Raw genomic sequence first — 56273 nt, forward strand, 5'->3', positions numbered from 1 at the left:
GGCGATCGGGGCTGTGCACAAACTCCCAACAGGAAATACCCTTTGGACAGAGTTTGCCTTCGTTGACGGGTGTTCGCTTATAAGGCTCAACACCGACAACCTTTCCGTTATTCACAACGAGGTTCAACCCGCAACCAACACCGCAATACGGGCAGGTGGTCGGGACATACCTCATCATTTCTCTAGTTTCATTCATTTCGATACTCCATTTCAAATAATCTCAGCGAGTCACAAACACCAGCTTGAGATCACGTGTACTCAGAGTAACCACATATAAAAGAATACCATAATTTCTATATAGAAGGTAAAATTAACCCAGTAAACAAATATCAAAGTATCGAATAATAACCCCAAACAGAGCCAAAAGCCCGTGCGCGTTTTGAAAGAATTGCAATATAAAGCAATTACACAAACTTATTATATAAGTTGTAAAAACACTTATTTTCATATATCAATATCGATCATACCACGATCTCTTATATGAACCTAAAGAGACGATACGGGTATATTTATACTAATCACCAGAATACCCGGTTACTCAGAGCCATTTCGAAATGGAGATATGTAATTTATCAAGCAGACGTCCTGAATTAAACAAATAGAGACAAGATAACTCAAAAGTTGAATGGTTAATAACCAACAATTACCTTGATAGAAAAGATATTATGATGTATTTACCAAATAGTTGAGCTATGTTGACACTCGACATACTTCCGGAAATAGAGGCATTGATGGATAAACAAGGTGTAAACCCACAAACAAAGGAACATTTATTAAAATGCAGTCGTTTCCACACCTTTTCAGCACCGGGACTTCTCATCGGAGTATATATGACAGAATATGCTCTCGAACTGCTCAAGGCACAACCAGATGAGATTCTCTATGCAGTCAGTGAAACACACAAATGTGCACCGGATGCATTACAGATTATCGCCGGTTGCACCGTAGGGAACAACCGGCTGAGAGTCATTCCCATAGGCAGATTTGCAATTACTATCAACCGCAAATCATGGGATCCGGAAGTGGAAGGAGTGCGGGTGTTTGTCGATCTCAATAAGCTCAAACAGTATCCGATTATCAATGCATGGTTTACCAATGATCCCTCATTTGATCATCATGGTAATGTAATGCCGCTCCTCGATGAGATCTTTATTGCAGGGAGGAAGATACTCAGTTATGAGAAAGTGATGGTTCAAACCGAAATCAAAAAGAAATGGAAATCCGTTACCTGCACTATGTGTGGGGAAACAGTGCCGGACTATCTTGCGCAGGGCGATCTTTGTATCAGCTGTGCAGGTACGAACTATTTCCGGAAGATTTCAATATAAATACTTTTTTAGATGGGCTGGATAATGCAAGGCAGAGGATTGAAGGGCACTCCACCCTTAAGATAATACAGTAAGCAAAAAGCCCACTCCCAGCCAGATCTTTTCAGAGACAGGAATCTGAACCCCGAATTCGGTTCATGCCTGAATATATAACCGCCCGTGGCCTCCGCACAAACCCGGCAACGGTGATATTCAGTTTGTTTGCCATATCAATGCCCGAACTAAACGGTGCATTATTTGATATGATAAGAGGGATACCAACGCGATATGCTTTCCGGATCATGCCAGCAGGAAGCCTGCCGCTGCATGTCAGGGAACAGGTGGAGAGTGAAGTGCCCTTTATCAGTGCCTTGCCGATTGCTTTGTCGATTGCAGTATGCCTCCCCATATCCTCGGCATATGCAACCAGATCTCCATTCATTGTAAGAATCAGTGCCGAGTGGGTGCCCCCGGTTTTTTTCCAGGTGTTTGAAAGATCATGCAGCCTGTCAACTGCTGAGAAGACCGCGTCAACAGGGAAGACGCACCCGTCCGGAAGAGCGGGAGCCTCTTCATCGGATCGGCCGGCATTCTCAGCCCCTCCTGAACTCCCAACTTCCAGATCATGACTATTAATACAAGCCGCATCGGATCTTGTCCGTATATCTATTGAAAGATCATCGATTCTGATCGAGTCAATCTCATGTATGCCCTGTAAAAACCCCTCATCAATGATAAAGCCAACTGCAAATTCCACAAGTTCATCCGGCGTTGCCACCATTGTCGTGCAATGCTCTCCATTCAGGAACAAACGCACCTGTTCCTCAATACAGATCGAAACGGCATCTGAAACAAACCGGGATCCATCAAATACAAGAACAGGATAATCCCGCGTCAGATCGCATTCTTTCCCCCGTGATGAGGATATTTTCAATTCAAATGCATCATTCATCAGGTATAGTATGGAGAGAGAACATCATGAGCATTTCTTTTTATATTGAGTTAATTATGTCAATTAAATGTACTCCATATTTACAATAATAGTGACCAGGAGGATCTGAGAAACAGATAAAAATAGACAAACAGAGAACAATTTTTTAAAAAAATCATATGGGAGTATTCCCACAATGTTTTCAATTCTTTATTCTTTGAAGACGTTGTCAAAGATCTGGTCTGAGCCTGTGTCATCAAGACGCTTCCGCTCAACCCTCTCCTCGGCATAGGCAAGGACTGGTGGATCCATGTTGATACCGGGTGTGAAGCCAAACATCTTCTGAAGCTCAACCTGCTGGGCGTGCATGAAGAGTGCATTTGGAATATCCATCGCACAGAGTTCCTCGCACTGGCCACAGTTGATACAGGAGTCCGAGATGTGGGCAAACCGGATCATGTGGAACATGAAGCTTGGGGGCACCTGTCCGGGCTTTACAAGGTGAGGCTTCTTGGTGCTGCACTCGACGCAGTAGCAGATCGGGCAGTTCTCAATGCATGCGTAGCATTTGATACACTTTGAAGTCTCTTTCATGATCTTCTCAAGACGCTCACGGCCTTCGCCGAGCGCTTCGAAGTCATGCTGCCGCCACTTGTCACCAAGTTTCAGCATTGCATTCTCGACTTTGCTGCGGATTGCGATACCCTTTTCGTCTGCTGCTCCGGTCTCAAGAGTTCCTGCCTTTACAGCACCATTTACAAGGTTTGCTCCCTTCTCGGAACAGACCTCAACAAAGGTTGCCTTTCCGGCTTTGTCACCGATGACACCCCAGTTACCACAGGCAAGGTCTGCCTGGCGGGGGATCTTCATCTTGCACCGGCGGCAGTTGCTCCTCCGGCCGTAGCCTTCTTCCTCAAGCTCATCGATGGAGATTCCCTTGTGCTGTCCATCCTTTGTGACAATGATGAACTGGCCCTTGTCGATCTCCTCTTTCACAACGTCAGCTGGATCAACTTCGAACTTCTCCTTGATCATCTTCCGGGCAACAACCGGGGAGACTGTCCCACCACAGTTGACACCGATCATGATGACGTTGTCGAGGTTGATCTGGTTCCTCTTGGCAAGCTCATAGAATGCCATTGCATCGCATCCCTTTACGGGGACGGCGATCTTCATGGTGCCTGCACCGCCGAGGTACTTCTTGATCATCTTCGGGATGAGCAATGTACCGCAGTGGAGGGATCCGGCAGATCCTACGATCTCAGCCGGATCGGTGATGAGTTCGAGTGTTGCATCATAGATGTCTGCTCCCTTCTTGACAGCAAGGACACCATCAACCATCTTGCTCTCAAGCGCGTACTTCAGGAGCGTGGATACTGCTCCTCCGCACTCACCTTTCTCAGCAAGTTCTGATTCCTTTGCCCATGCATAGAGCATATCGCCTTTTGCTACCATCTTCAGGCCTCCTGTATCTTCTCAATCTTTATAGCACAGGCCTTGAACTCCGGAATCTTTGCGATCGGGTCAAGTGCGTTGTTGGTCAGGACGTTTGCCGCACATTCTGCAAAGTGGAACGGCATGAACATCACACCCTTCATGATCTCCTCTGTCACGCGGGCAGGCACCTTGATCTCGCCACGGCGGGTCTTTGCGACCACCATCTCGCCATCAGCAACACCGAGATCGTGTGCATCTTCAGTATTGATCTCGATCCAGCCGGTCGGAACCTCGCTCTCAAGCGATGCGGAACGACGGGTCATTGAACCGGTATGCCAGTGGAACAGGGTTCTGCCGGTTGTGAAGATATATGGGTATTCTGCATCCGGAACTTCGGCCGGGTACTTGAACTCGATCGGGAAGAAGACTCCAAGGCCATCAGGGTGCGAGAACTTGCCGATATGCAGGATTGGTGTACCTGCATGCTCAGTTGTCGGGCAGGGCCAGTGCAGCGCTTCGGGCTTGCGGAGACGCTCGTAGTTCATACCGCCATAGGATGGCGTGACTTTAGCGATCTCATTGAAGACGTCTTCAGCACTCTGCCATGGGAACTGGCCTGCATACCCCATCTTTGCCGAGAGTTCGGCGAGGATCTGCCAGTCGAGTTTGGCCTGGCCGGGCGGATCCTGGGCTTTCCGCCACATCTGGACACGCCGCTCGGTCGAGGTCTGGGTGCCGTCCTTCTCGGCATAGCAGGTTGCGGGAAGCACGACATCCGCAAGCTGGGCGGTCTCGGTCAGGAAGATATCCTGCACAACGAGGAACTCAAGGCTTTTTATTGCGTGTTCGACATGTGTCAGGTCAGGGTCGGAGAGCATCGGGTTCTCGCCCATGATGTACATTGCTTTCAGCTCACCGGGTTTCTCGGTTAAGACATCCATCATGGTGGTGACTTCATACCCGTTCTTTGGTTCGCAGATACCGTCGGGGAAGCCCCAGGCATCCGAGAACTTCTTGTGGGCGGCTTCATCGATCACCTTCTGGTATCCGGTGAAGACGACAGGGAGTGCTCCCATGTCACAGGCGCCCTGCACGTTGTTCTGGCCACGGAGCGCGTTCACGCCGGCACCGGGTTTGCCGAGGTTGCCACAGAGCATCTGGATGTTGGCAACCGATTTGACGTTGTCGACACCAACGGTGTGCTGCGTGATACCCATCGAGTACAGGATCGCGGTTGCACCGGATTTCGCAATCCACTCAGCGGCGGTCTTCAGCTGGTCAACGGGGATGCCTGAGATCTTTGAGACGTTCTCGAGGCTGTAGTCGGGCTTCATAACGACTGCTTTCAGCGCTTCAAAGTCTTTTGTCCGGTTGGCGATGAACTCCTTGTCTTCCCAGCCGTTTCTGATGATCTCCTGCATCAGGCCGTTGAGAATAGCAACATCACTGCCGGATCTAAACTGCATGTACAGGTCAGCCTGTTTGCCGGTCGGGGTGAGACGGGGGTCGGCGTAGATGATCTTCGCACCGTTCTTCTTTGCCTGCATGACTCGGCGCCCAATAAGCGGGTGCTGTTCGAAGGTGTTGCTCCCGATGATGAAGACGCATTTCGACTGGGCGATGTCGCCGATCGAGTTGGTCATTGCACCGGACCCGAATGTCGCAGCAAGGCCGGCAACGGTCGAGGCGTGGCAGAGACGGGCACAGTGGTCGATGTGGCGGGTCTTTAAGACACCGCGGGCGAACTTCATGATCGCGTAGTTGTCCTCGTTCGAGGTTCTTGCAGAGGCAAGCACCGCCATCTCATCTGCCTTGTACGACTTCAGTTTCTGGGCGATCAGGTCATATGCCTCGTCCCAGCTGGCTTCGACGAACTTTCCATCTTTCTTGATGAGAGGAGTGGTCAGCCGGTCTTCGCGGTTCACGAACTCGTGGGCATACACGCCCTTTGGACAGAGTTTTCCCTCATTGACAGGGGAACGCTGGTAGGGGGCGACGCCCGTGACCTTGCCGTCAACGACGACGAGGTTGAATGTGCATCCTGTCCCGCAGTACGGGCAGGTCGTTGGTACATATTTCATTTCCATGGTTAACTTACCTCGGATAACTCTACATTATTAATCGAGAGTATTTATAGGTAGCCATTTTTCTCTAAAATATGATGAATATCGGTGGAAGATGCAGAGAAAAACCGAAAAGAGAGAATACTAATTGTTGAAACGCACCATCTACAATTCAGATGATTGTCATCCACATCTTCGGAAGATCAAATACCGGGAAAACCACCCTTGTAGAGTGTTTATGCAGGCAGCTTGCCGCAAAGGGCCGTGTCGAGACGATCAAACACAGCGGACACCACCCACTTGCTCTTGAGGAGGGGAAAGATACCACCCTGCATTTCCGGGCAGGGGCATCAGGGACCTGTGCCATTGATGAAGAGAAGAGCATTCTGATCCTTGCAGATCAACGCCTGACCAACGCTCTTGATGCCGCATCTGACAGGGGAGCAGAGTACTGTATTGTGGAGGGTTTTAAGAACATACCCCTTCCGGGCATTGCCCTTGGAGACCTCGAAGGCAACTACATTCTGATGAGGAATCCAACGCCTGAGGAGGTCCTCCTCAACCTCAGCCTTTTTCCGACATGGTACACCCCAAAGGCTGTTCTGGACAGGCTGCTGCATGACACCGGACCAGGAACATATGGCAGTCTGCTGATCCTGCATGGAGTTACCAATAAAGCACTTCAGGACGTTGCAGAGGTAGCTGGCAGAGCTCCCGGCATAACGGGATCTGATGGGAGATTATTGAACATTGGCTTCAAAGAAGCCTTTGGAGAGGAGATTGGATGCCTTGCATTAGTGGGAAAATCCATGAGAGCCGTTACAACAACGCTCAATCAATGTGTAGAACTTCTCAGCGATGCAGAAGATGATAGGAGTTATTAGTATAGAAACGAAGGAGGTACCATATGGAGATCGAGCGAGACACCGGAATGCACACCCGCGGAGGTGTGATCACCGAGAGGAACAGCGATTTCTGCTGTGTCAGGATCAGGCTTCCGGCAGGCATCATCACGCCAACACAACTGTCAGGGATTGCACGGATCACTGAGGAATATGGAGCAGGCACCGCCCACCTCACCACCCGGCAGACAATGGAGATCCCGCATGTCAAAATCGAAGATCTCGAGGCACTTGGAAGAGCGCTTGAAGAGAACGGCACACCAGTAGGATCCGAGAGAGAAGAGATCGTCAATATCACCGCATGCCCCGGAATCGACCGGTGCAGGCTCGCAAATATCGACTCGATCGGTATCGCCCTTGAGATAGACAGGAAATATTTTGCTAAAAATATGCCGGTCAGGGTTAGAGTAGCCGTTTCTGCCTGCCCAAACAGCTGTGTATCAGAGCGGCTCTGCGAGATTGGCATCACCGGAGTCCGGCAGCCAATCAGAAACCCCGGACTCTGCACAGGCTGCGGCACCTGCGTCAATTTCTGTAAAGAAGGAGCTCTTTTCGTGAAGAGAGGAGAGATTGTACTGGATCGCCAGAAGTGCATCGACTGTGGAAACTGCATTCATATCTGCCCGTTCCATATTATAAAAGGCGATCCGCCTGCGTACCTGATCTCCGTCGGAGGCAGGCGTGGGAGGCACCCGATGCCCAGCCGCCCCCTGGTTACGGTAAGGACGATCGATGATACACAGGCGGTCATAGATATGATCGTCACCTGGATCTATCGGAAGGCATGGGATGGGCGCCTCCTTGGAGATCAGCTCGATGAAATAGGGTTCGATTCGCTTAAAAAAAGTGTTCTGGAGAAGATTTTACCGGAGAACATCGTATCCGGCCCGGAGATATCCTGATCCTCGGGAGCGCAGAGATATGTAGGATGAGGTGTTGGTATTACAACATACATAGTTGTACAAATGTCTCAATATAATCTTACTATCGTTCAGTGAAAAACTGAACATCGTTCCTATATTTGAATATTACCCCTTTTTTTATTTTTATTTTACATCTAGAGATAATATATTCCCCGAAGATGAAAAGACAACACTTATATTCTGAGATACGGTATTATTCAATGTCCCAGAGGGGACGTGCCAATCATCATCAGTACCCAATTCAGTGACATCTTTTAGCATTCAGCATTCAATGACCGGAATGTATCAAATCAAACGGTATTTGGAGGAAAATTTATGGCAAAATATTCAGACAAAATCGACCTCTATGACGACAACGGCAAGCTCCTGAAGAGCAACGTCGCACTCGACAAGGTCAGCCCGCTGACAAACCCAGCGATCCTGAAGCTCGTTAACCTCACCAAGAGGACTGTCGCAGTGAACCTCGGTGGAATCGAAGCAGCACTCAAGACCGGTAAGATCGGCAAACACCAGCAGATCCTTGGCCGTGAGCTTGACCTTGACATCGTCAAGAACGCTGACGCAGTCACCGCAAAGATCAAGGAGATGGTACAGGTAGCAGATGGGGATGACACAGTCATCAACACCTACGGCGGAGGGAAGCTCCTTCTCGTTCAGGCGCCAACTGCCCGGCTGACCGCAGCATCCACCTACGATGCATCAATCACCGCAGTTGCATCCGCAACCACCTATGCCATCATGGAACAGTTCAATGTCGGCATGTTTGACGCAAACACCGTCAAGGCAGCCGTCTGGGGTACCTACCCACAGACAATGGACATGGCAGGAGCGGGCGTCCAGTCTATCCTTTCCATCCCACAGAACAACGAAGGTCTCGGCTACGCGCTTCGGAACATCCCGGCAAACCACGCCGTCATGATGACCCACAAGAACGCAATGCAGGGTGCAGCACTCTCAGCAACCTTTGAGCAGGCAGGAGAGTTCGAGATGGGAGCCGCAATCGGCCCGTTCGAGCGTGCACAGATGCTCCTCTACGCCTACCAGGGACTGAATGCAAACAACCTTGTCTACGATCTCGTCAAGAAGAACGGCCAGACCGGAACTGTTGGTACCGTCGTCCAGTCGCTTGTTGAGCGTGCAATCGAGGACAAGGTCATCGTACCCGGAAAGAAGGGCGGCTACTTCCAGTTCTATGACACGAAGGACCCGATGCTCTGGAATGCATATGCAGCAGCAGGCACACTCGCCGCAACCATGGTCAACTGTGGTGCCGGCCGTTTCGCACAGGCAGTATCTTCAACACTCCTGTACTTCAATGACCTGCTTGAGCACGAGACCGGTCTCCCAGGCTGTGACTACGGCCGTGTCATGGGTGTAGCAGTCGGTTTCTCCTTCTTCAGCCACTCGATCTACGGTGGTGGAGGCCCCGGTATCTTCAACGGCAACCACGTCGTCACCAGGCACGCAGCCGGTGTCGGTATCCCATGTATCGTTGCCGCATGTGCACTTGATGCAGGAACCCAGATGTTCTCGCCAGAGTCAACCTCGAAGATCTATCAGGACACCTTCGGCCAGATCGATGAGTTTGCAAAGCCGATCCAGGCAATTGCAAAGGCTGTATAATCAGTCTCCAATCAAGGATTCAAATGGCAGAAACCAGTTATCCCCAGATACGAATCGTCCCCGCACGTTTCCTCACCCCCGATACCGCAGAGGTTCTCTTAAATGAGATCCTCTCAAAAACCGGTATCCGACGGATCGTCATTAATGGTCCAAGGGTACCGGAGACCGTTCCATACGGCCCTGCCCGTGGCACACCAAATGTGATTGCCCAGCGCAGAGAAATTGAGGTCCAGGGTGAGACGATCAAACTCCAGGTACAGGTAGGAACGATCCTCATGGAACTTGAGGATGAAACACCAATACCGGAGATCAGAAAAGCATGCGAGGCGGTTCTTACGAACTTCCCATTCACTCTTCAGGAGGGCAGATTCATGCGCTCCAGTATGACCATGACCGATTATGCAAAGTACGGAATCGTCGAAGACGAACGTATCCTCGGCATGGTTGACCCAAAGAGCAAAACCCGACCGATCATCCTGCAGGGGAATAGATAACATGCCAATAGGACGTGTGACACAGGTCGTCGACTGCCGCCAGTCCATGGGGATGGGCAAAGGTGGATCGCTCGCACAGCGCGGGACGATCTCCGAATGCCGGTACCCGGACGTCATCGTGGTGGCAATGTCTCCCGGACGGAGGCATGTGACAAAGCCGATCTGCGATATCACGTCAGCACTCAGGCAGCAGGGGGTCGAATACAGCGTAAGTACCCTGGTGTTGAACGCGGGCAGCGGCATCCCCGCTGATGCAGGAAACGCAGGCGGAGCGGCCATAGGTGCAAATTTCGGCTTGAATTACCGTGAGATCGAACAGATCGAACGGCATAAAGTCGCTGTTCTTCACCATGGCAATGTTCGATCGCATGTTGTTCATAAAGTCAGAAGCATACTTGAATCGTGCGATATCAGAGCGGTCGTCGTCTCCCAGGCGCCGATCGATTACGAGGATCTCGCACGGGAAGGAGTAAAGACCGCCTATGTGATGCCCTCCGCAGATGCAATACGGACGAAAGGAACTGTAGTTGCTATCGTGAGCGGCGTAACACGCGGGCAGACGCCTACGCGGGAGAAACTGGCAGATGTTATCCGCGAAGTACTACGAACAATGAAGGAAAAAACCTTCACTGAGGTGAATTAGTTTATGGCATACAAACCACAGTATGGCCCGGGAACCTCCAAGGTCGCCGAAAACAGGCGAAAGCAGATGAACCGGGATATAAAACTCGAAAAGATTCGTGATGTAACCGATGAGGACGTCGTTCTTATCCTCGGACACCGCGCACCAGGACAGGCATACCCAACCGCACACCCGCCACTCGCAGAGCAGGGTGAGCCGGACTGCCCGATCAGAAAGATCGTCGCCCCAACCGAGGGAGCAAAGGCAGGAGACCGCGTCCGGTATATCCAGTTCGCAGACTCAATGCTGAACGCACCATCACAGCCATACCAGAGAACCTATACCGAGATGTACCGGTACCGTGGTATTGACCCAGGTACGCTCTCAGGTCGTCAGATCGTCGAGTGCCGTGAGCGTGACCTTGAGCAGATCTCAAAGGACTTAATCAACACCAACCTCTTCGACCCGGCACGTGTCGGTATCCGTGGCGCAACTGTGCACGGACACTCACTCCGTCTCGCAGAGGACGGCATGATGTTTGACATGCTCCAGAGGTGTATCCTCGACAAAGACGGCATCGTCAAGTACGTCAAAGACCAGATCGGAACCCCGATCGACAAGAAGGTTGCAGTCGGCAAGCCCATGGACGAGAAATGGCTCGGCGAGAATACGACCATCTTCCACGTCCTCGGTGGGAACCCATACCGGAATGACGCAGAGTACATCGAGTACATCCAGCGTATCCACAGCCTGAGAACAAAATACGGATACATGCCCAAGGAGTGATAAAAGATGGCAAAAATTGAGAGAGCACAGAAACTCTTCCTGAAGGCACTGAAGGAGAAGTTCCCGGGACAGGATGTAGAATCCCAGAAAGCCAAGTTCTATGCATTTGACGGTCTGAACCAGTCTCCCCGTAAGAAGGAGTTCATGGCAGCAAACGAGAAGATCGTCAAAGAGCGTGGCATTGACATGTACGACCCGGCACGCTGCCACCTTGGCGGTATCCCGATGGGCCAGCGCCAGCTGATGACCTACGAAGTCTCAGGCACCGGCACCTTCGTCGAGGGTGACGACCTCCACTTCGTCAACAACTCTGCCATGCAGCAGTTCTGGGACGACATCAGGAGAACCGTTATCGTCAACATGGACCTTACCCACCAGACCCTCCAGAAGCGTCTCGGCAAGGAAGTTACCCCTGAGACGATCAACGAATACCTCCACGTCGTCAACCACGCAATGCCCGGAGCAGCCGTTGTTCAGGAGCACATGGTCGAGACCCACCCTGCGCTCACCGACGACTGTTACGTCAAGGTCTTCACCGGAGACTCCGAGCTTGCAGACGATATCGAGCCGCAGTTCTTAATCAACGTCGAGAAGCTCTTCCCGAAGAAGCAGGCAGAGGCCCTGATGGGCGCAGTCGGCAAGTCCATGTGGCAGTGTGTCCACATCCCGACAACCGTCTCCCGCACCTGCGACGGTGGAACAACCTCCCGGTGGTCTGCCATGCAGATCGGTATGTCCTTCATCGGTGCATACCGCATGTGCGCAGGCGAAGCAGCAGTCGCTGACCTCTCCTACGCAGCAAAGCACGCCGGTGTCATCCAGATGTCCTCACACCTGCCAGCCCGCCGTGCCCGTGGTCCAAACGAGCCAGGTGGTATCCTGTTTGGCAACTTCGCCGACATGATCCAGGCAGACCGGAAGTATCCAAATGACCCAGCAAAGGCATCCCTTGAGGTTGTCGGTGCAGGAACGATGCTCTTCGACCAGATCTGGCTCGGCTCCTACATGTCCGGCGGTGTCGGATTCACCCAGTATGCAACTGCAGCATACACCGACAACATCCTCGATGAGTTCACCTACTATGGTATGGACTACATCAAAGACAAGTACAAGGTCGACTGGCAGAACCCCAATCCAAACGACAAGGTCAAGCCAACCCAGGAAGTTGTCAACGACATTGCAACCGAGGTCAACCTCAATGCAATGGAGCAGTACGAACAGTACCCGACCATGATGGAAGACCACTTCGGCGGTTCCCAGCGTGCGGGTGTCATGGCAGCAGCCTGTGGTCTATCGACCTCAATTGCAACCGGTTACTCAAACGCCGGTCTGAACGGCTGGTACCTCTCGATGCTTATGCACAAAGAGGGATGGTCACGTCTTGGATTCTTCGGCTACGACCTGCAGGATCAGTGTGGTTCAGCAAACACCATGTCTGTCCGTCCTGACGAAGGCTGTATCGGCGAGTTCCGTGGACCAAACTACCCCAACTACGCAATGAATGTCGGCCACCAGGGAGAATATGCAGCTATCGTCGGTGGTGCACACTACGGACGTGGCGACGCATGGTCACTCTCCCCGCTCATCAAGATCTGCTTCGCAGACCCCGCCCTGAAGTTCGACTTCGCCGAACCAAGGAAGGAGTTTGCACGCGGTGCGATCCGCGAGTTCATGCCAGCAGGCGAGCGCTCGCTCATCATCCCCGCAAAGTAAATCTTTCAAACCAAACTTTTTTTCTCTAATGAAAGATGTTCTGAAATACAGGCCCGAAATTCATAGTCTTTCTCTCAAAAAGAGAGTGACAATGCCCCAATTCAGCAGTATTTCGAAACCTTTAACTCAATCACTATCAAGTCTTCTATATCTACACGTAGTACTCCGACTCTGGAGAAGCAGCGCTGATCGAACACTCTCATACTCTTATAGATCAAGGGAGAATCTCACATGGAGAACATCGTATTAAGTATTGGAGTAGCAGCATTTGCGGGAGCGCTTGCCGCTGTGGCAGGGGCAGCCGAGGATACCGAATCCAATATCGGATCCCAGGGTGACCCGAACTCACAGGTTCAGCTCGCACCGCAGATGGGATACATGCACCGTATCTTCAATAAGGCTGTGGCAGGTGAGCCACCATCCTGGGCTCTCTGGATCGCTCTTGGTGCGGGTGTTGCATGGGCATTTATGGCAATGAACGTCAATCCGGTTCTTGCTATCATCCTTGGAAGCGTACTGGCATCTTTTGTTCAGGGCGTATATGCAACCACCGCGTATCTTGGCAGGACTGCAAGTCTCGCCAAGTTCGGGCAGCCGGTCTATGTTGATATCCTGAAATCGGTTACACCGGTCACAACAGCTCATGCATTTGTTGCGATATTTGCAACGGTAACAATCTGTTACCTGATGAACGCAGTACTCGGCCATCCGTTCCCGCTTCCGATCCTCGGTATTATCTGGGGTATCGCACTTGGAGCCGCCGGATCAGCCGTTGGAAATCCGTATTACGGGAAAGAGCGCCAGTACCAGAACCAGAAGTTCGGAGCAGGTGTCCCTATTTCAGCATCCGGAAACATCGTCCGCTATGCTGAGGCAGGCGAAAGAAGCTCACTGGACAATGGCTGGTTCACCGCAAAGTACGCAGGACCCGCATCTGGTATCTGCTTTGGCCTGATCGTCTTCTTCGAACTCTGGAGGCACCTCATCTTCGAACATTATTTCGGAGGATGGGGCTCAGTCATCGTCGGAGGAATTATTGTTCTTCTCATTACGATCATGGCACGGTTCATTGAGGTCTGGGCACGCAAGACCTACGGCCCATATACGGCGCCAGAGAAAAAACCTGATGAGGAGGCAGCATAATGTCAGCAATCGCAGCTAAACCCGCCGGCGGCGCAGAAATGCCCAAGGGTCCGGCAGCAATCGCAATTGTATTACTGCTCGTTGTCGTCGGTATCGGGTACTATATGACCATGGCAGGCTTCTTCACGATGGCCATTTTCTATTCATTAATCGGCATCATCGTCGGAGGAATGCTTGTTACATTCAGTGTCCACCTTGTTCCGGTCGGTGGAGCACCTGCCGCAATGGGCCAGGCACCAGGTATTGCTACCGGTGTTACGATGCTCGCAGCTGGTGCAGGCCTTGCCGGTCTCTTTAAGGGAGCATGGGCAGCCCAGTTTGGCTACCTTCCGGCACTTGGAACAGGAGCTATCGGAGGCGCACTGTTGATGGCACTGACCTGTATGTTCGTCAATGTCACGTACGTCTATGGTATGGGCATTCCGTCAGCATCCGGAAAGGTCAGAAATGATCCCATAACCGGCGACTCACAGGACGAGTACAAGAGCCAGGGTACCGAAGGCCACGGCCTGCCGTTCATCTCCTATGTAGGCGGTGTCCTTGGCGGCCTTATCGGAGGTTTTGGCGGAACACTGATCTACATCTCGCTCTATGATGCATATGTAAACGGGCTTCCCACACTGATGGGTGGAACGACAGAGAGCATCATGCCGATTGCAGTCAGTGTTGCAGGTATCTTTGCTATCGGCATGTTCCTTGTCAACGCTGTCCTTACCGCGTACAACATCACCGGTACAATCGAGGGTCCGCATGACCCCAAGTTCAAGCGGTTCCCACGGGCTATCGTTGCCAGTGCCGTTGCATCAGCATTAACCGGACTGCTCGCACTGATGATCATCGTGCCGATGCCATTCTGAGGTGAAGAAGATGACAGTAAAAGTTGAAGCATCCGCAGACGCAATCCCCCACAACACCCTGTTGATTGTCGGATTAATCGGATCTATCGTCTGTATCTACCTGACATACCTCAATACCATCACCGGACTTGATGTATTCTCGTTCTTCGGCGGTATTGGTGCAATCATCGCCCTTATCTGGGGTACAAGCACCATCAAGAGGCTCTGCAGCTACGGTATCGGAACAGGCGTTCCATCCGCAGGCATGGTCGCATTTGGCGCAGGTATCATTGCAATGCTCGTTGGAACAAAGTTCGGCATCATGTCACCAGTCGCCGCTCTCATCATTGCAGCAGTCTCAGGTGCCATCTTTGGTTACCTCGCAGACAGTGTGCTGAATATGAAGATCCCGGTGCTGGTTCAGTCCTTAGCTGAACTCTCGATCATCGGAGCACTCACCATCATGGGATTCACCGCAATGGCAACCGGAGACTTTACCTTCGGCGTCCTGACAGCAGGAACAATCAGCATCTTTGGATTCGCAGTTCCCGCAGCACAGGCATCGTTTGTCGGCGGCGGCATTACCGCAGTTGCATTCATGCTCGGAGGCATTGCCATTCAGCACCCGTTCAATGCAGCACTTGGCCCATCCAACACACAGGACCGGACACTGATGCTCGCAGCAGAGTGCGGCTTCCTCTCCATGATCATGATGGCAATCATCTCGTTTGCTTTCATATCAATGGGATCAGCACTCCTTGGGCTTCTGATTGCAATCATTGGATGGGGCTACACCTACGCACAATTCATTGACCTCTCGAAGCGCGATGCAGCCGATTGGCTTGATGCCAAGATGATCGTGGAGACCGAGGACTAAACTGGAGGTGAAAGACATGGGATATGTTCTTGTATTACCTGAGTTCGGCCTTGTTGCCGATCCAGTTCTCGGATTCGTGACGACAGCCGGAGAGTCCTACCAGCCGATCATTGATCGGGTTGCTGAACTCGACAAGGTTGCAGATGACCTGGTCAATATGCTCTCTGGTGAAGGAAATCTTCTGAACAGCTACCCCGGCCGTGAAAAATCACTTCTTTATGCCGGTGGAGTTACCGCATTCTGGTATGGCCTTGCGGTTGGTCTGCTGATTGCAGCCGTCGTTGCATTACAGTACCTGGGGTGAAGAAAGATGGCAGAAAAGAAATCACCGGCAAGCGGATGGCCAACCGTCAAGGGAGACTTCCATTCTGGCGACGCAAACAGCTGTGTAGCTGTTGTCACCATGGGATCCCACCTTGATGAAGCGGGCATCTGTGCAAGCGGAGCTGCATTATGCGGATCATGCAAGACCGAGAACCTCGGGCTTGAGAAGATCATCGCAAACATCATTGCAAACCCAAACATCAGGTTCGTCCTCGCGTGTGGAACGGAAGTGAAAGGCCACTTAAGCGGTCAGTCACTTGAAGCACTCCACAAGGGAGGCGTCTCAGGCGGTAAAATCGTCGGAGCCGAAGGGGCAATTCCCTTCATCGAGAATCTCGACGATGCGGCTATCAAGCGTTTCCAGGAACAGGTTGAATACGTCAACATCATGGAGACTGAGGACGTCGGCAAGATCAACGCCAAGATCGCAGAACTCACGGGACGTGACCCGGGAGCATTTGCCGGAGACCCGATGATTGTCGAGGTCAAAGAGGCAGGCGGAGCAGGTGGCGAAGAATCAACCGGCGAAGTCAAACCACTCTCAGGAGAACTTGCCCTCATCCATGCCCGGATGAAGATAATCCAGGGAATGGTCACCGATATCGGGTACCGTGACAGGTTCGCAGCTGGCGTATACTCAGGAAAAATCGAAGGGCTGATGATTGGTCTTGTGGTAATATTTACCATTATTGGATTCCTTCTGATGGGGTGAGTAAAATGGCAGGTTCTAGCATCAGAATGACATCAATTGATAACATGGTTGAGAACATCCGATACAAGGCGCAGATCATCGCCAGAACCAATAAGCTTGATTCTGGCATAATGGCTGCAGGAATCCCCGGATTCGTTGCCGGGCTTCTCCTTGCCTTGATCTTCGTGATGGTGCCGATCCTGGTTCTGGGGTGAAGAAAGATGGCAGAGAAGAAATCACCGGCAAGCGGATGGCCAACCGTCAAGGGAGACTTCCATTCTGGCGACGCAAACAGCTGTGTAGCTGTTGTCACCATGGGATCCCACCTTGATGAAGCGGGCATCTGTGCAAGCGGAGCTGCATTATGCGGATCATGCAAGACCGAGAACCTCGGGCTTGAGAAGATCATCGCAAACATCATTGCAAACCCAAACATCAGGTTCGTCCTCGCGTGTGGAACGGAAGTGAAAGGCCACTTAAGCGGTCAGTCACTTGAAGCACTCCACAAGGGAGGCGTCTCAGGCGGTAAAATCGTCGGAGCCGAAGGGGCAATTCCCTTCATCGAGAATCTCGACGATGCGGCTATCAAGCGTTTCCAGGAACAGGTTGAATACGTCAACATCATGGAGACTGAGGACGTCGGCAAGATCAACGCCAAGATCGCAGAACTCACGGGACGTGACCCGGGAGCATTTGCTGCAGACCCGATGATTGTCGAGGTCAAAGAGGCAGGCGGAGGCGGTCTTGAAACATCAGTTGCCGGAGCGAACCCCCAGTTCCTTGAGATTGAGAAACGGCTTGACGCAATTGAGAAGAAGATCGAATTTGCAGACGCAGAGATTGCCCAGAGGGTGGGCAGGAAGATCGGACGTGACATCGGCATCCTCTATGGCCTTGTAGCAGGGCTCATCGTCTTCATCATGCTGCTTATGCTCCTTCCGAAAATTAGTATGCTCTAAGTGAGGTGTTCCAACTATGTTCAGGTTTGAGAAAGAACAGACCGTTCTCGACTTTAATGGAATCAAGATCGGTGGACAGCCAGGCGAATACCCAAGGGTACTCGGCGCATCCATCTTTTATAACAAGCACGAGACCGTGCTTGACGATCACACAGGAAAGATTGACAAAGCAAAGGCAGAAGCGCTCTGGAACCGCTGTATGGAGTTGTACGATATCACCGGCAACCCATACTTCATCCAGATCATCGCCGAATATGGCGAGGCATTCGAGAGCTACTTCAGCTGGTTTGACAGTATCGACAACAAGACCCCCTTCCTGATGGACTCATCAGCACCGGCAGCACTTGCCCATGCATGCGAGTATGTCACGGAAGTAGGCCTTGCAGACCGTGCAATCTACAACTCAATCAACGGTTCGATCCCGCAGGAGAACATTGATGCACTCGCTGCTTCAGATGTTAACTCCGCAATCGTCCTCGCCTTCAATCCCGGTGACCCTTCAGTTCCCGGACGTGAGAAGGTGCTCGTTGAGGGTGGCGTTGCAGGTCAGGCAAAGGGTATGCTCCAGATCGCAGAAGAGGCAGGTATCACCCGCCCGATCCTCGACACAGCAGCAACCCCACTCGGCCTTGGATCAGGCGGCTCCTTCCGTGAGATCCTTGCATGCAAGGCGATCCATGGTCTTCCGACCGGTGGTGCTTACCACAACATGACTGTGTCATGGACCTGGCTGAAACGCTGGAGAAAGAGCGTCCTTGAAGAGCAGTACAAAGGAAAAGATGTACTCCTCGAACAGATGGGACACCACCACTTCGGCGGATTCCAGGGAATCAAGCAGGCCGCATGGTCAAGCCCCGATATCGGGTGCAATATCATGGCAATGACTCTTGGTGCCGACTTAATTATGTTCGGTCCAATCGAGAACTGCGAGGGTGCAGCAACTGCAACCGCATTCACCGACATCGTGCTTGCTGAAGCATGCCGCGAACTCGGTGGAGACGTGCAGGAACCAAACCACCCCCTGAATAAACTCGTATAAATCGAGGATCAGTGGTGGTGGGAAAAACCACCTTTTTTTATTTCCCGTACCGAAGAAGGCATTCGGTTGCTCTTCTGATATCAGATCCCTGTTTCCGTACTTCCGCAAGATAGAGATCAAATGTCCGATCATCGGCCATTGAAAGTACCGGCTTGTTGAGATCGGCATGGAGCATCAGATCAAAGGCACGCGCTTCTGCAACAGACAGTCCAAGAGCCTTATATTCTCCCGTATGAGGCATATAGACAGGGTTTTCATGTTGGGGTGTGGAGAGGACAAGATCTGCAAGCGGCGTTTTAGGAATCGGCTCTGCCGCACTTACAAAAACATCGTCAAGTGAGAGCTCTTCGATCAGATCTTTGGTCTTCTGATAGTCATCTTGGGATTCGCCGGGATATCCCACAATAAAACTCCCCGCAACCTTCAGCCCATGGTCACGGCAGCGGCGCACGGCATCCCTCACCTGATCAACATCTGCCCCTTTCCGCATCTTTCTGAGAATGGCTTCACTGCCTGACTCAATCCCAAAAAAGACCCAGCCGATGGTATAGTCACGGATTGCATCAAGCACCTCGTCAGTGATGCAATCCACCCGGATATCCGGGGAGGAGAGATTCTTCCTTCCCATAATCCCGGCAATCCCACTGAGCAGATCAACAAAAGCAGGGACATTCATCTTCCCCTGCTCAGAGGCATAGAGCGATCCGGTTCCCCCGGAGATGGAGACACGATTCGCCCCGGCATCCCTGAATGCCTGCACTTCAATGAGAATAGCCTCAATACTCCGGCTTCTGATCTCCTGCCCGAAGTACCGGGGCACCTGGCAGAAGCCGCATCCGCCGATACAGCCACGGTGCGTTTCAATATATACATTCGCACCCCTGATATTCTGTTTCCCGATATCAGAAGGTATCAGGGGAAGAGGACGCTCCATTGGCGCTGGAGAAGATGGACCGGTAGTGACCATCCTCCCTTCTTCCATATAGGCAATCCCCTGCATTTCGGGTGAGGGGCCATCACGAACCAGCCGTGGCGTGGTCACTTCACCCTCTCCAATAACAACTGCATCCGGGGATAATTCACCAAGTACCATAGCCGGATGCGAAGATACCGGACCACCGACATAACACCTGCCGCCCCGCTTCTTATGTGACTCAATTACTTTTTTTATACGATCATCAAAGAGATGCTGGGTGGAATAGAGCGATAGAAGCAGGATTTCAGCAGTTGTATTTTCAATGAAATGCGATATGGAAACATCATGTCCCTGCTCCCTGAGCACTCCGCCGATCACCATTGCGCCATAAGTGACGATATCCGGAGAGATGACCTTGATCCTCATGATATGGGATTATTTGAAAGGACACAAACATAAACAAACCGGGTTGTTAGTACAATCAATACCTTTTTGGCATTATGCGCATATGAGTACTTATTACCAAAAACAGGTGATACACAATGCCAGGATTTGATAGAACAGGACCCCGCGGTATGGGACCACTAACTGGACGGCGTTTGGGGCGCTGCGTTGCCATGGAACCTGACGTACAGGATGCAGTACAGACTGAAAGACAAATGCTAATCGGACGTGGAAGAGGCGGAGTCGCACGCGGAGGCGTTAGGGGATTTGGCAGGAGATGGACACAGAGACGGTTTTAATATACCTCCAATTTTTCAGGGCAACCAAGAGGAACACAAGAGAACCATTCTGAGGAATCACTATTGATTGCCCTTTCACTCCCCTCTTCATAAACATAGAATGAAACCCAAAAGCTATGAGGTTTCATGAGTAAGACCACAATATTTAAGTATTTTTGCGCATATGAGTACATATACCAAAACAGGTGATACATAATGCCAGGATTAGATGGAACAGGACCCCAGGGTATGGGGCCAATGACCGGAAGGCGCATGGGGCGCTGTGTTGCCCCGGCACCTGACGCACAGAGTGCAGTACAGACTGAAAGACCAATTTACGGACTCGGAAGAGGCGGTCTGCCACGTGGATGCGGCAGAGGCTTTGGCGGAGGACGTATGCGTGGAGGGAGATTCTTCCAGCCCGCAAACCAGACGGAGGTGCAAGAGTGAAGATCGCAATCGCAATGGATGGAACAGAAGTATCGGCTCATTTTGGACATTGTCAGAAATATGCCATATTTTCTGTTGAGAACGACAAGGCTGTCAGGGGAGCAGATCTTAACAGCCCCGGACATGAACCCGGAAAACTTCCCCGCTTCCTTGCAGAACATGGTGCAAACCTTGTGATTGCAGGAGGCATGGGTCCACGGGCAATCGATCTCTTCCACCAGAATGGCATTGATGTCATCCTGGGGGTTTCCGGAGATGTCGATTCCGTAGCGGAGGCATATGTACGCGGAGATCTTACAGCCGGGGAGAGCACATGTCATCACGGACCTGAAGACGAATGCGGCCATGACGACAGAGAAGGAGCAATAATCTGCATTACAGCACAGGCTGCAGGCGTGGATGCACCCTTTGAAGAGCGGTTTGGACGTGCGCCTTACTTCATCATTCTTAACCTGAAGACAGGAACAATTGAATCGGTTCAGAATGCGTTTGCCCAGGCATCAGGGGGCGTTGGTCCACGATCGGTTTCAACCGTTGTCGACCATGGGGCACAGTATCTCATCACCGGACAGATGGGGGGCAATGCCGCAGAGGCGCTTGCTACAAGCGGGATTAAAGCCTACTCCTATCGCGGCGGCGGCACGGTTGCTGATGCAGTGAAGGCATTTCTTGCCGGAAATCTCCCCTCAATCTCCTGATCCTTTGCTTATGAAGATTGCAATCGCAAGCGGAAAAGGAGGAACCGGCAAGAGCACAGTGGCAGCCAATCTTGCCTTTTCACTTGCACAGAGGCAGCCGGTTACCGTTGTCGACTGTGATGTTGAGGAGCCAAACATCCACCTTTTCTTTCCCGCACAATCAGAGGATCTCCCGGTAATGGTACAGATCCCTGAGATTGATTCTACACGGTGTACATACTGTGGAGCATGCGGGGAGTTCTGCCGGTTTGGGGCACTGACCATCTTTAAGGATCGCCACCTCTTTCTTCCAGAACTCTGCCACTCATGTGGAGGGTGTCTTCGGGTCTGCCCGATTGGAGCTATCAATGAAATTGAGAGGCAGATTGGAGTGGTTCAGATCCGAAAACCCATTCCGGGACTCACCCTTATTACAGGCTTGTTACAGGAAGGGGAGGTTCAGGCGCCGCCTGTTATCAGGATGGCAAAGGATCAGGCAGAAGGGCATCCCCTCATCCTCTACGATGCTTCACCGGGAATTGCATGCCCCGTCATCGAGACACTTGATGGCGTGGATTATTGCATATTTGTGACCGAATCAACCCCATTCGGCATCCATGATCTCAGGCTCGCATACGGTGTTGCTGAGGAGCTTGGGATTCCTTCCGGTGTTGTGATAAACCGCAGTGATGGAGATGATGAAATAATCAGGGATTTCTGCACAGCACATTCACTACCAGTCCTTATGACTATTCCATTTGATAGGGAAATAGCTGCTATCCAGAACAAAGGAAACCTTATCGCGTGCGAACTTTCGGGATGGAAAGAGCAGTTCATTGAACTTTTTGATTCGGTGATCAAAACGATGGAGGGAGTACAATGATCAGGATTGCAGTGATCAGTGGGAAAGGGGGAACTGGGAAGACGATGGTGACCTGTGCACTCGCGGATACCAATACCAGGAAACAGGTGCTGGCAGACTGCGATGTTGATGCAGCCAACCTCGAGCTCCTCCTCTCACCCACACATCTCACCACTGAGCCGTTTTCCGGTCTTGATGTCGCACGAATCGATCCGGATCTCTGTATTGGGTGTGGAATCTGTGTCAACACCTGTGCATTCGGCGCTATAACGATGCACGATGAACGGGCGGAAGTACATCCTCTCCATTGTGAAGGATGCGGACTCTGCTGCTATATCTGTCCGGAAGGTGCAGCAATGATGGAAAAGAGGGTCTGCGGCGAGATCTATACCTCTTCAACAGAATTTGGCCCGCTCGTTCATGCCCGTCTCTTCCCCGGCTCTGGCACATCCGGACTCCTCGTCCATGAAGTGAAGAAACGGGCACTCACTATCGATCCATCCGCAGAGGTGCTCCTCGTCGATGGACCCCCCGGGATCGGCTGTCCCCTTATCTCAACGATCAGCGGGATGAACGCAGTACTGATCGTCACCGAGCCCAGCGTTTCAGCCCTCCATGACTGCAAACGTCTTGTGACTGTCTGCCGGAGGTTTGACCTCTCTATTCTCCTGTTGATAAACCGGTTTGATCTCCTTGAAGAGATTACCAGCGAAATCGAGGCATATGCAGAAGAAGAAGGAATCGCAACTGTTGGTAAGATCCCATTTGACAGTGCTGTTGTAACCGCAGTCAGGCAGGGCACCCCGATCACACGAACCGATAGTCCGGCTTCAAAAGTCATCTCGACAGTCTGGGACCAGATTAGATTCAAACTTGATATGCCATGACACCACAACAGGACGGTAGAGGATGCTGCGGAAAGCGGCGTGGACGGCCACGAGTTGCCCGTATGATCGATGACGAGGGGCAATTCAGGTGTTTTGCACCGCTATGCGGAAACAGGACGGTTCATGAGGAGCAGATTCTCCTTCTTCCCGAAGAGCTGGAGGTGCTGAGGCTTGTCGATCTCCTTGGCTTTGACCAGGAAGCGGCAGCCGCCACCATCGGCATCTCCCGAAAAACCCTCTGGCGTGACCTCCATGAGGCACGGAGAAAAATTGCCGATGCACTGGTCTATGGCAAGACCATCCGGGTGCTTGGGTGTCTGCGCCGGGATGCAGAAGACTGTCCATCCGATATCCAAACAGAATAGATATGACACAGTATCTTCAGAACAACCTTTTATATGAAAATGCATGGAAACACCCATCATTTTCATCTTGTATTCCTGTTGCCCTTATGGACATCAGGGGTGTTTTTCCTCTCCTATTCCATACGATCATTCCGTCGAGAGAGTGATATAGCTGTATAACCAACTCTGATGCATGCATCAGTACGGAGGCATATCAGAGGTATTCCCGGATTATTCAGTGATACGAGAGGAGATCAGATCAAAAAAACACGTTGACGTAGAAACGCTTTTTGGGGAGATGATTCTCCAGATCATCTTCCTCCGGAGAGTTGAGACTGATCCTGCGTTCCGATGGAATGTCTGCATCAAGATCTCTTCAGATGAAAAATCATCTGATGCACTGCGCAAAACATTCACCAATGCCGCTTCCGTATCATCGGACTTTGTTGAAGAAGGTCTTCTCCGTCTCCGCATGATGGAAAAGAACCCCGATGCCATCTGCTGCCTCTTTGCAGAAGAAAGCGATCTGCCAGTTCATTACTGGCAGACAAAAAGGGCAGGTTTTCTATACCAGACTATTGCATACCAGACTGCACTCCAGACCCAAACACCCGAAAAGCCAGGACTCCTGCACCCGATGGACAGGGTAATCATCAGCTCCTTCATGGAGGAGACAGAAGGGTATATGATTACAGCAGACATCAAAGAAAGCTCGGGTATAAAAAAATACACAGATATCATTACCGCTGTTGCATGCCGCTCTTTTCTGGCTTTATCATATGATGAGAGGGTCTCCATCCTGAACAGACGATATCCTGAGGATGGATGGGAGACGCTCATTCGGGGATTTATGATCTTTGAGCCGTCACAGCATATGGTACTGGACGGAGCACGCTATTGTGCTGCAACACACCAGATTATTGCCGCACGAAGCCTGTACTCCCAGGCATGCTGCCATACTGATGACCCACATATCAAACATCTCTCGTACAGGGAGATGGGGCTTATATCCCGGAATATCGGGGAGTATGAACGTGCATTTTCTGAGTTCCAGTCTGCTCTTGAAGCTGCCCGTGAGAGCCCGGAGGATGATTCCACAGTATTTCATGATGAGCTGATTTACCTCTGTGAAACCGCCGAGAAGCTTGGTTTATCAGAAGAGGGCAATACCATCTTCGATAGGCTGATTTCAATTGCCCGAAACCTGAAAGGAGAAGAACGATCACGTCTCCTCATACAGATCGCATCATCATGCAGACGATCCGGGTGGTTTGATCGGGAATATGCATTAATCGAGGATCTGATCGGGGAGGATGAATGCAGCGACCATATCTTATCCCGTCTGGATACACTGAACCGGGCGATGAGAAGAGACGGCAGCTTCGATACGGCCCTGCTTCTTGATCTGGAGGCAGGAGCTGGAGCAGAATACACCGCCCTCCGGGGTATCCTCGCATTTGGCGCATTCCAGTTCGATGATGCATGTATATGGTTTAATACGTCAGTTACCATTAAGAACACTCCTGAAGTACGCCTCTGGAGAGCAAGGGCGGCATGGTATGCCAATAAACCTTCTGTAGATTTATATTCCGCAAAAGACGATCTTCTTGAAACCCGTATCATATCCGCATTACTCAGGAAACAAACGATCCGGGAGGCAGCGAAATTGATATACGAACGTGATGATGAGGAGAGCTATGATGCGATTCTTGTCATTTTAGAAGCGATGCAGGGGAAAAACACACCTTCAACCATCTCTTCTCTTGCCGAATCAATCCAGAAAGAATCTCTGCCACAGGAAAACAAGAGGCGGATACTGAGAACAATTGGAAAAGTACTCTCCGAATGCGGTATCCCCGATGCAATCCCAATCCTGAGGAAAGCCCTTAAGATGACGACAGTGAAAGAATCACGTGCCGAGGTCCTCTCTGAGATCGGATACTGGCACGAGACACAGGGGCAGGCAGCAAAGGCAGTAGAGGCATATATGCGGGCGATTATAATACACCAGCAATTCCCTGGTGGCTGGTTCGGGCTTGCCAGAGCATATGCACAGAATGGGGAGTACGATGCCGCAGAAGAGGCGATTAACTCTGCAATCAGGTATATGCCAGGAAAAGAAGAGTACCTGTCGTTTAGAGAATTGCTTCTGAATATGAACAGCACACACGGGCTTGACCCTGCAATGCAGCAACGGATTGATGAAGTTGACCACTGCTTCTTTACATGGGGAGGCGAAGTACCTTCATCATATGCGAATAGATACCAGGCATTGATGAATTCAGATGGTACTGGAACTGTGCAGGAAAGCAGTGAACATGGGCTACCTCTGATGATGGCATCAGAAGAGGTGCTCAGGATACGAAACAGTGTAATCCAAGCACTTCAGCCATGAGATGAAAACTCGCTATTGCGAGGATCTGTATTGAAACTAAGGGCAATGATGCAACCCACCAGGGGATGTGAGGAGGAATGAAAAGGCTCATTTTAATAATCGTCATAGCTCTTGCCCTGTACATGCTGGTTATGTTTGGAGGGATTCCTTCAGGAGAAGATGATCCAGGAGAGGCTTTTTTGTCTGCACCAAAATCGCTGAACATTCTGGCAATACTGCCACTAAGCGGGGACAATATAGATCTTGGATTAGCACAGCAGTATGGGATCAGGCGGGGAACAATCCAGCCACGTGACCATCCGGTGAATCTGTATATTGAGGATTCACAGGGAGACCCCGAACATGCAGTGGCAATCCTCAGAGAACGCAGTAAAACACACACACTTCATGCAATAATCATATCAGGCAGTGATTGTGCTGAGTCCATCGCCCCTTATGCTGAGGAATTGGGTATCCCAATGGCAACCATCGCAGCTCCCCTGCAACCCGGAATTGAAGTGAGCAGAAACAGGATCAGTTTTACACCGCCAATTGGAGCTGAAATTGATGCAATCGCCCCATTCCTCTCTGAATATTCGGATGTTGCCTTTATCTACCCGGATTGCGCAGAGGGAAGAGAGATGGCTGCTCAGATCCAGACGATCCTCTCCGGGAAGAGCATCAGACTGATCGAATATACACAGGAGAGCGAGGATTATACTGAACTCATGCACCCACTCCGGATCACACCGCCAGAGATCTTCATCATCCATGGCGATACCCAGGTGCCGGCGATCGTCTCTGCAATCCGAAGCAGAGGGGCAAACCCGGTCATTCTTATATGGGAGCGCGGCAGCATGCATCTTCTGGAAGAAAAACCGGATTTATCAGAAGGGGTATTTGTCCTTGCACCCGGAATAAATCCGGATCACCCTGTTTTTTCAGGAATAAGCAATCAGACGTCCCTCTTCGCACCAGGTATCGTTGCCGAGTCATTTGATTCAGCACATAGCCTTTCATCATCCATTACAACATGCGAAGGCGATATGGAGTGTCTTGCGGGGTGGTTCTGGAATCGGAAATACACCGGCGCACTCGGCACTATCCAGTTCAATGAGAAGAGAGAGGCATCCTATCATTTTGAGATCCGCCAGATTCGAAGAGGCGAAGCGGAAACTGTCGGGATAATCACTGCACCCAGGACAATTGTCTATATTCATGTGATAACCGGTTCAACTGATGACTGGTTTGTTGATGAAGTGAAGAAGGGTATAGAGGCCGCGTTCACAGTGATCAATGAACAGACAGGCATTGAAATTCCTCTGGCAATAGATAACGGCATTCCTTCTCTCTTTGACGCGCGACTTGGAGCAATCTATGATTTGGGAGATGTACCGGAAGGGACTCAGATCATCGGGACACTTACCATTACTCCGGATGGAAAGACGAGCATATCAGGGGGAGACACAGATCGTGAGAGATCAATCGGAGTTGACAATGAGGCATATATCCGGTACTGCTTCGATTATATCGATGAACAACTGAATGGAGTGGAGAACAAAACTCCTGTTTCCCTTCTTTCAGGGGTTCCAGACGATCCCCTGATCGGAATGGTGCGTACCACCGCAGAAAGCCATGGGTACCAGGTTGAAACTGATATCACCTATGAAGATATTAAAGAGATTGGGTCTGCAATCGATGTAATCATGACAGGCAGCCCTGATACCCCCCTTTTTGTCTCTGTAAGATCACCCGGGGAGGCAGGTGCGATTTTGCTCTCTGCACGGGAAGCCGGGTACTCCCCGGCGATAATCTTTACCCTTGGAGATGCCTGGAAAACTGAATCATTCATCAGAAGAGCGGGCGTCTTTTCAGATGGGATCATTGCCGCCTCGATGTACCAGAGAGAGAGCACAACAGAATCCCTGGCAATACGTAATGTAAATTCACTCATGGTTCGACAGAGTGGACAGGAGATAAACGACATCAGTGCCCGCGCTTTCACCGGAGTCATTATGATAGCCGACGGAACAAACCGTGCAGACAGTATCGATCGCGTTTCCATCGATACTGCAATCCAGATGGCTTTGATGACACCCGAATATGGGGCTCTCTATGATGGAACCACCCATATGGTGCAGATGATAAATGGAGTATACCGGACGATTCTATGACAGTATTATGGAATAACAATACAATATAAGCAACGAGCACATTGACGGAGGAAGAGTATCCATGCCTCGTGAACTAACAGAATATGATATCAGGATCCTGAGAAAACTTGCACCCGAATGTGAGGATCTGATCTGTAATGGCACCAGAACCGAGTTTCGATCCATCCTTCCACCTGTTGCGAACCATTACTCAACAGATGAACATGATTTTAAAAGCCGGCTCGAACGGCTCACCAATGAAGAACTCGAATACCTGATCGAACAGATGCGAAGCGGCAGTGAGAGCGTTGGCTGCATTTCACCTTTCTTCTTTTCAGGACTCCTTGATCTCGTCACACGGCGTCTCTCGAAGAGAGCGGCACAGGAGCTCTTCTCTATCTATGAAAACGATGAGGGATGCGGATAAAGGTTTAAAGGACTCTCTACCTCATCTCAAGAACCGAGAGGACCCGCTGCTGCTGCTCAGTTCCGCGCGTGCAAAAGAACTCCTTCTGAAACCCGACATCCTGATAGACTACGCATTGGTGGCATTTGCATCCGGGTGATTCATCACTGATACATCCCTCCCTGCTCTTTCCAATCGTACAGAAGCAACGATCATCTGCCTTTTCAGCACATTCACGATAGGTCGGACAGGTTGGGCAGATACAGTAATCTTTCCTGGCCATAATGATCCCGGCACGCTCAGAAGGGCTCAAAACTAGCGGATGGTCTGTGATAAGGGCCATATACTTTTCAAATTTTGTAATATCCATAGCACTATTCCTCAGTGATATGAGAGATACAACTGTATAAAAAAGGTACTGAAGGGTGGATTATTCGTAACAATCAACGGTTGATAAGCTCATTAATCGCAGTTATAACGATGAATACAAGAGATGCACGTCCAAATCGCTCTGAGCTGAGTACCATATCATAACAGGAAAGATCCCCGATCTCGATCCCATAGTAGGACCGGTACCGCTGTGCTTCAGAACGCTCTCTCTCTATTGTGACCGCCGTTGCAGTATCGCCGTCCTGAATGTCACGATCGGCAATCCTCTTTGACCGGCATTCTGGGCTGGCTGTCAGCCAGATCCTGAGATCGGCATTCTCCACCATTCTTCCTGCAAGCCGCCCTTCTATTATGATGTTGTCTGAACTCATGCCGATCTCTTTCTGCCGCTCATCAATGAGACGATCAATAGAAGGATCACTCTCGGCAAGCCGCCCGAATGCACCAAGATCCATATTCCGTTCCTTTGCACAGGCACGGAATACTTCACCTGCCGAAATGAAGGTGAATCCAAGTTCGGCGCTGAGTGCCTTTCCAAGAGAGGTTGTTCCACTACCGGGAAGGCCGCTGATGGTGATTCGCATCAGATGCCCCCGATATTAAGGGCCTTCCTGATCACCTGGCTGACGGTGAGCGAACAGATCATATACCAGAGAATCCACGCAGGAAGAATCCAGATTGCCATATCATTCAAACTGATAATTCCCAAAAACGGGAAGACGATGGCGGTATCCATTGTAAGAGCTGCACCAAGATCCATCCCGTGAAGCCGGTAGAGGAGCCAGAAAAAGATAGGAACGGTGATGAGGATGATGTATGCCATCGGCTTGAACTGCTGTTGAGACATCTCAAGCTGATCCTTCATCATGGCATCACGTTTTGCCTCAAGCTTCTTGATGGCTTTTTCATCACCTGCAAGCTGTGCCTCACGGAACTTCATCTGGAACTCTTTCATCTTTGCCTGAACTTCCTGCATCTTCTCATAGTCGATTGTGTACTTCTGAATCAGTGAAGAGTACAGACCGGTTGCCGAGGAGAGGAAGAGGAGAACCGCAAAGAACGGTAGGCCAAAGGTATCTGTCAGAGGTCCAAGTGCAATATCAATAACCCCGGCAATACCATCCCGAACCCACTCTACTCCATATGCAAGCATCAGCCCAAAAGCCAGGATGAATGCGATATATGTCCCGTACTTCTTCATCAGGTTCAGCATCATGCACTTCCACTATTTCAGCACTGCAACAAGGGATTTGACACTCTGTTCAAGGAGATGATCTGCATTTGTGACAATAGCTACGGTGCATCCGGTGAGCATCGCATATGCAGCAGCAAATGAACGGTTCATCTGCTGGTGCTCGCGGATAGAACCGGCACCTTCCATATCCCTGACACGGGATGCATCAGAGAGCCTGCGAATGAGGATCTGATCGTCATCGGTTTCAACGAGGACAATTGTATCGGGCATAAGGGCGGTAAGCACCCACTCAGGAAGACCGGCCAGATATCCGGCCGGGGTCTTCACAGATGCATGCGTATCAATGATCACATTACCATCAATTGCTGCCATCTTCTCAGCAGCAAGCTTTTGAAGGCGTTTCTGGACAGTTCGATCAAGTTTTCGCATCTGGTCGCGATCCTCGGCAAGCCCCTCGGACAGCGCAACCTCAAACATGAATGATCCAAAATTGATGTTCTGGTAGGGGATCCCTTCTGCGAGAAGGGTCTCCATTGCCTGGTTAATGACTGTTGTCTTCCCGACACCGGGAACACCTGTGATGATTATCTTCTTTCCTGCCATGAATCATTTCACTCCTTTCCAAAGAACGGCCGCATGAACGGATACATCTCCATGATCTGCTCGCTTGCGATCTGCTCATACATACGGTAGACGATACTTACCGCAAGTAAGAGACCCGTTCCTCCAACGGCACCAACGACACCGAAGAGGTTTGCGGCGACTGAGAGAATACCCACAAATACACCGCCAATGACGGTGACACGAGGGATATACCGGTCAAGGTATCGCTCAAGCACCTGCGGGTTGCGGCGATACCCGGGGATATGCATGCCGCTGTTCTGAATCTGGCGTGCGACATGTTTTGAGTCAAGCCCTGCTGTCTTCACCCAGAAGAGGGCGAAGATTGCACCACCGACAACCATGATAGTCACATCGATCCCAAGACGCAATAGAACTTCCCATGGCGCATGGCCGACATCAGCCATCCACCACATCCAGTCCTGAGGACTATTGATCGGGGCAAGGAAATACATGATGCCATCAATCGGCTGTGTCCCGTCGAAACGGCCGAATACCGTAATCCCCATGCTTGAGAGGAACATCCCAAACATCTGGACATTTGCCTGCAGGACACGGACAAGGATCATCGGAAGCACACTTGCATAGATGAGCTTCACCGGAAACTTTGCTCGTGATCCCCTGACATTTGCATGCGCAAGAGGGATCTCAATCCGTGTCGACTCGACATATACAATTACCAGGAAGATGATCACGGTTGTAAGAAGCGCAATCACATCCGTTGTGAAGTACTGCAGGAAATTCCCGCCATCGAATACGATAGCAAAGAGGCGCGGGAAGAAACCAACAGGGTACTGATCGGTCACCGGCGTCCAGTTAAAGAATCCATTAATCAGACCCTGTGAAACGCTTGCCACGATGAAAAGCCCGACTCCGGATCCGATGCCCCACTTCGTCACCACCTCATCCATAAAGAAGATAAGAACGCCGCCAAGGCAGATTTGCAGGAATATCAGGAAGGAAACCATAGACAGGCTTCCCCCGAAGAAGGCTGCTGCAACTGCCGGATCGGGCTGGAGGAAACCACCCACAAGGTTTGGCGCTGCCTGAAGGACGATCATCACAAGGATAAGCATCTTCTGCAGACCCATGTACATCACCTGTCCACGGGCATCAGATGTATCAAGGGGGATAAGATCTGCACCTTTTAAGAGCTGAAGGACAATAGACGCCGTCACAATTGGACCGATACCGACATGGAGGATAGATCCGCTCTCACCTGCAAGAAGTGCACGATAGAACTGAAAAATATCCACTGAGTCGGGTGCCAGTCCAAAGACGGGAATGTTCGTCAGAACAAAATACAGAAGCAGAATAGCAAGGGTCCAGATTAACTTGTTCTTAAAATGGACATGCCCTTCAGGTGCCTTCACCGCAGGCATTCTTGCCAGCAGAGGCTCCATTCGATCCAGCAGTTCTCCCATAGGTCACCAAAAAAAAATTTACTGGGCCAATGCCTGGCCACCGAGCTCTTCGATCTTTGCTTTTGCACGTTCGGAGAAGTATTCTGCAGTAATGTTCATCTTATGATGAACACGGCCCCCTCCGAGTACCTTCTCGATACCGAGATTTGCTGCATCGAGGGTGATGCAACCATCTTCCTCACGTGCGATCCCCTGCACAACGAGCAGAGGGAGCATCTGATCGATCTCACCAATGTCAAGGACAGTCACCTCGACTGAGGTCGGGGAGACAAAGCCATGTTTTCCTTCACGTTTGCCAAGAAGATGGAACCTGGTAAAGTTATGGTCACGCCATCCGGCAGCGCCACGCCCACCCCTGTTTCCAGCCCCGCGGCGGTTCTTATGTGTTCCACCGCCACAGGTTCTTGATCCACGATATTTTGATCGCTTATTGACTGGCATCGCGAATTCACCTCATCTTATACAGGAGAGCGTTAATCTCCCTGCCATAATATCCAAGCGCTCCACCCTGGTTAAAGGTCCGCTTGATTGTCTTGTATCCTTTTCTTGGAGGATGCATTCTGAGCACCGGTTTGAGTTCGGGGATATCCTTCAGCTTCACCCTGCCTTCTGCGAGAGCCTCAGCAAGTTCGCTGACGCTTCCATACTCAGATGCGCTCTTCAGGTATTCGTCGGTGAGAGGTTTGTTACCAAGAAGGCGGCCGCGGGTCCTGAGAATTGTCTCAAGCGTATCAGCATCAACCTCGCCATAGGCGACAAAGTCCTTTACTTTCCGGATCATTCCAAGGTACTCGGGCGTCTCAGGGATGAGGACGCAATGGTTGATATGGTGGAGACGGAGCATCTTTAACGTCTCTTTGATCTCACGGCGGGTATTGACGACGCCGCGCACCTGCACGACTGCGTACATTAGTGCCGACCTCCCCCGATACGAACCATATTCGTCTCTTTCAATGCCTCAAAGGTTGCCTTTGCATAGTTGAGGGTCGTCCTGGTGTTGCCTTTTGTCATTACCCAGACATCCTTCATACCTGCAAGATCAAGCACCTTCTTTCCAATTTCACCGGTCACAAGGCCGATACCCTGGGGTGCGGGCTTCAGGGTGACACGGACACTCCCTGCCTTTCCTTCCACCTGCATGGGTATGGAGTGCAGATTGCTGCATCCACATTCCCAGCTGCCACAGCCACGCCGTACCTTGATAATGTTCAGTTTTGCCGAAACGATCGCCTTACGGATGGCGGTACCTACCTGGACATCCTTACCCTGGCCAAAACCAATGTAGCCATCACGGTTTCCAACAACAACAACCGCACGGAACTTTATACGCCTGCCGGAGTCGGTCATTCGCTGCATCATATCGATGGAAAGCACCTCATCACTGAGATCAGGGATGAATGCATCAACGATACCTGCCTCCTTGATCGGGCGGCCGCTGTTGAGGACCTCTTCGAGGCTTCCGTATTCACCTGCGGCTACTGCTTTACCAAGGCCGGTGACAGGGATCCATTCTTCATGTTCAAATGCCATGTCACTCAAGCTCCTTCATAATGGCATCCGCCACTTCTTCCACATTAGCAACAAGATTGCCTGCCCTTTCAGGGGCATATCCTGCAATTGTAACACCCTTTACACGGTCTTCGTCCGGGAGGATCTCCTCGCCGTGTGGTATGTCAAAGCCAGCCTCTACAGCTCCTTTCAGTGCTGCAAAGACCCTTGCTCCTTTTGTTGCTCGATTCAAACCGATATCGAGGATACCACCCTCATATCCTGCTTTCTGTGCACGGACTGCGCAGAGCATGCCTGTGAGGTATGCCGCGGGGGTGTTTCCGGTATATCCGGTGTATCCGAATTTTGACAGCTCGCCACTGGTTGCAGATACGAGTGTCCGGTCTCCGGTCATCTCTGCAACGATCAGCTGGACGATGATCTGCCGTGATGTCTTTCTGACAACAAACCGTGCCCTTCTTGAAATGATAAGGCGCATCCGCTGATAATAATCGGTTTTTCCTTCCTTCCGTCTCCTGAACGGGACGAAATATCGCGCACCTGTCGCCATATCAGTTCACCTTCTCGATGTGCAGTTCAATATTCTGTTTCAGATGCGAGACATTACGGAACTGACCACCTGCTGCACGCCTGTAGAATTTCCGGTATATCGAACGGTCGATTGTACCGTTATCGCGCATCTCACGGAGTGTTGTTCGCTGTGCACGGATCTTCTGGATCCATACTCTCTTTGAAGGAGTACGGGCGCCCTGTGCACCTCTTCTCCGGCCATGTCCTTTGCAGTGGCCATAGGCACGCTTTGCGATCCGGATTCGGGCACGTCCACGGCTGACTCCCTTCTTCTGGTGTGCCGTGATAACACCGTCACCGATGAGATTCCTGATATCCTCACGTGATACGGCATTTGCGATCTCAGTGATCTGCTCAGGATCAAACCATACGCGGTTCTCTCCACATTTGAGAATTGCTGCTGCAATTCGCCTCTGGGATGCGAGATCACTCATCGTCTTCAACCTCCTCTTCCTCGATATCGGGCTCTTCCACAGCCATGACCTTTGGGTTTAAGACTTTGAATCCGCCTGAGAGAGCCTTATCCTGGATCTCCATCCGCTTTTTCATCCCGACAGTTCCGCCAATACGGATCGCAGTGGTTTCAGGGTCAAGGGACGTAAGTGTCGCAGCCGTCATTACGAGTGCTTCCTTCATTCCACACGGATGGAAGCCACGGACAGCAGCCGGTCCGGCAAATCCCGGTGCGGGGATTTTGCCCTTTGCTTTCTTCTGTTTCCGCTGTTTGCTCTGACCGCCACGGGGCCTCCGCCAGACATCATCAAGCTTGGCTTTTGCATGTAAACACTGGCGTTTAAAGTCTCCCCGTTTTGCCCGGCGGTCTCGAATCAGCCTTCTAATAGCGACCATCTGGATCACGCCTTCTCCACTCTGTATATGCCATCCTGGAAGACACGTGGATCGCGTTTTCTGATCCGTGTTGCCTTCTCAATATTGGCGGCAGTATTACCCACCTTCTCTTTATCAATACCAGTCACGAAGACTTCGTCTGATCCGACCTTTACTGTTACATCGTTTAAGATCTTAGCATTCCGGACCATCTTCTCGCCGAGGAAGTTTCCGATCTCCAGGATTCCTGGATGAAGTTTAAGCTGGATTGGGAAGTGGCTGTAGACAACCTTCATCGAGATCTCAAATCCTTCTGTGACACCAATGCACATATTGCGGATGTGAGATGCAAATGTCCCTACCATTGCATAGACCGTCTTCCGGTTGGATTCAGTGCTGATCACGACAACTCCATCCTCGATTGAGACGGAGATGTTTGGATAGTACATCGATCGCTGAAGTTCGCCCTTTGGCCCTTTCACGACGATATTATCCCCATCCATTTGGATCTGGACGCCTGATGGGATATCAATACTTTCTCTGTGTACCATCTCAGTGCACCTCAGTAGACGTACCCAATCAGCTGCCCGCCGATTCCAGCCTTCCTGGCCTGTTCATGAGACATAACACCCTGGGATGTGGTCATCAGCAGAAGCCCAAACCCTTTGGCGGGCAGGTACCGCGTCTCCCAGGACTCCATGTCTTCCATCTTTACGGCAAAGCGGGGTGATATTGCACCACACTTATTGATCCGGCCTGTTAATTGGATCGAGAAACGGCCTCCCCGGCCATCATCTATATATTCGAAGCCGGCGATGTAGCCATTCTCCTGCATGATGCCGAGCATCGCACCAAAGAGCCTGGAGGCAGGTTCTACCGTCACCTCAAGCCTGCCTGCATCGCCTGCATTCTTGATGGCGCTCATTGCATCGGCAATAATATTCTGTTGTGTCATTCTCCGGCCACCTAGTTCATCTTCTTAAAGCCCATCGTCGGAGCCCACTCACGGAAGCACTGGCGGCAGAACATGATATTATATCTCCGCACAAGACCCTGCTTACGACCGCACATCTGGCAGACGTTGCTCCCGTAGCTGACCTTCTTCTGAGGAGTTTTTGTCTTCTCCGCCATTACTCAACCACCTCGACATTGAAATGCTCCTTCATAAACGATATTGCTTCATTTTTCCTGACATGCTGTTTTGAAGGAAGCTTCTTCTTCTGTGCAGACCGACGCGCAATCCGTACACCCTTCTTCTCGATGACAACGTTAATGTCCATGCCATAGATACCGATCTGCGGATCATAGGACTGGCCGGGGAAATCCGTATGTTCTTCAATCCCAAAGCCAAAGTTCCCATTTGTATCGAACCGGCTCGCATCAATCTTCTTCTCAATGATGTTTAAAGATGTCCGGAGGAACTCTTCGGCTTTATCTCCTCTCAGGGTAAGCTTACAGCCCATTGACTGGCCTTTCCGAAGGCCAAAGGCAGGAACCGTCCTTCTGGCGATTGTTCTGACAGATGTTGCTCCGCCACAGATCTCTTTCATCAGGGCCTCTGCTTTCATCAGTTTGTCTCCGCCTTCGCCAACACTCATATGGACAACGATCTTATCGACATAGAGCTCCTGCATCCCGGTCATACAGTGATCCCCCATATACCAAGTGCAGGCTCTTCCCGCCCTACCATAAAGATGTACGGCTCGATAGTCTCGAATACCTCGCCTGTCGAGATCTCTTCAAGGCTGACACGGTTTGGTACACTCCCCTGAACCGGGATCACTTCACGGATCCGGGCTACCCTTCCGGAGTGCTGTCCACCGACAACCATCGCAACATTGCCGACTGCATAGGGGAAGTGCTCGGTTATCTCAAAGCGTGAATCTCCATCGACGCCCAGTTTCAGGATAATCGAATCTTTCGGTCGGTATGAATCATCAGCATTGACATTAGCCCCGAAGAGAAGGTTCAACTGGACTTTTCCTCCGGGAAGCGTCGTCTTGTTCCTGATCTTTGAGAGACGGATCTTCGCTGCATCAGCTCCAATCTCGGATGATGCAAACCGTCCGCGCTTGTCAAGGAGCATGATGTAATGCTTCCCAAGTCTTGGGAACGAGATGATGTCAAAGACACCGATACCGATATGTGGATCAGTACAGATTTTGCCGTTCACAATAACCTGACGATCATGAAGAATCTGTTTAATCTCCTTCATGTTTCTGGCAATACCCATGTGATCCCGTATCCAGATTGCAATCGGGAGTGCACCTGCATTATGTGGGCCGGGGGCTGTGGCCGGAGCATATGTGCTGACTTTTCTTTCGACACCCCATGATCCTGGGGCAACCATTCGCTTCATATGTGCCATTATTCCTTCACCCCGATACGTTCCTCACGCTTTGGATCTTTAAGATTTAGTTTGGTGATCATCACCTTGGAGGGATCGAGTGGTCGTGCAACCTCGGTTCCATCCGCCTTCTTAACGGTGACGCCATGAACCTGTATCGCAAAGCGCTTTGCATCGATTCCTTCGACAACACCTGTTGTTCCGGCGTGCTCACCCCGAAGCACTTTTACGGTATCTCCGGTCACTAACCGGATATTTCGGCGGCCGTGCTTTTCACGAAGCTCAGGTGAGAGCATCGCATGGAGCAGCGTTCCACGGAGGTGAATCGGCGCATTGTACCGAACCTTCCGCTGTTTCCTCGGCTGACTGCTTGCTATTCGCACCATAAAGCACCTCAGATGATGATCGTCGCCATAGACGCGATCTTTGGATACCGTGTGGCAACTTCACGTGCAACCGGGCCTTTTATCTCGGTCCCACGGGGATCGCCATTTTCATTAATAAGAACCATTGCGTTCTCTTCAAATGATACACGGAGGCCGCTTGGCCTTCTAAATTCTTTCTTCTGCCGTACTACGACTGCTTTGACGAGTTTTTTACGCATGTCCGGGGTTCCCTTCTTGACAGAGACGGTGGCAACGTCGCCAATCCCAAGTTTGGGCTGACGCCTTCGCACACCATGATACTTGTCAACCGAGACGACCTCGACAACACGTGCACCGGTGTTATCCGCACAGACCATTCGCGATCCGGTCTGGAGTGCGCGCGGAATCTTTGATCCCAGTGCTTTCATGCGGTTTTCACCTCAACAACGACGAAATGCGTCGTTTTGTTCAGGGGCCTGCACTCCGCTACCTTGACATCGTCGCCAACCTTCACGTGGAGGCATGGGGCGACATGGGCATGGAGTTTGGAGGAGCGCTTTTCGTACCGGTCATACTTCTTAACGAAGTGCAGGTACTCGCGTTCTACCACAACAGTTCCTTTCATCTTCTCGCTCACGACTTTGCCGGTAATCACCTGGCCGCGCACCGGCAAAGTGCCATGAAACGGGCAATCATCTTCGTTGCATTCCTGTGTAGGAGGTGCAACATTCAACCCAATGTTTCGTGCCATTAACAACCCTCATTTTCTGATGCGCATGGTGATCCGTTTCTCAGGCCGGCCGATAATCGTCGACCCGAGGAGTTCCACCTGCACCCTGTCCGGGAGGGTAACCCGGAATATAGTATGTTTCTTCGGAACATGCTTTAATCCGACGGATGTCAGGATTGAGATCATGCTCTTCGTCTCATCGACGATCATACCCGAAATTCCCTCCTGGGCAGGGTTTGTCGCATGCACAACCAGAACGTTCCGTCCGATTAACTCATGACGAAGAACGTTCTCTGGCGTGATCATGCACTTCTTCTCTTATTCTGCTCGGTTTTTATCCGGGCAATGGTTCTTCGGAGTTCGCGGATCTGGCCCGGGTTGTCCGGGGCACCACCTGCACTCACCTTGCCATACTGCTGGATGAGTTCGGTCCTGAGCTTGCTCTCCTGTTCGATCAGTTCGACATCGGAGAACTGGGCAACCTCACGTGCGCGGAATATTGCCATCAGAGATCCTCCCTCTCATACTCATCTTCCGGTGAGATGACTGCCTCAAGTTCGCGATCGATATCTTCTCCGATATCGCTGACATCCAGGACATTGATCTCCTTTGGCTCTGATGGAGCGGCAGGTGGAACAATTTCGAAGTGATCAGGGATACGTGCGCCGGGAGGGATGATCTTGACCTGAACACCGATGGTGCCAAGTTTTTTGATCGCAACCGCATACCCGGTCTCGACAATGCTGATTGCAGGCTCACCTGAGTGTTTGATATAACCCTCAACGAACTTCTGGACACGGGACCTCGATCCCGTCAGTTTTCCTGCAATGATCACTTCGCAACCAAGGGCGCCGGATTCCATCACGCGGCGGATGACGCTTGTTCCCGCCTTTCTGAAGTACCAGCCACGTTCAAGGGCGTTTGCAAGCCTTTCTGCAAGGATCTGTGCATTCAGGTTTGGATTTTCAACCTGCTGCACCTCAACCTGCGGAGATTCAATACCATACTCATTTGCGAGATCGGCGGTGATCTGGCGGACGAGCTTGCCGCCCTTTCCGATAACAATACCGGGCTTCTCTGCAAAGATAGCAACCTGGGTTCCGATTGGAGTCCGGAAGATATCCATTCCTCCATATCCGGCCCTCTTCAGCTCCTTCCGTAAAAATGCCTCGACCCGGACCTTTCGGACTCCTTCAGAGACAAATTTCTTCTCTCCTGACATTATTCCTCAACCTCCCTCACGATCACTTCAATGGTGACGGTTTCACGGACCTTGGGAGTTGCACGCCCCATTGCACGGGGGAAGATAGCCTTCATGCTTCGGCCCCTGTTTGCGGCAGCATGGACAATTTCAAGGTTATCTGTTGAAAGCCCGGCATATTCTGCGTTCTTCTTCACCGAGTCAAGGAGACGGATGTACTCTTTTGATGCCTTTACGGGGAAACGTCCCTGGCAGACAACTCCTGACAGGCTCTTCTGGTGAGCGACATTGCACTTAAACCGCCTGAAAGGTATGGCTTTCTTCTTTTCGACTACCTCATGCAGGTAGTCAAGCGCCGAGTTGACATCCTTGTGCCTGATGAAGTTCGCGATCTCGATGGCATGTTTTGGCGAGCAGTTCAGCTCGTTTGCTTTGGCTCGCGCGATGTTCTCGCCTTCGAGTTTCATGATATAATCTGTTCGTGCCATAGAGATCACTTCAGGGGAACGTACTTACTCGACCGGGTTGCACCGATACCGGCACTACCATGTGAGATCTTCCGCCGGGTAAGGGCGAACTCTCCAAGATAATGGAAGACACCTTCAACCGGGATCTCAACCCGCTGAAACTCTTTTCCATTATAAATCTCGATAGTCTTTCCAACCATTTCAGGGAGAATGACCATTGCACGGCTGTGCGTTCTGATCTTCTCATCGCCGGAGCGGATCTTTTCGAGGAGATTCTCTTCATCACGGGTCATTCCACGCTGCATCTTCCTTCGGGCGCGGCATGGCATGATCGGAATGAGATCATTGATCGACATCTCCTGAAGGGCAGGTATTGTATACCCGTGGTAGGTAAACTCCTCACGCCGCCTCGGCATTCGCTTAACTTGTTTCTTTGCCATTATCCGATCACCTCTTGTATCCGGTTCTCCGTGCAGCAACATGCCCGACCTTCCGCCCTGGCGACGTGCCACGCGATACAGTCTTTGGCCTTCCGGGGTGCTGGTGCCCACCGCCACCGAATGGGTGGTCGATGACGTTCATTGCTACACCACGGACACGCGGCCAACGGGTTGCCTGCGATTTTACCTTATGGAAGACTTTGCCAGCTTTCACATAGGGCTTCTCACTGCGTCCGCCACCTGCTACAATACCGATGGTGGCACGGCAGTGGCTGTTGAACCATTTGATTGCCCCGCTCGGCATCCGGATACCTACCCTGTCCTCGGACTTTCCAATGACAAGGGCCTGCACTCCGCTCGATCTGACAAACTTCCCACCATCATTGGGACGTGCCTCGATATTGCAGACCGCTGCTCCTGTCGGGATATCCTGGAGAAGGAGGGTGTTTCCGTTCCTGACTGCTGCATCGGATCCGCACTCGATAACATCGTCAACGCCCATTCCTTCAGTGACGAGAAGATAGATCTTCTCACCGTCTTCAAGAGCAACACGGGCAATCGGGGCATGGCGTGCCGGGTCATGCTCGATATCGATGATCGTTCCACGAACCGTTTTGTCGCCGGTGCCGGGATGTTTGAGATCTGATTTGTACTTGTGTGATGGGGCGCGGTATGTAGGGCCTCCCTTACCTCGCGCCTGACTGCTAATTCGATGTCCCATCTCAACTCACCTACACGATTCCAAGTCGGCTTAGGATTTCTTCTGCGGCTTTGTCATCTTCAAAGCTCACAATAGCCTTCTTGGTGCCTTTATTTGTCATCAGGGTTTTAACTCCGGTGACAGTCTTTCCAAATGTCTTCTCGATATCGCGGGAGATCATATCCTTATCGGCTTCTTTTCGGACAATAAAGACGAGCTTGTTCTCTCTCTCCAGGATCGCCATGGCCTTTTCCGTAACTGACGGATGATCAAGAACCATTTCAGTTCACCTCCGATAACTGCTTCAATGCTGATTCAGTCCAGACCGTGAGGCGGCCTGCATGAGTGCCTGGCGCAAGAAGTTCGGCATTGAGTTCATGAACGGTCACTGAGTCGACACCGGGCAGGTTGGCTGCTGCACGGAGCGGAATCTCTGAGGTTACAATTAAGAGGCTCTTCCTCTGCTTCATTCCCCTGCCACGGAGGTTACCACGCCCAGGCTTTCTGTTCCGGCTGAGCTTCGACCTGATGACATCTTTCATCAGTCCGAGGGACTCAAGGACAGCTATGACCTCTGATGTGCGTTCGAGATTCTCAAATGAATCATCAACAACTGAGATGAGATCCTGTTCAAACAGGTGTCCGCGTGCCCTGACAAGCTCCGGGTTTGCCGTTGCTGCAATTGCTGAGCGGATAGCGAGTACCTTCTCTTTCTTATTGATCTTCTCAACAAGGTTTTTCATTGTAACCGGGGGGTGGCATGCCCGGCCGCCACGTGCGTTTGGAACTCTTGCTGCACGTGAGCCGTTTTTGATACGCGGGATCTGGGCTGCACCCCTGCCTGAGCCCCAGCTTGCTGCTGACGTCCGCATTCCTGCGTACGGGTCACTGCCATGGGGCTGGTAGCGGGTGCTCTGGAGTGCCAGAACCGCTCGTTTAATGATATCTGGACGGTATGGCGTGTTAAAAGCGTCCGGAAGGTCAATCTCCTTCAGGGGCGAACCGTCAAGTGTTTTTACTGCTGCTTTCATCTCTCATTCACCCCTGTTTGCTCTTCTGGCTGACATATTCGACAACCGGAACCCGCACCTGGTGTTCACCCTGGCGGATTGCGGGGCGGAACCTGATGATCCTTTTCACCGGACCCGGGATGGAGCCCTTGACAAGGACATAGTTGTTGCGGACAAGCCCGTAGTGAAGGAATCCGCCTTCAGGGTTGACTGCTTCGATATCCTCGCCGATTTTGATGATGCGCTTGTTATATTCGGTTCTCTGCTGGTATCCCATCTGGCCGACGTTAGGCACCTGCCAGCGGACATGATGGGGCGTCCATGGACCCAGAGTTCCGATATGGCGCTCCTTCTTGCCACGGGAGTGTTTCCGCTTCCTGAGGCTGATGCCCCAGCGCTTCACGGCTCCCTGTGTACCCTTGCCTGTTGTGATGGCGGTAATATCGGCATATGCCCCTTCCTTCATGACTGAAGCAAAGTCCACCTCGGTTCCAAGGAGGGATTCTGCATATGCAAGACGCTCTCCCATCGAACCTCCTGCAACACGGATCTCCATGAGATCCGGCACTTTCTTCGGGATGCCGGATATGATCTCGGGGGTGGTGTGCATCAGAAGCATGATCTCAGTGACGCTGTCGGCTGCAACTGCATCATTAATCGCTTTGATCGTTCCTTCGCGATCGTGGTTCTTCGGCATTGTAATTCTGCCAGCGAGGGTTTCGCTCAGCGAGTCTGCCCAGACCTCGGTCATCGGGTGTTTACCATAGGTATCTTTCCGGTACGCGCGGATGGCAGCAACCTTCATGGACGGAACCTCAACAACCGTCACGGGGATCATGATATCCTTCCCCTCATTTGGGCTGCTCTTGTGGTCGTCGACCATGATGACATGAGTCATGCCAACCTTATACCCTGCAAATCCCTGCAAAACCGGTTTACCGGCATATTTTGGCCAGGACTTGTACTTTGGAACTTCACTCTTTGCTCGTTTCCTTGGGCTGAATGCAAGTGAACCTGAGCGTGGCCTGTGAGTTTTCGGCATGTATTCTTCAATCCTTCGAGTCTATCTATCTGGGCCGTTCAACTGAAAGCCCATTCTACACCGCTCAGTTCAGCCATTTTCAGGCTTATCAGCGGGATACGTTGGTAGGAACAGTATTGGAAGAGATCGTCACCTGATTCCTGAGCATAGAAGAGATACTATCAGCGGAAATGTTTTTCCCGGAGATATTCACCCGTCGAGAACTATTGAGTTCTGCTCGTCAATCAGCTTTCTTGGTCTCTCTAAAGAGTTCCTGACCCTAACCGCGCTTCCGGATGGCCGGAAATGGGCTCGGCAATGCGTTGGCCCGGCGCGTTTAATCAGACCTGCTTATGGTCGTCTCGTTGCAATCCATTGCAACATCCACCAGTATTCCATTGAAATTACTGGCTGAAATGATCTCTTCGCACAGAGGGAAGCGGCGATAGTACCGGTTCGATCTGAGACAGCCTGATCCGGCTTCCTATACTATTGACAGGAAGAGATTATAAAAGTGATGAAAAGCGGCGAGTGAACCAGGCAGGATCATTCAAAAAAGAGGTCGCCCTTATCATTGATATACACCTGGATGGTATCCTGGATATACCGGGCATGTATCTTATTCGGGTTTGCATCTTTTACACGGTTAATGAGTGTGACTGTATCGTAGCGGACCTTGATACCACATCTCTCAGCCTCTTCATAGATAGTATTGATTGCTTCAAGGAGATCTTCTTCGGCTGTAATGGTGCAGAGCTCCTTGGCATCCAGTGTATTCACAAAATCAAGTGTTTCCCGTGCACGCCTTATATTCTCTGTTGCCGACTTTTCGATTGTGCAGACATTTGCTTTTGAAGTATTGATCAGATCTGCGATCTGCTGCTGGGTCATCCCCTGTTTTCTGTATCTGAGCACCTCTTTCTGCCGCTCGGTGAGAAGGCCGTCTTTCATTAATGTACTATATTGCGCCACAAGTTTAAACATTTTACCTTAACTGAGCGATATCAACACAGACGTGAAAAGCAGTTTCAAAATGTTTATATGCCCTTTTATCAAAAAAGGAAGTGTTCTCAAATTTTTTGAGAGGTGTAATTCTATGGTAGTAAAAGTAGGCATAGCAAAACTTGGCAATATCGCCTCCGGTGTCATGGCCGAGCTGCTCCTTGACGAGCGTGCAGACCGTGAAGACATGCAGACCTTCATGGCAACCTCCGGTACCAAACTTCAGCCCGAAGATATCGACCGCGTCGTCACCAACATGAAGGCATGGGGACCAGACTTCTGTGTCGTCGTCTCACCAAATGGTGTGCTCCCAGGACCAACCGGTGCACGTGAGGAGCTTGCAAAGGCAGGTATCCCTGTTGTCGTCATCACCGACGACATCACGACCAAGAAAGAACAGTTTGATGCACTGAAGGCAAGCAGCTTCGGCTACATCATCATGAAAGCCGATGCAATGATCGGTGCCCGCCGTGAATTCCTCGACCCCGTAGAGATGGCCGACTACAACGGCAACCTCGTAAAAGTTCTTGCTCTCACCGGCGCATTCACCAAACTCCAGGTGGAGCTTGACAAGGTGATTGACCAGGTGAAGGCAGGCAAGAAGGGTGCAGACCTCGTCCTCCCGAAGGTTGTTATGACCTCCGACAAGGCAGTTGATGGTGCATTCAACAACCCCTACGCAATGGCAAAGGCACGTGCAGCATATGAGATTGCACAGTCTGTTGCAGGCGTCAATGTAAAGGGCTGTTTCATGACAAAGGAATGGGAGAAGTACATTCCTATCGTCTGTTCAGCACACGAAATGATGCGCCAGGCAGCTGTTCTCTGTGACGAGGCACGCGAGCTTGAGAAGGGAGCAGACTGCATAATCAGAAGCCCCCACAAGAAAGACGGCGTCATCGTCACCAAGACAAAGCTGATCAGCAAGCCAGAATAAACCCATACTCTTCTTTTTTCCAATCATCTTCAGAATAGCCGTCCCGCAAGCTATAGTGAAGAATAACCCTCGCAGGACTGGCTGCCCTGAATCTGACAGGGATCAGTTATAATCCGGCTTTTATACGGATATCCTCAGGCAGGGTCATAACAACCGGTTCCCTGCATATCCGCTCCATAAATGCAGAATCGCTGATAGATTCAGGATTTGGGTTGATTCGTGCGATCAGAGTACAGAACGCGCACATTCCATCCAGGCCGGATGATCCGGTTTTCTGGAAGAAGACTCCCATATTAAATGCATATGAGCCAAAAGAGCGAAACAGATCGGTAATCCGAACAATGTCACGGCCCAGAGTTTCTGTCAGAGAGAAGAGTTCATTGATTGTTCTGATCGGCAGGACACCCCGGATCTCACATTCACCAATCGGAACCGGGTTTGCATACCAGAAGATCTCTTCCCCAAAGAGGTGCCGGGGGCCGCCAGCCTCCTCATCAACAACAACTTCCCAGTAATCACCCGATGCAGTCTTTGCAGATGCCTCAAGATAGAGTCTGCAGAGTGAAGCCGGTTTTTTGTCAGCCATCCCCTGAAGATGGGGATGCAGGAGGCTTGCACCAGCTGACGGAAGGAAGTTCCAGTGTATCGAGGGGTAGCCGGGGTAATCCTGCAAAGATTGTGCAGCTCCAAAGAGGGCATCGGAGAGTTGCCTGGAGGTGAAAGATTCGACCATATGTGCCTCTGTTATAACGGTCACTGTATGCCGGTCTGCGAAAGGATAGAGATTTGGAAATGTGACACTTTCACCTTTTGTTATCCAGCCTCCATTGGAAAAACCACATGTTGATGAAAAGATACGTGATCTGCAGAAAGGGCAATCCTTCACCTCATATTCGAAAACCGGAGGGAAAGACCCGGTATTAATTCCCCGCGTTCCCCGGAGCGGGCTGATCCGGCAGGAAAGACCTGTTGCAAATTCGGTCCTGTAGCTTATACGTGAACGGGGCGATTGGATCTCCGTTGTTGAGAAGAGAGACACGATTAAAGGATAATCAAAAGAAGCTAAAAAGGTTTGGAAAAAATTGTGAGAGAGGTATAAATATTCCTGTATCAGGAAGATTATACGACGTACTTGCCGAGGAGCCGGATCGAGTTGACCATGTCGGGTCCCAGCGGGGATCCAAAGATGATCTGCGTGACACCGGATTTCGTTAAGTCCTCACACTTCTGTTTGACAACGTCCGGAGTACCTGCAATGGTGAATGCATCGATCTCGGCATCGCCAACAAGCCCGCCAACAGTCTTGAAGTCGAATTTTGCAAGGGCGTCTTTGATCTTTGCAACATTGCCAAGGTCAAGTCCATGGCGCTGAAGCAGTGCAGGTGGAGAACCTGCTGCGATGAATGCGGCAACAATCTTTGCTGCATTGCGCGCCTTCTTCTCGCTCATGTCAATGGACATTGCGGTGTATGCACCGATGTCGAATCCCTTCTTGTCGACCTTTTCACAGGCAGCTTTGATGATTGGGATTGCAGCTTCGAAGTCTTTTGGATTTGATGCGTTGATGAGTGCACCGTCACCGATTGTGCCCGCAAGTTCAAGAACCTTTGGACCCTGTGCACCGATGTAAATCGGGATGCCCTTCTTGCCGGGGAGCTGGACACCGGTGAGCTTTGCACCATCATAGTCAAAGAACTCAAGACCGGTCTTTTTCACTTCAGCTCCCGAACAGAGTGCACGGATCTGGGTGACAGCCTCGCTCAGCCGGGAGACCGGCTTGGCGGGGTCGATTGCAAGCTTCGGAAGGGTGGACAGATCACCTGGACCAATACCAAGGACTGCGCGTCCATCCGAGATTTCATTTAATGTGCATGCAAAAGATGCCATCGCCGCTGGTGTGTCGGTGAAGGCGTTCATGATACCCGGACCCATCTTCAGTTCACTTGTTGCTGCCGCAATCTGCGCAAGAATTGGGTAGCAGTGTCTGTTGTTGTAGTGGTTGGTAATCCAGGCAAAGTCAATATCTTTCGTCTCTGCAAGTTTGCAGTAGTTTACTACCTGCTTTACAGAGAGGTTTCCAGGGACGAATTCAATTCCATAGCTCAAGGTAAATTCACCTCAGTGAGTTGTTTCACACACATACTTATAATCATTATCATTTTGCCCTGATACTGCTTCCACAGCCGGAAAAACCGGTTGCAGAATGGTCAGATATGAGGTTTTGCAAGCCAATGATCTGGTTTAGTGTGAACTGAAAGGCTTTATGCCTTCGGGATAATATCAAATACCAATAGTATGGGCAGCTGCACCCGGCTGCGCCATCTGAATGGACTCTCTGCTATGAAGGCACTTATCATCGGACTGGGAGGAGCTGGATCACGCATCGCCGATATTCTCCACGATCATGACAGGAGAAGCGGTACAAATAGTGTTCTGGCGGTAGCCATAGACACAGATCTCTTTAGCATCAAAGAGCTGAAGCATATACCAAATACCCAGCGGATTGTTCTTCCTACTTTCGAGAATACTGATGAAGAGATAGACGGAGATGTTTTAGATGTTGCTGAGATGATCCAGCATATCCAGCAATGCAATACCGTCGAGATTGATGCAGTGATCATCTGTTCCGGGCTTGGAGGAAGACATGCTGATGCCATCCCCCTGCTCGTTGAGAGGATCAGGGACTCTTTTTACGAGCCGGTTATCTGTGTCCTGACGCTCCCCCTACGGGATGAAGGGAAACGGATCTCCGCACGGGCCGCCAACCAGATCGATGCTATTGAGCCTGTTGTTGACGGCTGCATCATCTTTGATAACGAAACGTGGTACAGAAAGATTGCAACTGAACTACTCAGGCTTGAGCGGACCAAAGAGACCGGAAATGCCGACGAGATGGATAATCTGCCAGATGATGGCGCTGACATTGATGACGAACGCCTCACCAGAGCCCCATTGAATCCCCGCGAACGAAATAACCTCCTGAATGAGCGGATTGCCCGAAGATTCGGGCTTCTGCTCCGTGCCGGGGAATTTGTTGATGGAGGACGGCCGATAGCCGAGGTTGTGCTTGATGCAGGCGAGGTGATCAACACCATCTCCGGAATGGGCATGGTTGCTATCGGATACTCTACCGAGATGATCCCACGCCAGAAGTTCTCTATTTTTAACAGGCTTAAGAAAGATTATTCTGATTTTGAAGAGGGGCATCTGCGTGCTTCCCGTGTCGTGGAACTCGCAAAACGGGCAATCTACCAGGAGATATCAGTTCCATGCGACCTGACAAGTGCAGGTAAGGCACTCGTTCTGATCGCAGGCCCAAGCGAGGAGCTCTCGATGAAAGGGTTCCAGAATGTCAGGAAATGGATTGATAGAAGCATATCTGGCCTTGAAATGCGTGCCGGCGATTATCCGGTCCTGAGTACAAAATACGTCGGCGTGATCATCGTGCTCGCCGGTATCAGAAACATTCCCCGGATCAATGAACTCAAAGAGATACGGGATATGTACCTTGAAGAGGAGAGGAAGGAGAGGAAGCAGCAAGAGATCCTCATGATAGAACAGGAGGAGTTAATGCGGGAGAAGGAAGAGATGGAGAGGATCGCCAGAGAGAGAGCTGAACGGGCTGCACTTCTCCAGCAGGATGAGATCTGGGCTGATGATGATGTTCGGTTTATTGAAGATGATCTCGCCACAATACCAGCTTCCGCTGAGGCTCACGTTTGGGAAGAGCAGCAATGGCAGGAGAAGAGTGAGAGGCAGGAGAGAGAGACGCCGGATACAATGATCCCTGAGGGAGTGATCCTGCCACAGCGGGGGGAGATGAAAGAGGAGAAGAGAATCAACCTCCCGGGAAGGCAGGCAATTGAAGTTGCAGATATATCACGGCAGACTACAATCGGTGGACCGGTAAAACCAAGTGATCGGTCGATGGATGCAGGTGCTCTCAGGATGAAGGAGACACCAACTGAACGTGGGCGTTTTGTGGTTGATCCTTCACAGGAAGCCTTCTCACTCCCATCAATGGTCAGGGCACGTGATGATTCGTTTGAGGCAAAGGCAATCGCCCTGAAGTCCCATTTCTCACGGCCAAGCGACAGTGCCATTGAAGGCGGGGGCATAACCATCAGAAGATCCAAAGTGAAGCCGAAGGATGATCTCTTAACGGGCGGGAGCACGATTGGCATCCAGGGTAAAGGCAGACCGGATGATTCGGCATATATGGGCAGATCCGGATCTATTCATCTCGATAAACAGCCCGCTCCAAATGACGACATTATCTCCAGCCAAAGAAGACAGGGCGGCCAGCCTCGCCCAAGAGATGAGGTGGGTAGGAGATCCAGGTTTGTTGTTATCGGCGATACCCCCTCCTCTTCACGGGAGGAACCCGAAGAGGATGAGACGGGGATCACCTGGATCTGAATAAGAGAGGGATTCCGATTGGAAATTGATATGGGTATTCGGTCTAGCCGGAGATGATACGCGATATCGGGATTGTTCCGGCGCCGATCTCCGTCTTCATTCTGATACCGCACTCATATGCCCTGCCGATCAGGTTCATTCCGCTATAGATGACAATCGAGGACTGATATGGATCTATCGGGACATTCAGGATGCCTGATCCCACCGCAACAGGCAGATGAAAATCATTTTTCCTGAGCTCGCACATGATTTCTTCTGCTTTTATTACGGCGGTAGAGGGGATATTCCGTATATTTGCAAGGGCAACACCATCTCCGGATTGGATCAGCCTGCCTATTGAAGCCATCTCCGCAGAGAGGAAGAGCTGGAGCGGGTCAAGTGTCGTGCCTTTATACCCTATCAGCTGATGGAAGCCCTCGGGCTTATGGTGAATATGGTTGAGACAACCACCATATGCCATCCGGACGGGTATGCCGTTATGCTGAAAGATCCCGTCCATAGTGATGCTACAGACAGTTATAAAGCCGGTATGCCCTTTTGGAATCCTCGGATCATTCTCGGTCTCTGCATAGGTTCCAAAGAAGCCGATATCGGCAGATACAACCTCATCAAAGGCCGACCGTACGGCATCAAGCTCCTCGTTTTTCACAAACGAGAGGTTATAGGCGACATCGCCTGTGCATGTCACCGGATTTAGTGTGCTCCGGAACGCAAGCCGCTCCAGTTTGGATATGACAAAACCAATCCGATCGCCAACAAGTGCGCTTTCGCTCTCTGAAATACCGAGATTGGTCAGTACACGTCCACGGTTTCCGATCTTCCTGGTGAAACCGAGTTCATCGAGATGGTGGAGATAATATTGTACCGCACGATCGGAGAGGACAAAACCCTGTTCCGCCATCCGTTCTGAGAGGTGTTTTGCACCCATAGGATCACGTGAGTCACGGAGAATTCTCAGAATCTCAAGGCATTTGCGTTCGGTTCCAGGATCAGTCTCTCGCATGAACAATACCTCTGCTATCCTGGTAGCGCCCTGAATAGATCTCGCTGCCCCCAATCACTTCATGGAAGATCATCTGTACAAACCGCGTATTTCCGGGCACAAGTATATCCTCACTTCCCATATTTGTACAACAGATGGTGAGCTGCCCACGGAAGCCGGGATCCACATAGCCTGCGCCGAGGAGGAGGCCTTTTCTGCCATATGAGGATCGACCCCTGAGAGTGGCAGCAATATCTGAGGGAAGCTCCACCCACTCAAGAGTGGGTACGAGCGTGCACTGGCCGCGTATGAGCTGCACCTCCTCTGCCACCCTGAGATCATAGGAGGCGGGCTGGAGGCAGGCATCCTCAAATGGACGGATAACGAGGTCTCCCTCCCTGCTATCATCGCCAAGCCTCTTTCGGATCACTCCCGCTGATAACACCATGAGTGATCATATCGTCAGAAGAGATGAAAAAGAGTGCCAATGTGTTCGGGCTGAATGGCAGTGTTCACATGCTATTGGGAGAGGTTTGGGTGCAACAGGTATTCCATCCTTCCTCATCATCTAAATAGTATTTATGCACATGATTATACTACATTCTGGATCTATGGGGTAGAGGATATCCTCTTGGGCTTCGAACCCAAGGACCCGGGTTCGATTCCCGGTGGATCCGTGCATCACTTCATTCTCATCTGTTTTTCTCACTCAATCAGGATATATGCCTGATCTGATTGCATGCCTATTGGGACTGCGATCTCATCGCGGCTCTCGGGAGAACCGGGCGCTGATGCCTCCACTTTCACCAGGCAGATACCAGAGAGACCAAAGAGATCTATCAGATAATCCATTGTCTGTGATTCATGTGGACCGGGGGTGGAATAGACCGCCCCTGCCATCTTCCACTCATAGGGGCCGTTTATTCCGAAACGGTCATAGATCATGGGATCGACGACTGTATACCTGACCTGTTGCGTTGCGATCCCACTGCCCCCATAAGTTAGTTCCCAGGAGATAGGCAGGATATCGGTCACCGGAGACGGAGCGGTGGACCTGAGATTATTAACCTCAAGGAGATACCGATCCAGCCCTATCACTTCAATAGGGGGTATCACACTGATAAGTGTGGTTGGAAGGGTGAGTGTATCTCCTTCGAAGGTAACTGATGCCAGAGGACCGAAGAGTTCGAATGTCCCATCCTTGATGAGCCGGAGCTGGTACTCTGCTTTCCAGACATCATGAAGGTGAATGGTGCCGATATCAAAGGTGAGGGTATAGGGGGGCGGATTGATCCCGATCCAGTCATCTGTCTGATCGATACTCTTTGGGTATCCTTCAATCCATACGATATCATCTCCTCCCTGATTATAGTGTGATAGCCGGGTCATTGGCACGTAATCAAAGAGCTCACCCCCACCCCAGACAGTCATGTTTATCAGGATATTGTCATGCGAGAGCTGGAGGGTGGTATTCACCCCCGCCTCGGTGATCAGTTCACCTGCAATCTGCGTGTACACTGCTGTTAGTTCCTCTTCATCTCCTGCCCATACATAACTCCCTCCGGTTGCTTCAGAGAGAAGGGTAATATCCCGAACAACATTTGAGTTCAGGATTTGAGCAAACCCGATGGTGTATACCCTTACCTGTTCCTCAGGGGAACCGCTCATTGCATACACAGACATGTTCTGGTTTGTATCCTGGCTGTCAAGGGAGACTGAGCCGAACCTCCAGTCATTTATAGGATACCGGCGGTACCACCAGCGCTCTGCATCCAATGTACCTTTCGAATCAGGGAGAGCGCTATACCACTCATAACCTTCAGAATAGAGAGTTGTGCTATAGCGGGTTGAACGCACCTGGCATTCGCCAGGGCTGAATGAATATGACGAGCCGCTCCATGGATATGCCGAGCGCGCTATTCCGTATGTGGTTTCATAACTTCGATCATAGACAGTTTTTTCCGGATCGGTATCAGGAAATCCGACACCAGTTGCCAGTGGAGATCCATGGAGGTTCCAGTCCCCATCCCCCATCAGGATCACCGCTTTCACGGCACCGGGTCTGCCTTCTTCTTTCAGGTGCCGTATTCCTTCATAATAGCCCCTGCGCATGATCGTCGCACCGTTCGCCGTCAGGCCATCGATTGCAGCGTTGACGGTAGCTGGATCATCTGTGAGTGGCTGATGGATGGTAACAGCAGATGAAAAGGATGCCACAGCCACCCGATCCCGGCCGGATTCGAGATCCATCTGAGAGACGAAATCCTTTGCTGCATTTCTGGCAGCTGCCATCCGGTTTGGCGATACATCCGTTCCCGTCATGCTGCCCGAGGTGTCGATAACAAGTACCACATCAACAGGATCCGGCTGTAGCGCCCAACCGTCGCCAACAATCGTTACAGTCACATTGATCGTTTCATTCACGGCTACCGTTTCCGGCTCGACCATCGTGCTGATACTGAGGAACGGATAGTTCTTCCAGGTTACGAGAACTGTCTTCTCCTGTCCGGCCCATTCAGCCCCGATGATCGCCGTTCCGGTCGCATTCTGGCTGTATCCGGGATCGTCACGATCCGTTGTGAACGCGCAGGGTGAAAATCGTACGATAGCAAATCCATTCTCGTTTGTAACCGCTTCTGTTGCATCCAGTGTTGCATTGCTGGTGATGATGTAGTCACCAGTATCAATTACCCTGATTGAGAAGCTGACATCTTCGCCGGGGACGGGGTTCCCCCTTGCATCAATTACTTTTGCCCTGATATCCGCGGTTATATCGGGATCGACATCTGCGCTTGGAATCATCTGGGGATTTGCGGTGAGGAGCATCGCCACCGGATCCGTATGGTAGAACTCCAACGTGACCGAATCACTCACCGCTTCGTTATCAACAGCTGTGCAGGAGATTATCACCTCGCCAACAGTGATGACCGGGCCGTAGCTGATCTGGATCTCACCAAGGGCACTTGTCGAATATTGCTGCGTACTTGTGCCCGATGGTGATGTTACTGAAAAGAGAATCTGCCTGTTACCAGCGCGGTTCCCATATTCATCATAAAACGTATAGAAGAGGTTTATTCTGGATGCGCCATCTGCCGGAGCATACAGGCGCAGATCTGAGGGGTCACGCATGACAGAGTGCGGGATAGCATCTGCGATTGCATTGATTGTAATCCATCGGGACGGGATGGCAGAGGGGGAAGGATCGATCAGGATGACATGTTCGGCCGGGAGGGTATCAAGATGGAGGCTTGCATTGACAAAGCCGTCATCACCAACCGGTATAGAGAGCGTGGTGCCGGATCCACCATCCAGGTTAAAAAAAGCGCCACCCCCGGCCGATGTGACCGTTAGTGTAATGTATTCCGGAGAAAGTGATAGTGACACCTCCTTTTGATCATCAACAATGTTGCCATAGGCATCCCTGAGTGAGAGAGAGATTGGCACAATTGACCCGACAGTTGCTTCTCCGGGATATGCGATATGATCGATAGCAGCCGGCTCCCCATGATCTATCCGCTGAATGAAGAGTGCTTCGATAGACTGCATCCCCTCCTCTGCCGTGTACCAGGCCTGGACACGGATGGTCGCGTCACCGCTCACGGTGTTTGGGAGGAATCGGACGCTGCCACTACCTTCACCATCAGTTTCAGAAGAGGGGTTTGAGAGTGAGCCGGTTTCGGGATTCTGAAGTGTGAAAGTGAGCAAAACACCCGGAAGCGGCGTACTCTGGTTATAAACCGCAGCTGTTATTATTGCTGGATCCCCCGATCCCGCAGCCACCCATTCCCTGTCAGTTGTGAGTACTATTTCATCAGGAATCAAGGCTGCTGCCGGGGTGGTTATGAGCACCAGAAGAAGAATCAGATGCAGGAGCGAGCGGCGCATACCATAGAATCATTCATTCTCTTATTTAATTGCTCGTGTTGGAAAAAAAAGGAGAGAGTCGAGCATTATCGCATTTGAAAGCCTTACCAGTCTTTAAAACGCGTCCTGGAGGTTCCTTTCCGCCCCCGTTTTTTGAAGAGATAGATGCCACCCCCGAGAATAAGAACAGCAAGTATAACCCCACCAACGAGGAATAGGTTGAACTGAGGTTTGAGGGTGATGGTAACCGAGTCCTGCTGTCCATCTGTTGGCACACCATGATTCACAACCCCCTCATGATATCCGTCTCGTGAAGCTGTCAGAGTATACTCAGAGCCGGGAGTAAGTGTCATGCTGAGGATCCCCGATGCATCTGTTGTTCCTTTGTAAACGCCATCTACAGAGATCGAGGCCCCGGAGATTACTGAATACGATTCATCCTGAACCAGCACTCTGACCAAAACCGAAGAATATGCAAGATTTGCGATAAAATCTATTGATTCCTCTGAAATTGTAATTTCCTGGCTATAGGGTTCAAATCCGGCTTTTCTGATCTCCAGAAGATATGTTCCGGCAGTCAGCCTGTCGAGTGATGCACGACCGTAATTATCTGTTTTGCGGAGGAGCATTCCATTTAAATAAACATCTGCACCATCTACAATCTTCTTTGCAGGGTCAAAAACAGATATAAAAGGAGTATAGTATGCTTTTGAGAGAGAGATCGAGAGAACCTGCTGGTCGCCGGTGATATATTGCCGCATTGAATAATCTTCATATTCCGGTTTCTTTACTGAGATGAGATACTCATATCCCTTCCGGAGATTGTACGAAAAGATACCATCATCCCGTGTTGTTCCTCGAAGAACACCATCAACCATGATCTCGGCTCCCTGAACCGGTGATCCGGTTTCCTCATCAGTTATACGAAACGCAAACCGATCGCCCCGTTCCATTACAACCGATATTTCACGGGATGTTCCAGAAAGCTGCACAGACGTCTCAGCATCCCGATAATCAAGAGCAGTTATAAATACCTGATATGCCTGGCCGTCACTGAGAGTGAAGATCGCTTTTCCATTCGATCCGGTCTGTTCAGTCTTTTCAAGGGATGGGCCGACCACTCTTACTATCGCAGATCTGAGAGGTGCGACATTCTCATCATAGACAAGCACTGTCAGGACCATTGAATTGCGGGATAGGACTACAGTCCGGCTCGTTTCAGCTTTCTGGATTGTTAAAGTACGGCTCTCATATCCGGTTTTTGAGACCCGGAGATTATAGTTTTCAGCACCCGGATGAGTATAGGAGAGCCAGCCGTCAGAGTTGGTTACACCGATATAACTTTCACCAACATAGATAGCGGCATCTGACATCCGGGATCCTTCGGTATCCTCAACATAGATGTTGAGTGTGACCACCGCCTGCACCGTTAATGCCAGAGCCAGAAGCAGGATGAACGCGACAACAATCCGAATAGAACGCATATACAATTTACTATTGCTTTCTAACCTATTAGTGCATTGGTGAGCGCCAGCGGTTCCCCGGCACCCGGTCAATCAACATCCCTTCAACAGCTATCGGCATAAGGCGGCGGCCCTCCTCAAGTGCCTTCTGGAGCCGCCAGCTGCGATCAGCATAGATGGTAAAGATCGGCTCTCCTTTCTTCACGTGCTGGCCCTGTTTTTTATGGAACGAAAGCCCGGCGCCATGATCATGCGGGGCGCCCGCAGCGCGCGCAATGGTGATCAGCGCCCGGTTATTCATCTCAACAACATAGCCGGTTTCAGGGG

68 protein-coding genes and 1 tRNA gene (1 of these 69 running past the window's edge) are annotated in these 56273 nt (G+C 51.0%); 28 read left to right on the forward strand and 41 right to left on the reverse strand.

Annotated features, from left to right (window positions below; genetic code table 11):
• Positions 1–196 (reverse strand): hypothetical protein (locus tag FTO68_RS06565; protein WP_255332586.1); only part of this gene is annotated, 196 nt, incomplete at its 3' end.
• Between the two features lie 535 nt (positions 197–731).
• Here FTO68_RS06565 and FTO68_RS06570 point away from each other — a divergent pair.
• Positions 732–1328 (forward strand): FmdE family protein, encoded by a 597-nt coding sequence (locus tag FTO68_RS06570; RefSeq protein WP_255332660.1) that lies wholly within the window; start codon positions 732–734, stop codon positions 1326–1328.
• A gap of 103 nt (positions 1329–1431) precedes the next feature.
• Here the strand turns inward: FTO68_RS06570 and fdhD are convergent, their stop codons facing one another.
• From fdhD to fdhF, 3 genes are all read right to left on the reverse strand, one after another.
• Positions 1432–2259, reverse strand: coding sequence for a formate dehydrogenase accessory sulfurtransferase FdhD (gene fdhD / locus FTO68_RS06575; protein ID WP_255332587.1), 828 nt, complete (start codon positions 2257–2259; stop codon positions 1432–1434).
• A 189-nt stretch (positions 2260–2448) separates the two neighbouring features.
• On the reverse strand, positions 2449–3693 hold the full coding sequence (locus FTO68_RS06580) for a Coenzyme F420 hydrogenase/dehydrogenase, beta subunit C-terminal domain (RefSeq protein WP_255332588.1): 1245 nt from the start codon (positions 3691–3693) through the stop codon (positions 2449–2451).
• A gap of 2 nt (positions 3694–3695) precedes the next feature.
• A complete protein-coding gene (gene fdhF, locus FTO68_RS06585) occupies positions 3696–5762 on the reverse strand; it encodes a formate dehydrogenase subunit alpha (protein WP_255332589.1) in 2067 nt (688 codons plus the stop codon).
• 152 nt (positions 5763–5914) lie between these two features.
• Between fdhF and mobB the strand changes: the two genes are divergently transcribed.
• The 15 genes from mobB (at position 5915) to mtrH (ending at position 18670) form a co-directional block, all read left to right on the forward strand.
• Entirely contained in the window at positions 5915–6622 is a 708-nt protein-coding gene (mobB, locus tag FTO68_RS06590; protein WP_255332590.1) for a molybdopterin-guanine dinucleotide biosynthesis protein B, read from the forward strand.
• 23 nt (positions 6623–6645) lie between these two features.
• Entirely contained in the window at positions 6646–7542 is an 897-nt protein-coding gene (locus tag FTO68_RS06595; protein ID WP_255332591.1) for a ferredoxin-like domain-containing protein, read from the forward strand.
• Between the two features lie 336 nt (positions 7543–7878).
• A complete protein-coding gene (gene mcrB, locus FTO68_RS06600; RefSeq protein WP_255332592.1) occupies positions 7879–9186 on the forward strand; it encodes a coenzyme-B sulfoethylthiotransferase subunit beta in 1308 nt (435 codons plus the stop codon).
• Between the two features lie 23 nt (positions 9187–9209).
• Entirely contained in the window at positions 9210–9680 is a 471-nt protein-coding gene (mcrD, locus tag FTO68_RS06605; RefSeq protein WP_255332593.1) for a methyl-coenzyme M reductase operon protein D, read from the forward strand.
• 1 nt (position 9681) lies between these two features.
• Positions 9682–10323, forward strand: coding sequence for a methyl-coenzyme M reductase I operon protein C (mcrC, locus tag FTO68_RS06610; RefSeq protein WP_255332594.1), 642 nt, complete (start codon positions 9682–9684; stop codon positions 10321–10323).
• Between the two features lie 3 nt (positions 10324–10326).
• A complete protein-coding gene (gene mcrG, locus FTO68_RS06615) occupies positions 10327–11088 on the forward strand; it encodes a coenzyme-B sulfoethylthiotransferase subunit gamma (protein ID WP_255332595.1) in 762 nt (253 codons plus the stop codon).
• Between the two features lie 6 nt (positions 11089–11094).
• Complete coding sequence (gene mcrA / locus FTO68_RS06620) at positions 11095–12801, forward strand: coenzyme-B sulfoethylthiotransferase subunit alpha (protein ID WP_255332596.1); 1707 nt, start codon at positions 11095–11097, stop codon at positions 12799–12801.
• A gap of 231 nt (positions 12802–13032) precedes the next feature.
• Positions 13033–13944 carry a tetrahydromethanopterin S-methyltransferase subunit E gene (gene mtrE / locus FTO68_RS06625; protein ID WP_255332597.1) on the forward strand — a complete coding sequence of 304 codons (912 nt, stop codon included), beginning with the start codon at positions 13033–13035 and terminating at the stop codon, positions 13942–13944.
• Complete coding sequence (mtrD, locus tag FTO68_RS06630; RefSeq protein WP_255332598.1) at positions 13944–14801, forward strand: tetrahydromethanopterin S-methyltransferase subunit D; 858 nt, start codon at positions 13944–13946, stop codon at positions 14799–14801. Before mtrE ends, mtrD begins: the two co-directional genes overlap by 1 nt.
• 10 nt (positions 14802–14811) lie before the next feature.
• Positions 14812–15657: a tetrahydromethanopterin S-methyltransferase subunit MtrC gene (gene mtrC / locus FTO68_RS06635; RefSeq protein ID WP_255332599.1), complete on the forward strand. Its 846-nt coding sequence runs from the start codon at positions 14812–14814 to the stop codon at positions 15655–15657.
• Between the two features lie 16 nt (positions 15658–15673).
• Positions 15674–15961, forward strand: a complete 288-nt coding sequence (gene mtrB / locus FTO68_RS06640; RefSeq protein ID WP_255332600.1) for a tetrahydromethanopterin S-methyltransferase subunit MtrB — start codon at positions 15674–15676, stop codon at positions 15959–15961.
• 6 nt (positions 15962–15967) lie between these two features.
• The gene (gene mtrA, locus FTO68_RS06645) at positions 15968–16693 is read left to right on the forward strand and encodes a tetrahydromethanopterin S-methyltransferase subunit A (RefSeq protein WP_255332601.1); all 726 of its coding nucleotides are present in this window, start codon (positions 15968–15970) and stop codon (positions 16691–16693) included.
• 5 nt (positions 16694–16698) lie between these two features.
• Entirely contained in the window at positions 16699–16887 is a 189-nt protein-coding gene (locus FTO68_RS06650; RefSeq protein WP_255332602.1) for a tetrahydromethanopterin S-methyltransferase subunit F, read from the forward strand.
• Between the two features lie 6 nt (positions 16888–16893).
• A complete protein-coding gene (mtrA, locus tag FTO68_RS06655; protein ID WP_255332603.1) occupies positions 16894–17631 on the forward strand; it encodes a tetrahydromethanopterin S-methyltransferase subunit A in 738 nt (245 codons plus the stop codon).
• A gap of 16 nt (positions 17632–17647) precedes the next feature.
• Positions 17648–18670: a tetrahydromethanopterin S-methyltransferase subunit H gene (mtrH, locus tag FTO68_RS06660; RefSeq protein ID WP_255332604.1), complete on the forward strand. Its 1023-nt coding sequence runs from the start codon at positions 17648–17650 to the stop codon at positions 18668–18670.
• A 37-nt stretch (positions 18671–18707) separates the two neighbouring features.
• Here the strand turns inward: mtrH and FTO68_RS06665 are convergent, their stop codons facing one another.
• Positions 18708–20012, reverse strand: coding sequence for a methyl-coenzyme M reductase glutamine C-methyltransferase (locus tag FTO68_RS06665; RefSeq protein ID WP_255332605.1), 1305 nt, complete (start codon positions 20010–20012; stop codon positions 18708–18710).
• A gap of 116 nt (positions 20013–20128) precedes the next feature.
• Between FTO68_RS06665 and FTO68_RS06670 the strand changes: the two genes are divergently transcribed.
• The 9 genes from FTO68_RS06670 to FTO68_RS06710 all read left to right on the forward strand — a co-directional run bounded on the left by FTO68_RS06670 (position 20129) and on the right by FTO68_RS06710 (position 28482).
• Positions 20129–20329: a DUF5320 domain-containing protein gene (locus FTO68_RS06670; protein ID WP_255332606.1), complete on the forward strand. Its 201-nt coding sequence runs from the start codon at positions 20129–20131 to the stop codon at positions 20327–20329.
• 195 nt (positions 20330–20524) lie between these two features.
• Complete coding sequence (locus FTO68_RS06675) at positions 20525–20758, forward strand: DUF5320 domain-containing protein (protein ID WP_255332607.1); 234 nt, start codon at positions 20525–20527, stop codon at positions 20756–20758.
• Positions 20755–21456 carry a NifB/NifX family molybdenum-iron cluster-binding protein gene (locus tag FTO68_RS06680; protein ID WP_255332608.1) on the forward strand — a complete coding sequence of 234 codons (702 nt, stop codon included), beginning with the start codon at positions 20755–20757 and terminating at the stop codon, positions 21454–21456. The genes FTO68_RS06675 and FTO68_RS06680 overlap by 4 nt, the downstream gene beginning before the upstream one ends.
• A 10-nt stretch (positions 21457–21466) precedes the next feature.
• Positions 21467–22318, forward strand: coding sequence for a nucleotide-binding protein (locus FTO68_RS06685; RefSeq protein WP_255332609.1), 852 nt, complete (start codon positions 21467–21469; stop codon positions 22316–22318).
• Entirely contained in the window at positions 22315–23184 is an 870-nt protein-coding gene (locus FTO68_RS06690; protein WP_255332610.1) for an ATP-binding protein, read from the forward strand. Before FTO68_RS06685 ends, FTO68_RS06690 begins: the two co-directional genes overlap by 4 nt.
• Complete coding sequence (locus FTO68_RS06695) at positions 23181–23549, forward strand: DUF134 domain-containing protein (RefSeq protein ID WP_255332611.1); 369 nt, start codon at positions 23181–23183, stop codon at positions 23547–23549. Before FTO68_RS06690 ends, FTO68_RS06695 begins: the two co-directional genes overlap by 4 nt.
• 172 nt (positions 23550–23721) lie before the next feature.
• Positions 23722–25923 (forward strand): tetratricopeptide repeat protein, encoded by a 2202-nt coding sequence (locus FTO68_RS06700; protein ID WP_255332612.1) that lies wholly within the window; start codon positions 23722–23724, stop codon positions 25921–25923.
• A gap of 77 nt (positions 25924–26000) precedes the next feature.
• Complete coding sequence (locus tag FTO68_RS06705; protein WP_255332613.1) at positions 26001–28076, forward strand: ABC transporter substrate-binding protein; 2076 nt, start codon at positions 26001–26003, stop codon at positions 28074–28076.
• A 61-nt stretch (positions 28077–28137) separates the two neighbouring features.
• Entirely contained in the window at positions 28138–28482 is a 345-nt protein-coding gene (locus FTO68_RS06710) for a hypothetical protein (protein WP_255332614.1), read from the forward strand.
• A 16-nt stretch (positions 28483–28498) separates the two neighbouring features.
• On the opposite strand, the gene FTO68_RS06715 is transcribed toward FTO68_RS06710, so the two are convergent.
• From FTO68_RS06715 to FTO68_RS06855, 29 genes are all read right to left on the reverse strand, one after another.
• Positions 28499–28831, reverse strand: coding sequence for a DUF2769 domain-containing protein (locus FTO68_RS06715; RefSeq protein WP_255332615.1), 333 nt, complete (start codon positions 28829–28831; stop codon positions 28499–28501).
• Between the two features lie 73 nt (positions 28832–28904).
• Positions 28905–29435, reverse strand: a complete 531-nt coding sequence (gene cmk, locus FTO68_RS06720) for a (d)CMP kinase (protein ID WP_255332616.1) — start codon at positions 29433–29435, stop codon at positions 28905–28907.
• Positions 29435–30067: a DUF106 domain-containing protein gene (locus FTO68_RS06725; RefSeq protein ID WP_368659885.1), complete on the reverse strand. Its 633-nt coding sequence runs from the start codon at positions 30065–30067 to the stop codon at positions 29435–29437. The genes cmk and FTO68_RS06725 overlap by 1 nt, the downstream gene beginning before the upstream one ends.
• Positions 30068–30076: 9 nt before the next feature.
• Positions 30077–30649: an adenylate kinase gene (locus FTO68_RS06730; RefSeq protein ID WP_255332617.1), complete on the reverse strand. Its 573-nt coding sequence runs from the start codon at positions 30647–30649 to the stop codon at positions 30077–30079.
• A gap of 8 nt (positions 30650–30657) precedes the next feature.
• Positions 30658–32091 (reverse strand): preprotein translocase subunit SecY, encoded by a 1434-nt coding sequence (gene secY / locus FTO68_RS06735; RefSeq protein ID WP_255332618.1) that lies wholly within the window; start codon positions 32089–32091, stop codon positions 30658–30660.
• Positions 32092–32109: 18 nt separating this feature from the next.
• Complete coding sequence (locus FTO68_RS06740) at positions 32110–32532, reverse strand: uL15m family ribosomal protein (protein ID WP_255332619.1); 423 nt, start codon at positions 32530–32532, stop codon at positions 32110–32112.
• 7 nt (positions 32533–32539) lie between these two features.
• Positions 32540–33001 carry a 50S ribosomal protein L30 gene (locus tag FTO68_RS06745; RefSeq protein WP_255332620.1) on the reverse strand — a complete coding sequence of 154 codons (462 nt, stop codon included), beginning with the start codon at positions 32999–33001 and terminating at the stop codon, positions 32540–32542.
• A complete protein-coding gene (locus FTO68_RS06750; RefSeq protein ID WP_255332621.1) occupies positions 33001–33621 on the reverse strand; it encodes a 30S ribosomal protein S5 in 621 nt (206 codons plus the stop codon). Before FTO68_RS06750 ends, FTO68_RS06745 begins: the two co-directional genes overlap by 1 nt.
• A gap of 1 nt (position 33622) precedes the next feature.
• The gene (locus FTO68_RS06755) at positions 33623–34150 is read right to left on the reverse strand and encodes a 50S ribosomal protein L18 (protein ID WP_255332622.1); all 528 of its coding nucleotides are present in this window, start codon (positions 34148–34150) and stop codon (positions 33623–33625) included.
• 1 nt (position 34151) lies between these two features.
• Entirely contained in the window at positions 34152–34604 is a 453-nt protein-coding gene (locus tag FTO68_RS06760; RefSeq protein ID WP_255332623.1) for a 50S ribosomal protein L19e, read from the reverse strand.
• Complete coding sequence (locus tag FTO68_RS06765) at positions 34597–35019, reverse strand: 50S ribosomal protein L32e (RefSeq protein ID WP_255332624.1); 423 nt, start codon at positions 35017–35019, stop codon at positions 34597–34599. Before FTO68_RS06765 ends, FTO68_RS06760 begins: the two co-directional genes overlap by 8 nt.
• Positions 35020–35024: 5 nt before the next feature.
• Entirely contained in the window at positions 35025–35549 is a 525-nt protein-coding gene (locus tag FTO68_RS06770; protein WP_255332625.1) for a 50S ribosomal protein L6, read from the reverse strand.
• A gap of 11 nt (positions 35550–35560) precedes the next feature.
• Entirely contained in the window at positions 35561–35953 is a 393-nt protein-coding gene (locus FTO68_RS06775) for a 30S ribosomal protein S8 (RefSeq protein WP_255332626.1), read from the reverse strand.
• Positions 35954–35964: 11 nt separating this feature from the next.
• Entirely contained in the window at positions 35965–36129 is a 165-nt protein-coding gene (locus FTO68_RS06780) for a 30S ribosomal protein S14 (RefSeq protein WP_255332627.1), read from the reverse strand.
• Positions 36129–36641 (reverse strand): 50S ribosomal protein L5, encoded by a 513-nt coding sequence (locus tag FTO68_RS06785; RefSeq protein WP_255332628.1) that lies wholly within the window; start codon positions 36639–36641, stop codon positions 36129–36131. The genes FTO68_RS06780 and FTO68_RS06785 overlap by 1 nt, the downstream gene beginning before the upstream one ends.
• Positions 36638–37366 carry a 30S ribosomal protein S4e gene (locus FTO68_RS06790; RefSeq protein WP_304364218.1) on the reverse strand — a complete coding sequence of 243 codons (729 nt, stop codon included), beginning with the start codon at positions 37364–37366 and terminating at the stop codon, positions 36638–36640. The genes FTO68_RS06785 and FTO68_RS06790 overlap by 4 nt, the downstream gene beginning before the upstream one ends.
• Positions 37366–37731: a 50S ribosomal protein L24 gene (gene rplX, locus FTO68_RS06795; RefSeq protein ID WP_255332629.1), complete on the reverse strand. Its 366-nt coding sequence runs from the start codon at positions 37729–37731 to the stop codon at positions 37366–37368. The genes FTO68_RS06790 and rplX overlap by 1 nt, the downstream gene beginning before the upstream one ends.
• An 8-nt stretch (positions 37732–37739) precedes the next feature.
• Entirely contained in the window at positions 37740–38138 is a 399-nt protein-coding gene (locus tag FTO68_RS06800) for a 50S ribosomal protein L14 (protein WP_255332630.1), read from the reverse strand.
• On the reverse strand, positions 38135–38461 hold the full coding sequence (locus FTO68_RS06805; RefSeq protein ID WP_255332631.1) for a 30S ribosomal protein S17: 327 nt from the start codon (positions 38459–38461) through the stop codon (positions 38135–38137). Before FTO68_RS06805 ends, FTO68_RS06800 begins: the two co-directional genes overlap by 4 nt.
• 9 nt (positions 38462–38470) lie before the next feature.
• Positions 38471–38746, reverse strand: a complete 276-nt coding sequence (locus FTO68_RS06810) for a ribonuclease P protein component 1 (RefSeq protein ID WP_255332632.1) — start codon at positions 38744–38746, stop codon at positions 38471–38473.
• Positions 38743–38946 carry a 50S ribosomal protein L29 gene (rpmC, locus tag FTO68_RS06815; protein WP_255332633.1) on the reverse strand — a complete coding sequence of 68 codons (204 nt, stop codon included), beginning with the start codon at positions 38944–38946 and terminating at the stop codon, positions 38743–38745. Before rpmC ends, FTO68_RS06810 begins: the two co-directional genes overlap by 4 nt.
• On the reverse strand, positions 38946–39662 hold the full coding sequence (locus FTO68_RS06820) for a 30S ribosomal protein S3 (protein ID WP_255332634.1): 717 nt from the start codon (positions 39660–39662) through the stop codon (positions 38946–38948). The genes rpmC and FTO68_RS06820 overlap by 1 nt, the downstream gene beginning before the upstream one ends.
• Entirely contained in the window at positions 39662–40129 is a 468-nt protein-coding gene (locus FTO68_RS06825) for a 50S ribosomal protein L22 (RefSeq protein WP_255332635.1), read from the reverse strand. The genes FTO68_RS06820 and FTO68_RS06825 overlap by 1 nt, the downstream gene beginning before the upstream one ends.
• Positions 40130–40134: 5 nt before the next feature.
• Entirely contained in the window at positions 40135–40548 is a 414-nt protein-coding gene (locus FTO68_RS06830) for a 30S ribosomal protein S19 (protein ID WP_255332636.1), read from the reverse strand.
• 7 nt (positions 40549–40555) lie between these two features.
• Positions 40556–41269: a 50S ribosomal protein L2 gene (locus FTO68_RS06835; protein WP_255332637.1), complete on the reverse strand. Its 714-nt coding sequence runs from the start codon at positions 41267–41269 to the stop codon at positions 40556–40558.
• A 10-nt stretch (positions 41270–41279) separates the two neighbouring features.
• Entirely contained in the window at positions 41280–41528 is a 249-nt protein-coding gene (locus FTO68_RS06840) for a 50S ribosomal protein L23 (protein ID WP_255332638.1), read from the reverse strand.
• Position 41529: 1 nt separating this feature from the next.
• Positions 41530–42279, reverse strand: a complete 750-nt coding sequence (gene rpl4p, locus FTO68_RS06845; RefSeq protein WP_255332639.1) for a 50S ribosomal protein L4 — start codon at positions 42277–42279, stop codon at positions 41530–41532.
• A gap of 7 nt (positions 42280–42286) precedes the next feature.
• Complete coding sequence (locus tag FTO68_RS06850; protein WP_255332640.1) at positions 42287–43300, reverse strand: 50S ribosomal protein L3; 1014 nt, start codon at positions 43298–43300, stop codon at positions 42287–42289.
• Positions 43301–43825: 525 nt separating this feature from the next.
• The gene (locus FTO68_RS06855) at positions 43826–44230 is read right to left on the reverse strand and encodes a Tfx family DNA-binding protein (RefSeq protein WP_255332641.1); all 405 of its coding nucleotides are present in this window, start codon (positions 44228–44230) and stop codon (positions 43826–43828) included.
• Positions 44231–44375: 145 nt separating this feature from the next.
• Between FTO68_RS06855 and FTO68_RS06860 the strand changes: the two genes are divergently transcribed.
• On the forward strand, positions 44376–45218 hold the full coding sequence (locus FTO68_RS06860; protein ID WP_255332642.1) for a F420-dependent methylenetetrahydromethanopterin dehydrogenase: 843 nt from the start codon (positions 44376–44378) through the stop codon (positions 45216–45218).
• Between the two features lie 106 nt (positions 45219–45324).
• Here the strand turns inward: FTO68_RS06860 and FTO68_RS06865 are convergent, their stop codons facing one another.
• The gene (locus FTO68_RS06865; RefSeq protein ID WP_255332643.1) at positions 45325–46257 is read right to left on the reverse strand and encodes a galactose-1-phosphate uridylyltransferase; all 933 of its coding nucleotides are present in this window, start codon (positions 46255–46257) and stop codon (positions 45325–45327) included.
• 80 nt (positions 46258–46337) lie between these two features.
• Complete coding sequence (locus tag FTO68_RS06870) at positions 46338–47324, reverse strand: 5,10-methylenetetrahydromethanopterin reductase (protein WP_255332644.1); 987 nt, start codon at positions 47322–47324, stop codon at positions 46338–46340.
• 189 nt (positions 47325–47513) lie between these two features.
• Here FTO68_RS06870 and FTO68_RS06875 point away from each other — a divergent pair, with 189 nt between their 5' ends.
• Positions 47514–49637, forward strand: coding sequence for a hypothetical protein (locus tag FTO68_RS06875; RefSeq protein ID WP_255332645.1), 2124 nt, complete (start codon positions 47514–47516; stop codon positions 49635–49637).
• 43 nt (positions 49638–49680) lie between these two features.
• On the opposite strand, the gene FTO68_RS06880 is transcribed toward FTO68_RS06875, so the two are convergent.
• Together FTO68_RS06880 and FTO68_RS06885 are read right to left on the reverse strand one after the other, a co-directional pair.
• On the reverse strand, positions 49681–50640 hold the full coding sequence (locus tag FTO68_RS06880) for a DUF128 domain-containing protein (protein WP_255332646.1): 960 nt from the start codon (positions 50638–50640) through the stop codon (positions 49681–49683).
• Positions 50627–51067: a dCTP deaminase gene (locus tag FTO68_RS06885; protein WP_255332647.1), complete on the reverse strand. Its 441-nt coding sequence runs from the start codon at positions 51065–51067 to the stop codon at positions 50627–50629. The genes FTO68_RS06880 and FTO68_RS06885 overlap by 14 nt, the downstream gene beginning before the upstream one ends.
• 157 nt (positions 51068–51224) lie before the next feature.
• Here FTO68_RS06885 and FTO68_RS06890 point away from each other — a divergent pair.
• A tRNA-Arg gene (locus tag FTO68_RS06890) sits at positions 51225–51296 on the forward strand.
• 28 nt (positions 51297–51324) lie between these two features.
• On the opposite strand, the gene FTO68_RS06895 is transcribed toward FTO68_RS06890, so the two are convergent.
• The 3 genes from FTO68_RS06895 to FTO68_RS06905 form a co-directional block, all read right to left on the reverse strand.
• On the reverse strand, positions 51325–54504 hold the full coding sequence (locus FTO68_RS06895) for a VWA domain-containing protein (RefSeq protein ID WP_255332648.1): 3180 nt from the start codon (positions 54502–54504) through the stop codon (positions 51325–51327).
• An 83-nt stretch (positions 54505–54587) separates the two neighbouring features.
• Positions 54588–55967, reverse strand: a complete 1380-nt coding sequence (locus tag FTO68_RS06900) for a carboxypeptidase regulatory-like domain-containing protein (RefSeq protein ID WP_255332649.1) — start codon at positions 55965–55967, stop codon at positions 54588–54590.
• Between the two features lie 28 nt (positions 55968–55995).
• Positions 55996–56273 carry the 3' end of an AMP phosphorylase gene (locus tag FTO68_RS06905; RefSeq protein ID WP_255332650.1) on the reverse strand. 1261 nt of this gene lie beyond the right edge of the window, so 278 of the gene's 1539 nt are visible here — the last part of the coding sequence; its start codon lies off the right edge, out of view — the gene reads right to left on this strand; the stop codon is at positions 55996–55998.

Source organism: Methanocalculus taiwanensis (assembly GCF_024372745.1).
Classification (GTDB): Archaea; Halobacteriota; Methanomicrobia; order Methanomicrobiales; family Methanocorpusculaceae; genus Methanocalculus; species Methanocalculus taiwanensis.

Bases quoted from the DNA above. Each gene is read 5' to 3' on its own strand.
- FTO68_RS06710 (WP_255332614.1), top strand. From the start codon at position 28,138: ATGCCTCGTGAACTAACAGAATATGATATCAGGATCCTGAGAAAACTT.
- FTO68_RS06830 (WP_255332636.1), bottom strand. From the start codon at position 40,548: ATGGCAAAGAAACAAGTTAAGCGAATGCCGAGGCGGCGTGAGGAGTTT.
- mtrC (WP_255332599.1), top strand. From the start codon at position 14,812: ATGACAGTAAAAGTTGAAGCATCCGCAGACGCAATCCCCCACAACACC.
- FTO68_RS06850 (WP_255332640.1), bottom strand. From the start codon at position 43,300: ATGCCGAAAACTCACAGGCCACGCTCAGGTTCACTTGCATTCAGCCCA.
- FTO68_RS06810 (WP_255332632.1), bottom strand. From the start codon at position 38,746: ATGATCACGCCAGAGAACGTTCTTCGTCATGAGTTAATCGGACGGAAC.
- FTO68_RS06650 (WP_255332602.1), top strand. From the start codon at position 16,699: ATGGCAGGTTCTAGCATCAGAATGACATCAATTGATAACATGGTTGAG.
- FTO68_RS06790 (WP_304364218.1), bottom strand. From the start codon at position 37,366: ATGGCACATATGAAGCGAATGGTTGCCCCAGGATCATGGGGTGTCGAA.
- rpl4p (WP_255332639.1), bottom strand. From the start codon at position 42,279: ATGAAAGCAGCAGTAAAAACACTTGACGGTTCGCCCCTGAAGGAGATT.
- FTO68_RS06765 (WP_255332624.1), bottom strand. From the start codon at position 35,019: ATGGTCGCTATTAGAAGGCTGATTCGAGACCGCCGGGCAAAACGGGGA.
- FTO68_RS06880 (WP_255332646.1), bottom strand. From the start codon at position 50,640: ATGCGAGAGACTGATCCTGGAACCGAACGCAAATGCCTTGAGATTCTG.
- FTO68_RS06725 (WP_368659885.1), bottom strand. From the start codon at position 30,067: ATGATGCTGAACCTGATGAAGAAGTACGGGACATATATCGCATTCATC.
- mtrA (WP_255332603.1), top strand. From the start codon at position 16,894: ATGGCAGAGAAGAAATCACCGGCAAGCGGATGGCCAACCGTCAAGGGA.
- FTO68_RS06780 (WP_255332627.1), bottom strand. From the start codon at position 36,129: ATGGCGGAGAAGACAAAAACTCCTCAGAAGAAGGTCAGCTACGGGAGC.
- FTO68_RS06665 (WP_255332605.1), bottom strand. From the start codon at position 20,012: ATGAGGATCAAGGTCATCTCTCCGGATATCGTCACTTATGGCGCAATG.
- FTO68_RS06900 (WP_255332649.1), bottom strand. From the start codon at position 55,967: ATGCGTTCTATTCGGATTGTTGTCGCGTTCATCCTGCTTCTGGCTCTG.
- FTO68_RS06825 (WP_255332635.1), bottom strand. From the start codon at position 40,129: ATGGCACGAACAGATTATATCATGAAACTCGAAGGCGAGAACATCGCG.
- FTO68_RS06775 (WP_255332626.1), bottom strand. From the start codon at position 35,953: ATGACACAACAGAATATTATTGCCGATGCAATGAGCGCCATCAAGAAT.
- FTO68_RS06840 (WP_255332638.1), bottom strand. From the start codon at position 41,528: ATGGTTCTTGATCATCCGTCAGTTACGGAAAAGGCCATGGCGATCCTG.
- FTO68_RS06675 (WP_255332607.1), top strand. From the start codon at position 20,525: ATGCCAGGATTAGATGGAACAGGACCCCAGGGTATGGGGCCAATGACC.
- mtrD (WP_255332598.1), top strand. From the start codon at position 13,944: ATGTCAGCAATCGCAGCTAAACCCGCCGGCGGCGCAGAAATGCCCAAG.
- FTO68_RS06690 (WP_255332610.1), top strand. From the start codon at position 22,315: ATGATCAGGATTGCAGTGATCAGTGGGAAAGGGGGAACTGGGAAGACG.
- FTO68_RS06580 (WP_255332588.1), bottom strand. From the start codon at position 3,693: ATGGTAGCAAAAGGCGATATGCTCTATGCATGGGCAAAGGAATCAGAA.
- fdhF (WP_255332589.1), bottom strand. From the start codon at position 5,762: ATGGAAATGAAATATGTACCAACGACCTGCCCGTACTGCGGGACAGGA.
- FTO68_RS06785 (WP_255332628.1), bottom strand. From the start codon at position 36,641: ATGACCGGGATGCAGGAGCTCTATGTCGATAAGATCGTTGTCCATATG.
- FTO68_RS06860 (WP_255332642.1), top strand. From the start codon at position 44,376: ATGGTAGTAAAAGTAGGCATAGCAAAACTTGGCAATATCGCCTCCGGT.
- cmk (WP_255332616.1), bottom strand. From the start codon at position 29,435: ATGCGAATCACCATCAGCGGCCTTCCCGGTAGTGGAACAACCTCTCTT.
- rplX (WP_255332629.1), bottom strand. From the start codon at position 37,731: ATGGTGCGAATAGCAAGCAGTCAGCCGAGGAAACAGCGGAAGGTTCGG.
- FTO68_RS06715 (WP_255332615.1), bottom strand. From the start codon at position 28,831: ATGGATATTACAAAATTTGAAAAGTATATGGCCCTTATCACAGACCAT.
- FTO68_RS06685 (WP_255332609.1), top strand. From the start codon at position 21,467: ATGAAGATTGCAATCGCAAGCGGAAAAGGAGGAACCGGCAAGAGCACA.
- FTO68_RS06695 (WP_255332611.1), top strand. From the start codon at position 23,181: ATGACACCACAACAGGACGGTAGAGGATGCTGCGGAAAGCGGCGTGGA.
- FTO68_RS06885 (WP_255332647.1), bottom strand. From the start codon at position 51,067: ATGGTGTTATCAGCGGGAGTGATCCGAAAGAGGCTTGGCGATGATAGC.
- mtrB (WP_255332600.1), top strand. From the start codon at position 15,674: ATGGGATATGTTCTTGTATTACCTGAGTTCGGCCTTGTTGCCGATCCA.
- FTO68_RS06820 (WP_255332634.1), bottom strand. From the start codon at position 39,662: ATGTCAGGAGAGAAGAAATTTGTCTCTGAAGGAGTCCGAAAGGTCCGG.
- mtrA (WP_255332601.1), top strand. From the start codon at position 15,968: ATGGCAGAAAAGAAATCACCGGCAAGCGGATGGCCAACCGTCAAGGGA.
- FTO68_RS06595 (WP_255332591.1), top strand. From the start codon at position 6,646: ATGGAGATCGAGCGAGACACCGGAATGCACACCCGCGGAGGTGTGATC.
- mobB (WP_255332590.1), top strand. From the start codon at position 5,915: ATGATTGTCATCCACATCTTCGGAAGATCAAATACCGGGAAAACCACC.
- FTO68_RS06805 (WP_255332631.1), bottom strand. From the start codon at position 38,461: ATGGCACGAAACATTGGGTTGAATGTTGCACCTCCTACACAGGAATGC.
- FTO68_RS06730 (WP_255332617.1), bottom strand. From the start codon at position 30,649: ATGGCAGGAAAGAAGATAATCATCACAGGTGTTCCCGGTGTCGGGAAG.
- FTO68_RS06875 (WP_255332645.1), top strand. From the start codon at position 47,514: ATGGGCAGCTGCACCCGGCTGCGCCATCTGAATGGACTCTCTGCTATG.
- mcrG (WP_255332595.1), top strand. From the start codon at position 10,327: ATGGCATACAAACCACAGTATGGCCCGGGAACCTCCAAGGTCGCCGAA.
- FTO68_RS06855 (WP_255332641.1), bottom strand. From the start codon at position 44,230: ATGAAAGACGGCCTTCTCACCGAGCGGCAGAAAGAGGTGCTCAGATAC.
- FTO68_RS06895 (WP_255332648.1), bottom strand. From the start codon at position 54,504: ATGCGCCGCTCGCTCCTGCATCTGATTCTTCTTCTGGTGCTCATAACC.
- mcrA (WP_255332596.1), top strand. From the start codon at position 11,095: ATGGCAAAAATTGAGAGAGCACAGAAACTCTTCCTGAAGGCACTGAAG.
- mcrB (WP_255332592.1), top strand. From the start codon at position 7,879: ATGGCAAAATATTCAGACAAAATCGACCTCTATGACGACAACGGCAAG.
- FTO68_RS06750 (WP_255332621.1), bottom strand. From the start codon at position 33,621: ATGGCATTTGAACATGAAGAATGGATCCCTGTCACCGGCCTTGGTAAA.
- mtrE (WP_255332597.1), top strand. From the start codon at position 13,033: ATGGAGAACATCGTATTAAGTATTGGAGTAGCAGCATTTGCGGGAGCG.
- mcrC (WP_255332594.1), top strand. From the start codon at position 9,682: ATGCCAATAGGACGTGTGACACAGGTCGTCGACTGCCGCCAGTCCATG.
- fdhD (WP_255332587.1), bottom strand. From the start codon at position 2,259: ATGAATGATGCATTTGAATTGAAAATATCCTCATCACGGGGGAAAGAA.
- FTO68_RS06800 (WP_255332630.1), bottom strand. From the start codon at position 38,138: ATGAAAGCACTGGGATCAAAGATTCCGCGCGCACTCCAGACCGGATCG.
- FTO68_RS06770 (WP_255332625.1), bottom strand. From the start codon at position 35,549: ATGGTACACAGAGAAAGTATTGATATCCCATCAGGCGTCCAGATCCAA.
- secY (WP_255332618.1), bottom strand. From the start codon at position 32,091: ATGGGAGAACTGCTGGATCGAATGGAGCCTCTGCTGGCAAGAATGCCT.
- FTO68_RS06740 (WP_255332619.1), bottom strand. From the start codon at position 32,532: ATGCCAGTCAATAAGCGATCAAAATATCGTGGATCAAGAACCTGTGGC.
- FTO68_RS06745 (WP_255332620.1), bottom strand. From the start codon at position 33,001: ATGTACGCAGTCGTGCAGGTGCGCGGCGTCGTCAATACCCGCCGTGAG.
- rpmC (WP_255332633.1), bottom strand. From the start codon at position 38,946: ATGGCAATATTCCGCGCACGTGAGGTTGCCCAGTTCTCCGATGTCGAA.
- mtrH (WP_255332604.1), top strand. From the start codon at position 17,648: ATGTTCAGGTTTGAGAAAGAACAGACCGTTCTCGACTTTAATGGAATC.
- FTO68_RS06700 (WP_255332612.1), top strand. From the start codon at position 23,722: ATGCATCAGTACGGAGGCATATCAGAGGTATTCCCGGATTATTCAGTG.
- FTO68_RS06755 (WP_255332622.1), bottom strand. From the start codon at position 34,150: ATGGCGACAGGTGCGCGATATTTCGTCCCGTTCAGGAGACGGAAGGAA.
- FTO68_RS06835 (WP_255332637.1), bottom strand. From the start codon at position 41,269: ATGGGACATCGAATTAGCAGTCAGGCGCGAGGTAAGGGAGGCCCTACA.
- FTO68_RS06760 (WP_255332623.1), bottom strand. From the start codon at position 34,604: ATGAGTGATCTCGCATCCCAGAGGCGAATTGCAGCAGCAATTCTCAAA.
- mcrD (WP_255332593.1), top strand. From the start codon at position 9,210: ATGGCAGAAACCAGTTATCCCCAGATACGAATCGTCCCCGCACGTTTC.
- FTO68_RS06705 (WP_255332613.1), top strand. From the start codon at position 26,001: ATGAAAAGGCTCATTTTAATAATCGTCATAGCTCTTGCCCTGTACATG.
- FTO68_RS06670 (WP_255332606.1), top strand. From the start codon at position 20,129: ATGCCAGGATTTGATAGAACAGGACCCCGCGGTATGGGACCACTAACT.
- FTO68_RS06570 (WP_255332660.1), top strand. From the start codon at position 732: ATGGATAAACAAGGTGTAAACCCACAAACAAAGGAACATTTATTAAAA.